49 protein-coding genes and 1 tRNA gene (2 of these 50 cut by a window edge) are annotated in these 57,671 nt (G+C 67.2%); 8 read left to right on the top strand and 42 right to left on the bottom strand.

Annotated features, from left to right (window positions below; translation table 11 throughout):
- The 16 genes from nuoL to BKE09_RS18310 form a co-directional block, all read right to left on the bottom strand.
- A protein-coding gene (gene nuoL, locus BKE09_RS18385; protein ID WP_075677137.1) for an NADH-quinone oxidoreductase subunit L crosses the window boundary here: on the bottom strand, positions 1-65 show its beginning. The gene continues 2,098 nt to the left of window position 1, outside the view; only the first 65 of its 2,163 coding nucleotides appear in the window; it begins with the start codon at positions 63-65; its stop codon lies off the left edge, out of view.
- Positions 66-72: 7 nt separating this feature from the next.
- Positions 73-378 (bottom strand): NADH-quinone oxidoreductase subunit NuoK, encoded by a 306-nt coding sequence (nuoK, locus tag BKE09_RS18380; RefSeq protein WP_075677135.1) that lies wholly within the window; start codon positions 376-378, stop codon positions 73-75.
- The gene (locus BKE09_RS18375; protein ID WP_075677133.1) at positions 375-1,031 is read right to left on the bottom strand and encodes an NADH-quinone oxidoreductase subunit J; all 657 of its coding nucleotides are present in this window, start codon (positions 1,029-1,031) and stop codon (positions 375-377) included. The genes nuoK and BKE09_RS18375 overlap by 4 nt, the downstream gene beginning before the upstream one ends.
- A 9-nt stretch (positions 1,032-1,040) precedes the next feature.
- Complete coding sequence (gene nuoI / locus BKE09_RS18370) at positions 1,041-1,529, bottom strand: NADH-quinone oxidoreductase subunit NuoI (RefSeq protein ID WP_005410456.1); 489 nt, start codon at positions 1,527-1,529, stop codon at positions 1,041-1,043.
- 4 nt (positions 1,530-1,533) lie between these two features.
- Entirely contained in the window at positions 1,534-2,628 is a 1,095-nt protein-coding gene (gene nuoH, locus BKE09_RS18365; protein ID WP_006458641.1) for an NADH-quinone oxidoreductase subunit NuoH, read from the bottom strand.
- Positions 2,625-4,859, bottom strand: coding sequence for an NADH-quinone oxidoreductase subunit NuoG (gene nuoG, locus BKE09_RS18360; protein WP_075677131.1), 2,235 nt, complete (start codon positions 4,857-4,859; stop codon positions 2,625-2,627). The genes nuoH and nuoG overlap by 4 nt, the downstream gene beginning before the upstream one ends.
- Positions 4,856-6,196 (bottom strand): NADH-quinone oxidoreductase subunit NuoF, encoded by a 1,341-nt coding sequence (gene nuoF, locus BKE09_RS18355; protein WP_005410459.1) that lies wholly within the window; start codon positions 6,194-6,196, stop codon positions 4,856-4,858. Before nuoF ends, nuoG begins: the two co-directional genes overlap by 4 nt.
- A gap of 4 nt (positions 6,197-6,200) precedes the next feature.
- Positions 6,201-6,728, bottom strand: coding sequence for an NADH-quinone oxidoreductase subunit NuoE (gene nuoE, locus BKE09_RS18350; protein ID WP_075677129.1), 528 nt, complete (start codon positions 6,726-6,728; stop codon positions 6,201-6,203).
- A gap of 97 nt (positions 6,729-6,825) precedes the next feature.
- Positions 6,826-8,133 carry an NADH-quinone oxidoreductase subunit D gene (locus tag BKE09_RS18345; protein WP_006458796.1) on the bottom strand — a complete coding sequence of 436 codons (1,308 nt, stop codon included), beginning with the start codon at positions 8,131-8,133 and terminating at the stop codon, positions 6,826-6,828.
- Positions 8,130-8,879 carry an NADH-quinone oxidoreductase subunit C gene (locus BKE09_RS18340; protein WP_005410462.1) on the bottom strand — a complete coding sequence of 250 codons (750 nt, stop codon included), beginning with the start codon at positions 8,877-8,879 and terminating at the stop codon, positions 8,130-8,132. Before BKE09_RS18340 ends, BKE09_RS18345 begins: the two co-directional genes overlap by 4 nt.
- A gap of 33 nt (positions 8,880-8,912) precedes the next feature.
- Positions 8,913-9,467, bottom strand: coding sequence for an NADH-quinone oxidoreductase subunit B (locus BKE09_RS18335; RefSeq protein WP_005417936.1), 555 nt, complete (start codon positions 9,465-9,467; stop codon positions 8,913-8,915).
- Positions 9,458-9,814 carry an NADH-quinone oxidoreductase subunit A gene (locus tag BKE09_RS18330; RefSeq protein WP_008265012.1) on the bottom strand — a complete coding sequence of 119 codons (357 nt, stop codon included), beginning with the start codon at positions 9,812-9,814 and terminating at the stop codon, positions 9,458-9,460. The genes BKE09_RS18335 and BKE09_RS18330 overlap by 10 nt, the downstream gene beginning before the upstream one ends.
- Before the next feature lie 111 nt (positions 9,815-9,925).
- Positions 9,926-10,010 (bottom strand) — tRNA-Leu (locus tag BKE09_RS18325).
- Positions 10,011-10,061: 51 nt separating this feature from the next.
- The gene (gene secG / locus BKE09_RS18320; protein WP_014037951.1) at positions 10,062-10,499 is read right to left on the bottom strand and encodes a preprotein translocase subunit SecG; all 438 of its coding nucleotides are present in this window, start codon (positions 10,497-10,499) and stop codon (positions 10,062-10,064) included.
- Positions 10,500-10,530: 31 nt separating this feature from the next.
- Entirely contained in the window at positions 10,531-11,286 is a 756-nt protein-coding gene (gene tpiA / locus BKE09_RS18315; protein WP_014037952.1) for a triose-phosphate isomerase, read from the bottom strand.
- A 692-nt stretch (positions 11,287-11,978) separates the two neighbouring features.
- Positions 11,979-12,914: a 2-oxoglutarate and iron-dependent oxygenase domain-containing protein gene (locus tag BKE09_RS18310; protein WP_075677127.1), complete on the bottom strand. Its 936-nt coding sequence runs from the start codon at positions 12,912-12,914 to the stop codon at positions 11,979-11,981.
- Positions 12,915-13,110: 196 nt separating this feature from the next.
- Here BKE09_RS18310 and BKE09_RS18305 point away from each other — a divergent pair, with 196 nt between their 5' ends.
- Genes BKE09_RS18305 through BKE09_RS18295 form a run of 3 tightly spaced genes read left to right on the top strand, consistent with a single transcriptional unit; the run spans position 13,111 to position 17,004 of the window.
- On the top strand, positions 13,111-14,988 hold the full coding sequence (locus BKE09_RS18305) for a sulfatase-like hydrolase/transferase (RefSeq protein ID WP_075677125.1): 1,878 nt from the start codon (positions 13,111-13,113) through the stop codon (positions 14,986-14,988).
- Positions 14,989-15,008: 20 nt separating this feature from the next.
- Positions 15,009-16,154, top strand: coding sequence for a glycosyltransferase family 4 protein (locus BKE09_RS18300; protein ID WP_075677123.1), 1,146 nt, complete (start codon positions 15,009-15,011; stop codon positions 16,152-16,154).
- Positions 16,147-17,004: a polysaccharide deacetylase family protein gene (locus tag BKE09_RS18295; RefSeq protein ID WP_075677121.1), complete on the top strand. Its 858-nt coding sequence runs from the start codon at positions 16,147-16,149 to the stop codon at positions 17,002-17,004. The genes BKE09_RS18300 and BKE09_RS18295 overlap by 8 nt, the downstream gene beginning before the upstream one ends.
- On the opposite strand, the gene BKE09_RS18290 is transcribed toward BKE09_RS18295, so the two are convergent.
- From BKE09_RS18290 to trpB, 10 genes are all read right to left on the bottom strand, one after another.
- Entirely contained in the window at positions 16,967-18,418 is a 1,452-nt protein-coding gene (locus BKE09_RS18290) for an efflux transporter outer membrane subunit (RefSeq protein ID WP_075677119.1), read from the bottom strand. The two genes, BKE09_RS18295 and BKE09_RS18290, sit on opposite strands and share 38 nt — an antisense overlap.
- Positions 18,418-21,627: an efflux RND transporter permease subunit gene (locus tag BKE09_RS18285; RefSeq protein WP_075677117.1), complete on the bottom strand. Its 3,210-nt coding sequence runs from the start codon at positions 21,625-21,627 to the stop codon at positions 18,418-18,420. Before BKE09_RS18285 ends, BKE09_RS18290 begins: the two co-directional genes overlap by 1 nt.
- Positions 21,624-24,755 carry an efflux RND transporter permease subunit gene (locus tag BKE09_RS18280; protein WP_075677115.1) on the bottom strand — a complete coding sequence of 1,044 codons (3,132 nt, stop codon included), beginning with the start codon at positions 24,753-24,755 and terminating at the stop codon, positions 21,624-21,626. The genes BKE09_RS18285 and BKE09_RS18280 overlap by 4 nt, the downstream gene beginning before the upstream one ends.
- A complete protein-coding gene (locus BKE09_RS18275) occupies positions 24,755-25,900 on the bottom strand; it encodes an efflux RND transporter periplasmic adaptor subunit (protein WP_206120595.1) in 1,146 nt (381 codons plus the stop codon). Before BKE09_RS18275 ends, BKE09_RS18280 begins: the two co-directional genes overlap by 1 nt.
- 202 nt (positions 25,901-26,102) lie before the next feature.
- A complete protein-coding gene (locus tag BKE09_RS18270; protein WP_075677111.1) occupies positions 26,103-26,585 on the bottom strand; it encodes an RcnB family protein in 483 nt (160 codons plus the stop codon).
- A 276-nt stretch (positions 26,586-26,861) separates the two neighbouring features.
- Positions 26,862-28,223 (bottom strand): phosphoglucosamine mutase, encoded by a 1,362-nt coding sequence (gene glmM / locus BKE09_RS18265; protein WP_075677109.1) that lies wholly within the window; start codon positions 28,221-28,223, stop codon positions 26,862-26,864.
- Positions 28,223-29,098: an acetyl-CoA carboxylase, carboxyltransferase subunit beta gene (gene accD, locus BKE09_RS18260; protein WP_005410473.1), complete on the bottom strand. Its 876-nt coding sequence runs from the start codon at positions 29,096-29,098 to the stop codon at positions 28,223-28,225. The genes glmM and accD overlap by 1 nt, the downstream gene beginning before the upstream one ends.
- A 216-nt stretch (positions 29,099-29,314) precedes the next feature.
- A complete protein-coding gene (gene trpA, locus BKE09_RS18255) occupies positions 29,315-30,124 on the bottom strand; it encodes a tryptophan synthase subunit alpha (protein WP_075677107.1) in 810 nt (269 codons plus the stop codon).
- Between the two features lies 1 nt (position 30,125).
- Positions 30,126-30,806 carry a hypothetical protein gene (locus BKE09_RS18250; RefSeq protein WP_075677105.1) on the bottom strand — a complete coding sequence of 227 codons (681 nt, stop codon included), beginning with the start codon at positions 30,804-30,806 and terminating at the stop codon, positions 30,126-30,128.
- On the bottom strand, positions 30,803-32,020 hold the full coding sequence (gene trpB / locus BKE09_RS18245; protein ID WP_014647880.1) for a tryptophan synthase subunit beta: 1,218 nt from the start codon (positions 32,018-32,020) through the stop codon (positions 30,803-30,805). Before trpB ends, BKE09_RS18250 begins: the two co-directional genes overlap by 4 nt.
- Positions 32,021-32,117: 97 nt before the next feature.
- Here trpB and BKE09_RS18240 point away from each other — a divergent pair, with 97 nt between their 5' ends.
- Positions 32,118-33,005 carry a LysR family transcriptional regulator gene (locus tag BKE09_RS18240; protein WP_075677103.1) on the top strand — a complete coding sequence of 296 codons (888 nt, stop codon included), beginning with the start codon at positions 32,118-32,120 and terminating at the stop codon, positions 33,003-33,005.
- Positions 33,006-33,076: 71 nt separating this feature from the next.
- Here the strand turns inward: BKE09_RS18240 and BKE09_RS18235 are convergent, their stop codons facing one another.
- The 13 genes from BKE09_RS18235 to prmB all read right to left on the bottom strand — a co-directional run bounded on the left by BKE09_RS18235 (position 33,077) and on the right by prmB (position 51,468).
- Positions 33,077-34,186 carry a toxic anion resistance protein gene (locus tag BKE09_RS18235; RefSeq protein ID WP_075677101.1) on the bottom strand — a complete coding sequence of 370 codons (1,110 nt, stop codon included), beginning with the start codon at positions 34,184-34,186 and terminating at the stop codon, positions 33,077-33,079.
- A gap of 44 nt (positions 34,187-34,230) precedes the next feature.
- On the bottom strand, positions 34,231-34,938 hold the full coding sequence (locus BKE09_RS18230) for a cell division protein FtsY (protein ID WP_075677099.1): 708 nt from the start codon (positions 34,936-34,938) through the stop codon (positions 34,231-34,233).
- On the bottom strand, positions 34,935-40,325 hold the full coding sequence (locus BKE09_RS18225; protein WP_075677097.1) for a DNA repair ATPase: 5,391 nt from the start codon (positions 40,323-40,325) through the stop codon (positions 34,935-34,937). The genes BKE09_RS18230 and BKE09_RS18225 overlap by 4 nt, the downstream gene beginning before the upstream one ends.
- Before the next feature lie 85 nt (positions 40,326-40,410).
- A complete protein-coding gene (locus tag BKE09_RS18220) occupies positions 40,411-42,429 on the bottom strand; it encodes a hypothetical protein (protein ID WP_075677095.1) in 2,019 nt (672 codons plus the stop codon).
- A complete protein-coding gene (locus tag BKE09_RS18215) occupies positions 42,426-43,100 on the bottom strand; it encodes a DUF1449 family protein (RefSeq protein WP_075677093.1) in 675 nt (224 codons plus the stop codon). Before BKE09_RS18215 ends, BKE09_RS18220 begins: the two co-directional genes overlap by 4 nt.
- Before the next feature lie 168 nt (positions 43,101-43,268).
- On the bottom strand, positions 43,269-43,925 hold the full coding sequence (locus tag BKE09_RS18210) for a phosphoribosylanthranilate isomerase (RefSeq protein ID WP_014037969.1): 657 nt from the start codon (positions 43,923-43,925) through the stop codon (positions 43,269-43,271).
- Positions 43,922-44,692, bottom strand: coding sequence for a tRNA pseudouridine(38-40) synthase TruA (gene truA, locus BKE09_RS18205; protein WP_014037970.1), 771 nt, complete (start codon positions 44,690-44,692; stop codon positions 43,922-43,924). The genes BKE09_RS18210 and truA overlap by 4 nt, the downstream gene beginning before the upstream one ends.
- Before the next feature lie 32 nt (positions 44,693-44,724).
- The gene (locus BKE09_RS18200) at positions 44,725-45,087 is read right to left on the bottom strand and encodes a VOC family protein (protein WP_075677367.1); all 363 of its coding nucleotides are present in this window, start codon (positions 45,085-45,087) and stop codon (positions 44,725-44,727) included.
- Between the two features lie 26 nt (positions 45,088-45,113).
- Positions 45,114-47,138 carry a FimV/HubP family polar landmark protein gene (locus BKE09_RS18195; protein ID WP_075677091.1) on the bottom strand — a complete coding sequence of 675 codons (2,025 nt, stop codon included), beginning with the start codon at positions 47,136-47,138 and terminating at the stop codon, positions 45,114-45,116.
- Between the two features lie 150 nt (positions 47,139-47,288).
- On the bottom strand, positions 47,289-48,317 hold the full coding sequence (locus BKE09_RS18190; protein WP_049445577.1) for an aspartate-semialdehyde dehydrogenase: 1,029 nt from the start codon (positions 48,315-48,317) through the stop codon (positions 47,289-47,291).
- Between the two features lie 91 nt (positions 48,318-48,408).
- Positions 48,409-49,446, bottom strand: coding sequence for a D-glycerate dehydrogenase (locus tag BKE09_RS18185; RefSeq protein ID WP_014037974.1), 1,038 nt, complete (start codon positions 49,444-49,446; stop codon positions 48,409-48,411).
- Positions 49,439-50,542 carry a chorismate synthase gene (gene aroC / locus BKE09_RS18180; RefSeq protein WP_005410486.1) on the bottom strand — a complete coding sequence of 368 codons (1,104 nt, stop codon included), beginning with the start codon at positions 50,540-50,542 and terminating at the stop codon, positions 49,439-49,441. Before aroC ends, BKE09_RS18185 begins: the two co-directional genes overlap by 8 nt.
- Positions 50,539-51,468: a 50S ribosomal protein L3 N(5)-glutamine methyltransferase gene (gene prmB / locus BKE09_RS18175; RefSeq protein ID WP_014037975.1), complete on the bottom strand. Its 930-nt coding sequence runs from the start codon at positions 51,466-51,468 to the stop codon at positions 50,539-50,541. Before prmB ends, aroC begins: the two co-directional genes overlap by 4 nt.
- A 122-nt stretch (positions 51,469-51,590) precedes the next feature.
- Here prmB and BKE09_RS18170 point away from each other — a divergent pair, with 122 nt between their 5' ends.
- Together BKE09_RS18170 and asd are read left to right on the top strand one after the other, a co-directional pair.
- A complete protein-coding gene (locus BKE09_RS18170) occupies positions 51,591-52,241 on the top strand; it encodes an SCO family protein (RefSeq protein ID WP_075677089.1) in 651 nt (216 codons plus the stop codon).
- Positions 52,238-53,080, top strand: a complete 843-nt coding sequence (asd, locus tag BKE09_RS18165; protein ID WP_075677087.1) for an archaetidylserine decarboxylase — start codon at positions 52,238-52,240, stop codon at positions 53,078-53,080. The genes BKE09_RS18170 and asd overlap by 4 nt, the downstream gene beginning before the upstream one ends.
- A 71-nt stretch (positions 53,081-53,151) precedes the next feature.
- Here asd and BKE09_RS18160 read toward each other — a convergent pair whose 3' ends face one another.
- Positions 53,152-53,499: a ribonuclease E inhibitor RraB gene (locus BKE09_RS18160; RefSeq protein WP_014037978.1), complete on the bottom strand. Its 348-nt coding sequence runs from the start codon at positions 53,497-53,499 to the stop codon at positions 53,152-53,154.
- Positions 53,500-53,522: 23 nt separating this feature from the next.
- Positions 53,523-55,133, bottom strand: a complete 1,611-nt coding sequence (locus tag BKE09_RS18155; RefSeq protein WP_075677085.1) for a transglycosylase SLT domain-containing protein — start codon at positions 55,131-55,133, stop codon at positions 53,523-53,525.
- Between the two features lie 122 nt (positions 55,134-55,255).
- Here BKE09_RS18155 and BKE09_RS18150 point away from each other — a divergent pair, with 122 nt between their 5' ends.
- Positions 55,256-56,761: a helicase HerA-like domain-containing protein gene (locus BKE09_RS18150; RefSeq protein ID WP_075677083.1), complete on the top strand. Its 1,506-nt coding sequence runs from the start codon at positions 55,256-55,258 to the stop codon at positions 56,759-56,761.
- Positions 56,762-56,888: 127 nt separating this feature from the next.
- Complete coding sequence (gene greB / locus BKE09_RS18145) at positions 56,889-57,395, top strand: transcription elongation factor GreB (RefSeq protein ID WP_075677081.1); 507 nt, start codon at positions 56,889-56,891, stop codon at positions 57,393-57,395.
- A 19-nt stretch (positions 57,396-57,414) separates the two neighbouring features.
- Here greB and BKE09_RS18140 read toward each other — a convergent pair whose 3' ends face one another.
- Positions 57,415-57,671 carry the 3' portion of a DUF3025 domain-containing protein gene (locus BKE09_RS18140; RefSeq protein WP_075677079.1) on the bottom strand. The gene runs 577 nt beyond the window's last position, so the window shows 257 of its 834 coding nt (coding positions 578-834); its start codon lies off the right edge, out of view — the gene reads right to left on this strand; its stop codon occupies positions 57,415-57,417.

Here is a 57,671-nt window from a genome sequence, read left to right as displayed (position 1 = left end):
ATGCTGCCGAACAGCGGTGCAAGCACCACTGCGATCAACAGACTCTTGGAGAGAGTGATTTCCATCTGTGGATCAGCCCTTCAACGAATCGACTTCGCCGACATTGATCGTGCGGCGGGTGCGGAACAGGGTCACCAGGATCGCCAGGCCGATGGCGGCTTCCGCGGCGGCGACGGTCAGGATGAAGAACACGAACAGCTGGCCGGACGGATCGCCCAGCTGACGCGAGAAGCCGACGAAATTGATGTTCACCGACAGCAGCATCAGTTCGATCGACATCAGCAGGACGATGACGTTCTTCCGGTTGAGGAAGATGCCGGCCATGCTGATGGCAAACAGCACCGCGCCGAGCGCAAGCATGTGGCCAAGGGTAATCACGGCTGGGTCTCCTCGCCGGCGGCCGGCTTGCTGTTGCTGTGCACGACCGGTGCTTCGGCGCCCATCTTGACCATGCGCAGGCGCTGGCCGGCCTTGACCATGGTCTGCTCGCCCGGGTTCTGGCTCTTCACGCCGGTACGGCGGCGCAGGGTCAGCATCACGGCGGCCACCACGGCCACGGTCAGGATGACGGCGGCGAACTCGAACGGCAGCAGGTACTCGGTGAACAGCGTGCGCGCCAGCCAGGTGACGTTGGAGCTGTCGGCGGCGACCGCTGCAGCGTTGTCGGCCGGGAACGGCGTGACCGAGCGGGCCTTGACGCCGATCAGGATCAGCATCTGCGCCAGCATGGCCACCGCGACGATGAGGCCGACCGGCAGGTAGCGCACCCAGCCCTCACGCAGCTTGGTGGGGTCGATGTCCAGCATCATCACCACGAACAGGAACAGCACCATCACTGCGCCGACGTAGACCAGCACCAGGGCCACGCCGAGGAACTCGGCGCCCACCAGCAGCCACACGCAGGCGATGGAGAAGAAGGTCAGCACCAGGCAGAGCACGGCGTGAACCGGGTTGCGCACGCTGATCACCGCACCGGCCGAAACCGTTGCCGCGATGGCGAACACCCAGAAAGCGATATTTACCCAATCCATCTCTCGACCTCAGCGGTAAGCGGCATCGGCGGCGCGACGCTCGGCGATCTCGTTTTCGAGACGGTCGCCCAGGGCCAGCAGCTGCGGCTTGGTAACGATGTTTTCGCCACGATTCTCGAAGTGGTACTCGAGGATGTGGGTTTCGACGATCGAGTCCACCGGGCAGCTTTCTTCGCAGAAGCCACAGAAGATGCACTTGAACAGGTCGATGTCGTAGCGCGTGGTACGGCGGGTGCCGTCTTCGCGCTTGGCCGAGTCGATGGTGATGGCCAGCGCCGGGCACACCGCTTCGCACAGCTTGCAGGCGATGCAGCGCTCTTCACCGTTGGGATAACGGCGCAGGGCGTGCAGGCCACGGAAGCGCGGCGACTGCGGGAACTTCTCCATCGGGTACATCATCGTGTACTTCGGCTTGAAGCTGTACTTCAGCGTCAGCCAGAGACCGGCCAGCAGTTCGAGCAGCAGCAGGCTCTTGAAGTAATGGGTAATCCTGTTCATCACTTTAGACGCCCTTTTGAATCACGCCGAAGAACACCATGACGGCGGTAACCGCGATCCACAGAATGGCCAGCGGGATGAAGACCTTCCAGCCCAGGCGCATGATCTGGTCATAGCGGAAGCGCGGGAAGCTGGCACGGAACCAGATGTAGGCACTGGCGAAGAAGAACACCTTGACGAACAGCCACGGCGCACCCCCCTTCCAGATCCAGTCGACCAGCGGCGAGACGTCGCCGAAGTTGACCCAGCCCTGCACCGGGCTCAGCCAGCCTCCGAGGAAGAAGATCGAGATCAGGAAGCTGATCAGGATCATGTTCGCGTATTCGGCCAGGAAGAACAGGGCGAACGCACCGCCGGAGTATTCGACCATGTGGCCGGCGACGATTTCCGATTCGCCTTCCACCACGTCGAACGGCGCGCGGTTGGTTTCAGCCACGCCCGACACCCAGTAGATGACGAACAGCGGGAACAGCGGCAGCAGGAACCAGTCGAAGAAGCCGGAGCTGCCGGCCTGCGCCATCACGATGTTGCTCAGGTTCAGGCTGCCCGACGCGATCATCACGCCGACCAGGGCGAAGCCCATGGCGATTTCGTAGCTGATCATCTGCGCCGAGGCGCGCATCGCACCCAGGAACGCATACTTCGAGTTGGACGCCCAACCGGCCAGGATGATGCCGTAGATGCCCAGCGAGGTCATCGCCAGCAGGTACAGCAGGCCGGCGTTGGCATTGGACAGCACGATCTGCGAATCGAAGGGCACCACCGACCAGGCCGCGAAGGCCGGTGCCAGGGTGATCAGCGGGGCCAGCAGGTAGATCGCCTTGTTGGCGCTGCTTGGCTGGACCACTTCCTTGAACAGCAGCTTGAAGACGTCGGCGAAGGCCTGGAAGATGCCCATGCCCACGTACATCGGGCCGTGGCGGACGTGCATCCAGCCGATCAGCTTGCGTTCCCAGACCACGTAGAAGGCCACCGAGATGATCACCGGCACGGTGATCACCAGGATCTTCAGGATGATCCAGATCAGCGCGCCGATGTCACCGAGGCCAAGCAGCCACTGGTGCAGCGGGTCGACCGCGTTCAACAGCAATTCGTTCATGCAGCCACCACCGTTACGCGAGCGGCACCCAGCGGCGCGGTCGCGCCGTGGCCCGATTCAATCCAGACCGAACCCGCAGCGACGCGGGCGTCGACCACCACCGGCAGGGTGGCCTTGCCGGCATCGGTGCCGACCTTGGCCATCTGCCCTTCCTGCAGCTGCAGGCGAGCGGCATCTTCAGCGTTCAGCACGATGCGCGGGGCGTTGTTGAGCGGATGCGACTGCAGCGCCGGGGCGCGACGGACCACCGCATCGGTGCGGTAGATCGCGGCGGTCGAAGCCACTTCCAGGCCTTCGCCGGCAACCACCGGCTGTGCCGAGGCGGCAACGGTGACCGACACCGGGGCCAGGCTGGCGCGCAGGCCGGCCAGGTCGGTGAAGTCGAAACCGGCCACAGCCAGGTCGCCGCCCAGGGCGCGCAGCACGCGCCAGCCTTCACGGGCCTCGCCCGGCAGCTTGCCGCCGGCACGGGCCGACTGCTCGCGACCATCGAGGTTGGTCAGGGTGGCGTCGATTTCCGGCAGCGCGCCGATCGGCAGGATCACGTCGGCGACGTCGCGGGTCGAAGCACAGGCGAACTGGCTGAAGGCCACCACCTGGGCACCGGCCAGCGCCTTGCGCGCGGCGGGAGCGTCGGCGAAGTCCAGGCCCGGCTCCAGGCCGTACACCACGTAGGCCTGGCGCGGCTGCGCCAGCATCGCGGCGACGTCCTTGCCGGCCGGCAGCACGCCAGCGCGGGTCAGGCCAACGGCGTTGGCGCCCTGCGGGATGCGGCACAGCTTGGCACCGGTGGCGGCAGCGAAGTCACGCGCGGCGGCGCGGATCGCGGCAGCCTGCGGGTGGTTTTCGGCGATGCCACCGACGATCAGCACGGTGTTGTTGCCGCCCTGCACCGCCGAACGCAGCTCGGCGTTGGCCAGCGCGTCGACGAACTTCGACGGCGCGACGATCTGCTTGCCGGCGATGCTGAAGGCGAAGTCGAAGTCCACCGGGTTGACGACGTGGATCTTCGCGCCGTTGGTGGTCTGCGCCTTGCGCAGGCGGACGTGCAGCAGCGGCAGTTCGTGGCGGATGTTGCTGCCCAGAACGACGATGCGGTCAGCGCCTTCGATCTCAGCCAGCGGCAGGCCGAACACTTCGGCGGTTGCAGCGTCGGAGAAATCGCGGTTGTTGATGCGGTGGTCGATGTTGCTCGAGCCCAGGCCCTTGGCCAGGCGGGCCAGCAGCGCGCCTTCCTCGTTCGAGGTCGACGGGTGCACCAGCACGCCCAGGTTGTCGCCCTGGTTGGCCTTGAGGATCTCGGCGGCCGCGGCCAGGCCTTCGGCCCAGCTCACTTCCTTCCACTCGCCATTGACCTTGCGCAGCGGCTTGACCGCACGGTCTTCGCTGTACAGGCCCTGGTGCGAGTAGCGGTCACGGTCGGACAGCCAGCACTCGTTCACGGCTTCGTTGTCGCGCGGCACGGTGCGCAGCACTTCGCCGCGACGCACGTGCAGGAACAGGTTCGAACCCATCGCGTCGTGGTAACCCAGCGATTCGCGCGCGGTCAGTTCCCACGGGCGGGCGCGGAACTGGAACACCTTGTTGGTCAGCGCGCCGACCGGGCAGACGTCGACGACGTTGCCGGACAGCTCGGTGGTCAGCGGCTTGCCGTCGAAGGTACCGATCTGCAGGTTCTCACCGCGGTACATGCCACCCAGCTCGTAGGTACCGGCGACGTCAGCGGTGAAGCGGACGCAGCGGGTGCACTGGATGCAGCGGGTCATCTCGGTGGCGACCAGCGGGCCCATGTCCTCGTCCGGCACCACGCGCTTGCGCTCGTTGAAGCGGCTGACCGAGCGGCCATAGCCCAGCGACACGTCCTGCAGCTCGCACTCGCCGCCCTGATCGCAGATCGGGCAGTCCAGCGGGTGGTTGATGAGCAGGAACTCCATCACCGAGCGCTGGAACTTCAGTGCCTTCTCGCTGCGGGTGGCGACCTTCATGCCATCCATCACCGGGGTGGCGCAGGCCGGCGCCGGCTTCGGCGACTTCTCCACGTCCACCAGGCACATGCGGCAGTTGGCGGCGATCGGCAGCTTCTCGTGGTAGCAGAAGCGCGGAATCGAAATGCCGGCCTTGTCGGCCGCCTGGATGATCATCGAGCCCTTGGGCACGACCAGCGACTTGCCATCGATCTCGATGGTGACGTGATCGGGTGGGACGCTCGGATTTACGGGTTGCGCGCTCATGCGGCGGCTGCCTCCACCTTCTTGCCGTCAACCATCGAATGACCGTTGACGATGTAGTACTCGAACTCGTCCCAGAACTGGCGCAGGAAGCCTTGGATGGGCCATGCAGCCGCTTCGCCGAACGCACAGATGGTGTGGCCTTCAATCTGGCCGGCCACCGCCTTCAGCTGGTGCAGGTCTTCCATCGTGGCCTTGCCGGCGACGATGCGCTCCAGCACGCGGTGCATCCAGCCGGTACCTTCACGGCACGGGGTGCACTGGCCGCAGGATTCCTTGTGGAAGAACTGGCTGATGCGGCAGGCGAACTTGACGCAGCAGACGCTGTCGTCGAGCACCACGATCGCACCCGAACCCAGGCCGGAGCCCAGCGCACGGATGGTGTCGTAGTCCATCGGCAGATCCTTCAGCTCGGCCGCGGTCAGCACCGGCATCGACACGCCGCCCGGGATCGCGCCCTTGAGGGTGCGGCCCGGACGCAGGCCACCGGCCATTTCCAGCAGGTCGTGGAATTTGGTGCCGAGCGGCACTTCGAAGTTGCCGCCGTTCTGCACGCAGCCGGACACCGAGAAGCACTTCGGACCGCCGTTGGCGGTCAGGCTCAGGCCCTTGAACCACTCCGGACCGTTGCGGATGATCGCCGGCACCGAACCGTAGGTTTCGGTGTTGTTGATCGTCGACGGCTTGCCGTACAGGCCGAAGTTGGCCGGGAACGGCGGCTTGTAGCGCGGCTGGCCCTTCTTGCCTTCCAGCGATTCCATCAGGGCGGTTTCTTCGCCGCAGATGTACGCGCCGGCGCCCAGCGCACCGTAGATGTCGATGTCCACGCCCGAGCCCATCACGTTCTTGCCCAGCCAGCCATTTGCATAGGCGTCGGCCAGGGCCTGCTCGAAGTGCTCGAACGGCTCGTGGTGGAACTCACCCCGCAGGTAGTTGTAACCCACGGTCGAACCGGTGGCGTAGCAGGCGATCGCCATGCCTTCCACCACCGAATGCGGGTTGTAGCGCAGGATGTCGCGGTCCTTGCAGGTGCCCGGCTCGGATTCGTCCGAGTTGCAGAGGATGTACTTCTGCATGTTGCCCTTGGGCATGAAGGACCACTTCAGGCCGGTCGGGAAGCCAGCGCCACCGCGGCCGCGCAGGCCCGAGGCCTTGACCATCTCGATGACCTGCTCCGGCGGGATCTTCTCTTCGAGGATCTTGCGCAGGGCGGCGTAGCCACCGGTCTTCAGGTAGCTTTCGTACGACCACGGGGTGTCGTAATGCAGGGTGGTGTAGACCACCTGGTGCGGCAGCGGCGCGGGGCCGACCGGACCCTTGGATTCGTGGTGATGTGCCATGCCCTTACTCCAGCCCGTCCAGCAGCTCGTCGACCTTTTCCAGGGTCAGACGCTCATGGTAGTGACCGTTGATGACCATCATCGGCGCGCCACCGCAGCCGGCCAGGCACTCTTCCTCGCGCTTGAGGTAGACGCGGCCGTCCGGGGTCGATTCACCGTGCTTGATGCGCAGCTTCTTCTCGCAATGGCGGACGATGTCCTCGGCGCCATTGAGCCAGCAGCTGATGTTGGTGCAGATGGCCACGTTGTTGCGGCCCACCTTCTCGGTCTCGAACATCGAGTAGAAGCTGGCGACCTCGTAGGCCCACACCGGCGGCAGGTCGAGGTACTTGGCCACGCCGGCGATCAGTTCGTCGGTCAGCCAGCCCTCGTTCTGCTCCTGGGCCGCATGCAGGCCCTGCAGCACGGCAGAGCGCTTGCGGTCCGGCGGGAACTTGGACAGCCAGTGATCGATGTGAGCGCGGGTCTTGTCGCTCAGCACCACCATCGGGTCGACGTCGCGCGCCGCCTCGAAATTACCTGTCGCCTTCATCGGCCGACCTCAGCGAAATGCATAACGTGAAATTCCAGAAACTGCGGCGCCGGCTTGCGCCGGCTGCCTGCAGCGGGCGTTGGCGTGGCGGACGGCATTACCGGTCAACCTCGCCGAACACCAGGTCGTAGGTACCGATCATCGCCACCACGTCGGCCAGCATGTGGCCGCGCACGATCGAATCGATCGAGGACAGGTGGGCGAAGCCCGGTGCGCGCAGGTGCACGCGGAAGGGCTTGTTGGCGCCATCGGAGACCAGGTAGCAGCCGAACTCGCCCTTGGGCGCTTCCACTGCCGCGTAGGTTTCACCGGCCGGCACGCAATAGCCTTCGCTGAACAGCTTGAAGTGGTGGATCAGCGCTTCCATGTCGTCCTTCATGTCCTCGCGCTTGGGCGGAGCGACCTTGAAGTTCTTGACCATGACCGGGCCGGGGTTGGCCTTCAGCCATGCCACGCACTGCTTGATGATGCGGTTGGACTCACGCATTTCGGCAACGCGGACCAGGTAGCGGTCGTAGCAGTCGCCTTCCTTGCCCAGCGGGATGTCGAAATCGACGGCATCGTACTTGGCGTACGGGCGCTTCTTGCGCAGGTCCCAGGCGATGCCCGAACCGCGCAGCATCACGCCGGTCATGCCCCACTGGTGGGCCAGTTCCGGAGTGACCACGCCGATGCCGACGGTACGCTGCTTCCAGATACGGTTGTCGGTCAGGAGGGTTTCGTATTCGTCGATGCGCTTGGGGAACTCGACGGTGAAGTTCTCCAGGAAGTCCAGCAGCGAGCCTTCGCGCGAAGCATTGAGCTGCTTCAGCGCCTTGCCCTTGTGCCAGCGCGATTCCTTGTACTTCGGCATGTGGTCCGGCAGGTCGCGGTAGACACCGCCTGGACGGTAGTACGCCGCGTGCATGCGCGCGCCGGAGACCGCTTCGTAGCAGTCCATCAGCTCTTCGCGTTCGCGGAAGGCGTACAGCATCACCGCCATCGCACCCAGGTCGAGCGCGTTGGAGCCCAGCCACATCAGGTGGTTGAGGATGCGGGTGATTTCGTCGTACATGGTGCGGATGTACTGCGCACGCTCCGGCGCCTCGATGCCCATCAGGGTCTCGATCGCGCGCACGTAGGCGTGCTCGTTGCACATCATCGACACGTAGTCCAGGCGATCCATGTAGCCGATCGACTGGTTGAACGGCTTGGACTCGGCCAGCTTCTCGGTACCACGGTGCAGCAGACCCACGTGTGGGTCGGCGCGCATGATGGTCTCGCCGTCCATTTCCAGGATCAGGCGCAGCACACCGTGAGCGGCCGGATGCTGCGGGCCGAAGTTCATGGTGTAGTTGCGGATTTCCTGCCGGCTTTCGGCGGCGTTGCTGGCGAACGCTTCGCCGGCCTGGTGTACGTGGCTCACTTCACTGCCTCCTGCGCGCGCTCACCTTCTGCGGTCTGCAGACGGGCGTCGTCGCGGATCACGCGCGGCACGCCGACACGCGGCTCCACCGAGGTGACCGGTTCGTAGATCACGCGCTTCTTTTCTTCGTCGTAGCGGACTTCGACATTGCCGATCAGCGGGAAGTCCTTGCGGAACGGATGGCCGACGAAACCGTAGTCGGTCAGGATCCGGCGCAGGTCCGGGTGGCCTTCGAAGATCACGCCGTACAGGTCGAACGCTTCGCGCTCGAACCAGTTCAGGCCCGGCCAGATGCCGGTCAGCGAGGACACCACCGGCAGCGCTTCGTCAGGGGCGAAGCAGCGCAGGTGCATCATCAGGTTGTGCTGGTACGAACGTAGCTGGGCGACCACGGCGAAACGCTGGGTCGGCATGTGCTGCGGGCGGGCACCGTCGGCACCGTTTTCCTCGGTGGGGAACTCGCCCCACGCGAAGCGGCCCTGGGCCTTGCCTTCGACGCCACGGCTGAAGCCCTGCGAGGACACGTCGGCGGTGTCCCATTCGTCGGAGCCATAACCGAGGTAGTCGACGCCGCAGAGATCCACGGCCTGCTCGAAACCAAACTCGTCACGCAGCGCCAGGGCGGTGGCGTGCCACTCGGCGGCAGGCACTTCCAGCGTCACTTCGCCGCGGGGTTCGACCACGATGACCTTCGCACCTGCGAAACGTGCGGAGAGTCGGTCGATGAAGGATGCTTGCTCTGCCATGGGGGCTTGGCGCGCTCTTGTCAGGTGAAGGGGTCAGCGGGCGATGGTCTGTGTACGCCAGATCTTCTTCTGCAGCTGCAGGATCCCGTACACCAGCGCCTCGGCGGTCGGCGGGCAGCCCGGGACATAGACGTCCACCGGCACCACGCGATCACAGCCGCGCACGACAGAATAGGAGTAGTGGTAATAGCCGCCGCCGTTGGCGCAGCTACCCATCGAGATGACCCACTTCGGGTCCGGCATCTGGTCGTAGACCTTGCGCAGCGCCGGGGCCATCTTGTTGACCAGGGTACCGGCCACGATCATCACGTCGGACTGACGCGGCGACGGGCGGAACACCACGCCGTAGCGGTCAAGGTCCAGGCGCGCGGCGCCGGCGTGCATCATCTCGACCGCGCAGCAGGCCAGGCCGAAGGTCATCGGCCACATCGAGCCGGTGCGCGCCCAGTTCAGCAGTGCGTCGACGCTGGTGGTGACGAAGCCCTTTTCCAGCAGCGGGTTGTCGCCTTCCGGCCGCAGGATGTCATCAACCCGGCCTTCCGGCGACGGGTTGTTCATGAGGCCATCGAGAGTCTGAATCACTCCCATTCCAGCGCTCCCTTCTTCCAGACGTAAATGAAACCGAGGAACAGCATGCCGACGAACAGGCCCATGGTGATGAGCGAACGGGCGCCCAGTTCCATGAAGACCTGGGTCCACGGCACGATGAAGATGATTTCCAGGTCGAAGACGATGAACTGGATCGCGATCAGGTAGTAGCGCACGTCGAACTTCATGCGCGCGTCTTCGAAGGCCTCGAAGCCGCACTCGTACGGCGACAGCTTTTCCAGATCGGGGCGGCGGGGACCGAGGAATCGACCAACCAGCATCAGCGTAATGCCGATACCGGTGGCAACGATCAGAAACAGCAGAGACGGCAAATATTCGGCCAGCACAGCGATTCTCTCTTGCCTCTGCCGCTGCGCCTGCAGGCGCTTTGGCATGGGGGAGTGGACGGGAATCTGCCTGGCGCCTTGCGCGCCAGACGAACCCGCTTTACTTACAAATGGTGCCCAAGAGGGGACTCGAACCCCTACGACTTGCGTCGCTACCACCTCAAGGTAGTGCGTCTACCAATTCCGCCACCTGGGCAAACGATCACATCAGACTATGTTCCCGATGCGCCGCGTATTGTAACCGGCTTCAGTCTTTCTGGGAGCCTTCCGAAGGCTTTTCTTCACCAGAAACCGAAGATTCCGCCTTAGCCGGCACATTCGCGGCCGGAACCGGGGCGGCCGGGACCGCATCGGCCTTCGGAACGGCCGGCAGTTCGCCCGCCGGAGCCGCCGGAGCGGTCGCCGCCGGGGCGGACATCAGACCCAGGTCCTGGTCAGCCGCCGGGCGGGTGCCGTGACCGGCATACCAGGCCATGAAGAGGCTGATGCCAAAGAACACGACAGCCAGCCACTTGGTCGACTTGGACAGGAAGTTCGAGGCGCCGCGCGCACCGAACACCGTGCCCGAGGCACCGGCACCAAAGCCCGAACCCGCCGCCGCACCCGAGCCACGCTGCATCAGGATCAGCGCGATCATGGCCACAGCGACCAGCACGTAGACGACATTGAGGATCAACATCAGCATTGGAAACCGCCCTCGGACAATACTTCTAGGATTAGTTCGCGGCCGCCGCCCGTGCGATGGCCAGGAAGTCCGCGGCCACCAGGGAGGCGCCGCCGACCAGCCCACCATCGACATCCGGCTGCGCGAACAGTTCCCCGGCATTGTCGGGCTTCACGCTACCGCCGTAAACAATGGGCAGTGAATCAGCGATTCTAGCATCGATACGCGCGACTTCGCCACGGATGAACGCGTGCACCTGCTGTGCCTGCTCCTTGCTGGCGGTACGACCGGTGCCGATGGCCCAGACCGGCTCGTAGGCAACCACGGCCTTGGCGAAACCGGCCGCGCCGACCAGCTCCAGCACCGGCGCCAGCTGGCTGGCGATGACCGTTTCGGTCTGCCCGGCCTCGCGCTGCTCCAGGGTCTCGCCCACGCACAGCACCGGCACCAGGCCGGCATGCTGGGCGGCGGCGAACTTGCGCGCGACCAGCTCGCTGCTTTCATGGTGGTACTGGCGGCGCTCGGAATGGCCGACCAGGCCATAGCGGGCCCCGACCTCGACCAGCATGGCCGCGCAGACCTCGCCGGTATAGGCGCCCTTCTCGTTGCTGCTCACGTCCTGCGCGCCGAAGGCCAGGCCGGTCTCGCCGAAGTCCTCGACCAGCTCGCCCAGGTACGGCAGCGGCGGCAGGATCACCACGTCCACCCCCTCCAGCGGCAGCCCGGCGGCCACCTGCCCCAGCAGTTCATTGGCGAATTGACGGCTGCCATGCAGCTTCCAGTTTCCGGCGACGATCTTGCGGCGCATGAGCGGGTGGCTCCTGTGTGAAGTCAGCCGGGCATGATACCCGTTACGGCAAAAATCCGTTTCCGTGTAAGCGGTTACATGGATTTTCAGCCAACGGCGCAGCCCCTCGTGGCGGGGTGGGATTGGTTGGTCGCAGAGAGCCCGGCTGGGTTTTGGGGGACTGGCCGGGCGGGTGAGGATGGCGGGGGACGCCGTAAACCCGTCCCTGGGGGCTTGGCCGCGGCATCCATGCCGCGGACACCCCCGCCATCCCCACCCGCCCGGCCTCTGACACATTCCGGCGGCTCCGCCCGCCACGGAAAGAAATAAGAAGATCAAAAGCAAAAGCGGCATTGCGGGTAGCTGCCGGGGTCAGATCCCTTTTCCTGCGGAAAAGGGATCTGACCCCTACCCCACACGCATGGGGTGGATCTACCGTGTCGACCAAGGTCGACACCTACCGGAAATCGCGATTTACCCACCGTCAACGGGAAACTGCCGGAGGTGGGCCGGTGTGGGTTGGCAGGACCGTTGGCGCCATGGATGGCGCCATCGAGCCCCCAGGGACGGGTTCACGGCGTGTCCTGCCAACCCACACCGCCCCGCCCCGCCCAACCAGTAGAAACCCAGAGCCGCTTTGGCTTCGGCCTCTGCGGGTGCAGGGCGCAGCCCTACAAAGAAAAAGGCCGCCTTTCGGCGGCCTTCACTTCTTATTACTTCAGCTTGATCTCGCGCAGGCGTTCCTCGAGGAAGCCGTGGGCGGTGATCGCCTCCGGGTACCGGCTCGGGTTCTCCGCGGTGATGCACGAGGGCAGCACGTCGATCAGGAAGTCCGGGTTCGGGTGCAGGAAGAACGGCACCGAGTAGCGCGGCTGGCGTGCCAGGTCACCCGGGGGGTTGACCACGCGGTGGATGGTCGACGGATACACGTGGTTGGTCAGGCGCTGCAGCATGTCGCCGATGTTGACCACGATGGTGTCCGCGTCCGAGGTGAACGGCACCCATTCGCCCTCGTGCGACTGCACTTCCAGGCCCGCGGCACTGGCACCGACCAGCAGGGTGATGAAGTTGATGTCGCCGTGGGCACCGGCACGCACGTTCGGAATGTCGTCGGTGGTGATCGGCGGGTAGTGGATCGGGCGCAGGATCGAATTGCCGAAGTTGGTCTTGTCGGCGAAGAAGTTCTCTGGCAGGCCGATGTGCAGGGCCAGCGCCGACAGTACGCGCGAACCCAGGTTGTCCAGCGCCTGGTACAGGCCGTAACCGCGCTCGCGGAAGCCCTCGACCTCGGTCGGCCACAGGTTCGGCGCCATCACGTCACGGTACTTGGAGTCGTCGGCGATCTCGCGGCCGATGTGCCAGAACTCCTTCAGGTCGAAGTGCTTGGAGCCCTTGGCAGTCTCCACGCCGAAGGGGGTGTAGCCGCGGGCGCCGCCGCTGCCGGCCACGTGGTACTTGCGCTTGACCTCTTCCGGCAGGGCGAAGAAGGCCTTGAAGGCATCGTAGGCCGCGTCGATGTCGGCCTGCGGGATGCCGTGGTTGCGGATGCCCGCGAATCCCCATTGGCGATAGGCCGCGCCCAGCTCGGCCACGAAGGCCTCGCGGTCGCTGTCGAAACGGGTGATATCGAGGGTGGGGATCTGGCTCACAGCGGTTCCTGGCTTGTCGTTGGGTCTGAGGGGGCCAGCGCATTCATGGCCCGCATGAACATTGTGACAGATCGCCCGGGGGACGCCACTCGATACGAAGAAACAAACCGATACAATGCGCGACCCGCGCGCGCCGTAACGCTTCCGTCACGTTCGGCCCCGCCCCTTTCCCCGCGCTCCCTGAATCCGCCCCGACATGCCCGCAGCCGCCTCTGCCACCCCCGACAATGAAGGTTCCGCCCGGCGCTGGCGCCGGCTGGCCTGGTGGTCGCTGTTCGTCGCTGGCAATGCGGCCCTGGCTGCGGCGATCGCACTGAGCAACGTGCCACTGCGTGACAACCCGGGCGGCGGCGCGGGCCTGGCCTACCTAGCGATCGCCCTGCCCGGCCACCTGCTCGCCTTCGGCGCGCTGGCCGGCCTGCTGCCGCTGCTGCTGGGCCTGTGGCCGCGCAGTGCGCGCACGCTGAGCATCAGCGCCGTACTGCTGCAGGGCCTGTGGCTGTGCCTGCTGCTGGTCGACGCCAAGGTCTTCACCCTGTACCGCTTCCACCTCAACGCCATGGTCGTGAACATGGTGTTCGGCGGCGCCCTGCAGGACCAGGTCGCCCTGTCCTGGAAGACCTGGCTGCAGGTCGCGCTGCTGGTCGCTGCGGTCTTCACCGCCGAAGGCCTGCTGGCCCGGGCCTGCTGGAAACTGCTGCCGGCCGCGCCGCGCCGGCGACGGGTACTGCAGGCCTGGGCAGTGGTCGCGCTGCTGATGGGCGGCGGCCAGGTCGCCACGGCCTACTACGACGCCCGCGGCGACCGAGATGTGATCGCGCAATGGAACTACCTGCCATGGGCGCAACCGATCACGGCCAAGAGCTTCATGCGGCGCCTGGGCGTGGTCAGCCAACAGCAGGCCGGCCTGCCCGACCCACGCCATGCACAACTGCTGTACCCGCTGCACCCGCTGCGATGCCAGAACCCGCATCGCCCCAATGTACTGATGGTGGTGCTGGAATCGCTGCGCCAGGACGTGCTGACACCGCAACTGATGCCCAACACGTCGGCGCTGGCGCAGGACGCGCGCGTGTTCGATCACCACTTCAGCACCGGCAACGCCACCCGCTACGGTCTGTTCGGGCTGCTGTACGGCCTGCCCGGCGGTTACTGGCCAAGCATGCTCGACGAGCAACGCGGCTCGCAGCTGTTCCAGGTGCTGGGCCAGCAGGGCTACGACCTGCACCTGTATGGCAGTGCGCCGTTGTACAGCCCGGAATTCGATCGCACCGTATTCGCCGATGTGCGCGACCAGCTGCACCAGGGGCCATCGGCACTGAAGTCCGACGGCCGCGACCGCGCGATCATCAGCGCACTGCAGCAGGACATCCGCGCCAGCCAGGCCGCGCAGCGCCCGTGGTTCGGCTTCGTGTTCCTCGATTCCACCCACGCGCCCTACCACATGCCCGACGGTTACCCGCCGGTGGCGACGCCGATGGCTGCGGACATCGACTTCCTCAAATTCGGCCCGGAGCATGACCCGACGCCGGAACTCAATCGCTACCGCACTGCCGTGCACTACGCCGACAGCCTGATCGGCTCGCTGCTGGACGACCTGCGCGCACAGGGCCTGGCCGAGGACACCATCGTGCTGGTTACCGGTGACCATGCAGAAGAGTTCAACGACCTCAAGCTGAACTATTGGGGCCACAACGGCAACTTCTCCGACTACCAGTTGCGGGTCCCGTTCGTGCTGCATTGGCCGGGCAAGGCCACTGGCCACGACGCACGCACCAGCTCGCACGAAGACTGGGTGCCGACACTGATGCGCCACGCGCTGGGTTGCGAGAACGCACTGACCGATTACAGCACCGGCCAGGACCTGCTGGCCGAGCCGCAGGGCACGCGTGCGCTGGTGGTCGAAAGCTGGTCACAGCGCGCGGTGCGCCATGGCGATGCCATCTACGTGTTCGACAAGTTCGGCAACGCCACCGCCCTGGACCTGCACTACCGCCCACTGCCGCAGCAGGCGCCCGACGCGGCCGCCGTACGTACTGCATGGGAAGCGCTGACCCGCTTCCGCAACCGCTGACCCTCAAGGATCGATCCTGCATGAACCGTCCGCTGCGCATCCTGCACTCCGAAGCCGCCAAGGGAATGGGTGGGCAGGAGATCTACATCTTCCGCCACATGCAGGTGATGCGCGCGCGTGGCCACGAGATGGCGCTGCTGTGTCAGCCCGAAGCGCGACTGGCCCAGCTGGCACGCGACGATGGCTTCACCGTGCACACCCTGCGCATGGGCGGTCTTCTGCGCCTCCTGTACGGCATCTGGTCGGTCTCGCGCCTGGTGCGTCGCGAGCGCTACGACGTGGTCAACACCACCAGCCGCCGTGACGCGCTGATCGCCGCCGCCGGCGCACGCCTGGGCGGCACGCCGCTGGTGGTGCGCTCGCGCCACCTGATGAGCCCGGTCAACTCGCTGCTGACCTATACCGGCCTGCCGCACCGGATCATCACTGTCAGTGATTTCGTCAAGCGACTGCTGGTCGACCGTGGCATTGCCGCAGAGCACATCGGCATCGTGCCGCCCATGGCGACGCCACCACGCTGGGATGCCTCCGGGCAGGCCGATCCGTGGACCCGACTGCAGGACACCCGCGCCCAGGTGCGCGCAGAACTCGGTTTCGCCGAGCGCGACATCGTGGTCGGCTGCGTGGCCGTGCTGCGCGAACCCAAGGGCCATGCCGAGCTGCTGCATGCCATTGCCCCGTTGTGCAAGGCCAATCCCGACCTGCATCTGGCCGTGGTCGGTGATGGCGAACCGGTGATGGCGCGCCTGCAGGCGCTGCGCAGCGAACTCGGGCTGGAACAGCAGGTGCACCTGCTCGGGTTCCGCAGTGACGCCCACCGGCTGATGGCCGGTTTCGACATCTTTGCCCTGGCGACCCACAAGGAGGCTTCGGGCACGGTCTTCCTCGAAGCCGCGCAGGCGGCGCTGCCGATCGTCTCGCACCGCGTTGGCGGCGTACCTGAAATGCTGGTGGAAGGCAGCAATGCCATCCTCACCCGGCTGGGCGATGACGCCGCCCTCACCGGCGCGTTGCGCCTGCTGGTGGACGATCCGGAACGGCGGCGGCAGATGGGCCGTGCCGGTTGGGACTGGATCCGCAGCACTGCGCGGTTCAGCGCAGCCGGTCATGGCGAGGCCACCGAAAATTATTACCTCCAATGGTTGAAGGAGCTGGGTCATGGCTAATGCCAGAACCGTACCGGTGCTGATGCACCACCACGTCAGCAATTCGCCGGGCATGATCACCGTATCCCCGGAGAACTTCGAGAGCCAGATCGCCTGGCTCGCCCGTACCGGCTGGACGTCACTGACGCTGGACCAGTACGCGGACTTCCTGGCCGGCAAGCCGGTACCACGCAAATCGATCGTGATCACGTTCGATGACGGTTACCTGGACAACTGGGTCTACGCCCATCCGATCCTGCAGAAGTACGGAATGCACGCGGTGGTGTTCGTGGTCACCGGCTGGATGCACGAAGGCCCGGTGCGCCCGCACGCCGGCATCGAAGGCGCCCAGCTGCCGGCAACGCCGGAGCACCGTGCCTGCGAAGACCTGATCTACAAGCAGGGCCGCAGCGACGAAGTGATGATGCGCTGGAGCGAAGCGCGCGCGGCGATCGAAGCCGGCACGTTCGAGGTCCACTGCCACACCCACAGCCACACCCGCTGGCTGAAGCGTGACGACCTCGATCGTGCACAGCGCCGCGAAGGCATCAGCGGTGACCTGGCGATGGCCAGGCAGACGCTGCTGGAGAAGCTCGGCGAAGTCTCCGACACGCTGTGCTGGCCGTATGGCGACTTCGACAATGACTACATCGAGGTGGCGCGCGAACAGGGCTTCCGCTACCTGCACACCACCCACCCGTTCGGGCGCAACGTGGTCGGTGGAGATCCGGAGCGCATCTACCGCTTCGCGATCCGCAACCGCCCGGCCAGCTGGCTGCGCAAACGCATCGCATGGAGCTACAACCCACTGATTGCGCCGATCTTCAACGGCTTCAAGGCCCGGCAGAAGAAGATGGTGCCGGGCCCGTAACAGCGCCGGCTCCGGTCTCCAGCCAGCTGCCACCGATGGCTTGGGCCAGGGCTACGATCGCCGTCTGCCGATCGACTACCCCCTGGATGCGCGCCTGGCGTGCGCTGCTGGCCGTGGCCTGTGCCACCACCACCGAGGTGTAGTCGACCGTCCCCGCACGATACTGGTTGTGCAGGATGGCCTCGGCGCGGTTCGCGGCGGCCTCGGCCTGCTCGCGGGACCGGCTGACATCGGCAAAGGCCTGCACGGCCGCGAGGTTGTCCTCGACCTGCTGGAACGCCCCCAGCACGGATTGCCGATAGACCGCCGCCGCCTGCTCGAACTCCGCCCGCGCCTGCGCGACCCGTCCGCGGGTCGCACCCGCATCGAAAATCGTCTGCATGACGCTGATGCCCAACGTCCACAAGCTGGTGGAGGCGCTGAACAACTGCCCCCAGGCGGTCGCATTGCTCTGCCGATCACCGCTGAGGGTGAACTGCGGGAAGTAACCTGCGCGCTGGATGCCGAAGTTGGCGTTGGCCGCCGCGACCCGGCGCTCGGCTGCGGCGACATCGGCACGCCGCAGCAGGACCTGTGACGGCAAGCTGGACGGCACCTGCGGTACGACTTCGCTCCAGTCTGAAACGGCGAGGCTGAAGGTCGAGGGATTCTCACCGACCAGCACCGCGATGGCGTGTTCCAGCTGGGCGCGCTGCAGCTCCAGCGCGCGCACCTGGGCCTGCGCATTGGCCAGTGTGGAGCGGGCCTGCTCGACGTCGGCGGCACCGGCCACCCCCACCGCGTACTTGTTGCTGGTGATGGTCAGCGAGCGCTGGTAGCCCTGCACAGTCTGCACCAGGTCCTGGCGCTGCGCATCGAGCCCCCGCAGCTGCAGGTAGTCGATGGCCAGCTCACCCTGCGCCGAGAGCGTGGCATTGGCCAGATCCCCCGCGCTGGCGGACGCTTCGGCCCGCGCCTGGCTGACGCTGTTTCCGAGCCGCCCCCATAGGTCCGGCTCCCAGCTGGCCCCGACCTGGACCGAGTAGCGCCGGCCACCGGCGGCATTGCCGCTGGTGTCGCTGCCCTGTCCGCCACTGCGCGTTCCGCTGCCTTGCGCGCTCACCTGCGGCCAGAGCGCGGCGCGTTGCTGCTGGACCAGCGCACGGGCAGCGCTGTATGCCGCCCGATACTGGGCGACGTTCTGGTTGTCCACCGCCACGCGTGCCTGCAGGGCATCCAGTTGCGGATCATTGAACAGGGTCCACCACTGCCCCTTGCCGACCGCGTCGGACGGCACCGCCACGGACCAACCTGGCGCTTCCTTGAAGGTATCGGGTGAGGCCTTCAGGGCCACGCCGTGATAGGCCGGTGCCAGCGAGCAGCCCGGCAGCAGGCTGCTGAGCAACAGCAGTGACAACCCAGTGATCGGTCTCATCACAGTTCTCCAGAGAGCATCGCAGGTGCGACTGCATCGCCGCCATGGCGCGCATGACCGGATCGATCCAGAGCCAGGAACACTACCGGCGTGGTCAACAGGGTGATGAACTGGCTGACCAGCAACCCGCCCATGATTGCAATGCCCAGCGGTCGCCTGAGCTCGGCACCGTCGCCGAAGCCGATCGCCAGTGGCAGTGCGCCCAGCCCGGCGGCCAGACTGGTCATCAGGATCGGCCGCAGGCGCAGGATCGAGGCCTCGCGGATCGCCTCCAATGCGCTCAACCCGCGGCTGCGCTGCGCGTCCAGCGCGAAGTCAACGATCATGATCGCGTTCTTCTTGACGATGCCGATCAACAGGATGATCGCGATCAGCGCGATCAGGTCCAGCTGGCTGCCGGTCACGATCAGCGCCAGCAGCGCGCCGACGCCGGCCGCCGGCAGGGTCGACATCACGGTCAACGGATGGATGGCGCTTTCATAGAGGATGCCCAGCACCACGTAGATCGCCAGCAATGCCCCCACGATCAGCAGTGGCAGGGTGGCCAGGGACTGGTTGAACACCCGTGCCGTGCCACCGAACTCGCCACGCACGCTGGCCGGGAAATGCAGGGACTGCAGCACCTGGTCGATCAGCTGCGCGGCCTGGCCGAGCGCGACGCCGCTGGGCAGGTTGAAGGAGACCGTGGCCGACGGCTCGCCATCGCTGTGATTGAGTCGAGCAGGAGCCGACTGCGAGGACCACTGCGCGAAGGCAGACAAGGGCACCAGCGTGCGCGTCGGCGCGGCATACGCTGCGGCCGACGCGGATTCCGCTGTCGTGCTGGGCGCAACTGTCGCGGCGGCTGCCGCTGTCAGCGCGGTGGTGCCGGTCACGCTGGTTACCAGCGTGCCGGCCGGCACCTTGATATCGGCCAGCGCCAGCGGTGATCCGTTGAAGCCAGGGGCCGCTTCCATCACCACGTGATACTGGTTCAGGCCCGAATACAGATTGGCGACCTGGCGCTGCCCGAAGGCGTCATAGAGCGCGTTGTCCACCGACTGCATCGACACCCCCAACCGTGCCGCTGCATCGCGGTCTACGTCGACATAGGTGCTGGCACCTGCATCCTGCTGGTCGACATTCAGATCGACCAGCACATCGCTGTGCGGTTTCAGCGCGGCGAGCAGGCGGGTGGAGGCCTGCTGCAGCTGGCCGGAATCTTCAGCCTTGAGCACGTACTGGTACATCGAGGTGGTCTGCCGCCCACCGACGTTGAGATCCTGCACCGGATTGAGCGTGGTCGCCACCCCTTCGATACCCGCCAACTTCGGCCGCAGCCGGGCCACCACCTCGGCCACCGGGGGGCGTTGCCCACGCGGCACCAGCACCACGAACAAGAAACCACCGCCAGCACGGCTGCCTCCGGAGAACGCGACAACGTCCTGCACTGCGGAATCTGCACGGATGATCTTCACTGCCTGTGCCAACCCATCGCGCAGTGCAGTAAAGGAAATACTCTGGTCGGCACGGATCCCGCCATTGAGGGCGCCGGTATCCTGCGCCGGGAAAAACCCTTTTGGCGCCACGATCATCAGGTAGACGTTCAGCGCGATGGCCAGCGCCAGCGACAACAGCATCACGCCGCGATGGGCCAGCGCCCAGTCCAGGCTACGCACGTAGCGACGCTGCATCCATTCGAAACCCTGCTGCACCGTGCGCATCAGTTGTCCCTGCTGTTCGACCTGGCGCGGTGGAACCAGCAGCAACGATGCCATCATCGGGGTCACCGTCAACGACACCAGCAGGCTGATCGCCACCGCAATCGAAAGCGTCAGCGCGAATTCGCGGAAGATGCGCCCGATCAGGCCCCCCATGAAAATCAGCGGCACGAACACCGCGATCAGGCTGGTGGAGATCGAAAGCACGGTGAAGCCCACCTCGCCGGCGCCGAGCAGGGCCGCCGCGCGCGACGGCATGCCCGCCTCGATGTGGCGACTGATGTTCTCCACCACCACGATGGCATCATCGACCACGAAGCCGGTGGCGACTGTCAGCGCCATCAAGGACAGGTTGTCCAGCGAGAAGTCCAGCAGGTACATCATCGCGAAGGTACCCAGCAGCGAGGCCAGCACGGCCACTGCTGGAATCAGGGTCGCACGCCAGCTGCGCAGGAACAGGCTGACCACCAGCACCACCAGCAGCGTTGCGATCACCAGGGTGGTTTCCACCTCGCGCAGCGACGCACGGATGGTCAGGGTGCGGTCACTGGCCACGGCCAGATGCACGTCCTCGGGCAGGTTGGCCTGCAGGGCAGGCAACAGGGCCTTGATCGCATCGACGGTGTCGACGATGTTGGCGCCGGGCTGCCGGGAAATGATCACCGACACCGACGGCTGTCCGTTGAACAGGCCCATCGTGCGCACGTCCTCGGGCCCATCCTGCACCGAGGCGACGTCGCGAAGGCGCACTGCCGCGCCATTGCGCCAGGCCACCACGACGTCGCGATAATCGACCGCATGCAGTCCTGGCGTATTGGTATAGACCTGGAACGCACGCCCATCGCCATCAATGACCCCACGCGGACGATTGGCGCTCTCCGAAGACAGCGCCGTGCGCACGTCCTCCAGCGCGATGCCGTACTGCGACAGGGCCGACAGGTCCAGCTCAACCCGCACCGAGGGCAATGCGGCGCCGCCCAACTCGACGTTGCCGACGCCCTGCACCTGCAGCAGGCGCTGCTGCACCGTGGCCGAGACCGCGTCGTAGATCTCGGAGGGCCTGCGCGTGGCCGAGGTCAGCGCCAGGATCAGGATCGGTGCATCGGCGGGGTTCATCTTGCGATAGGTGGGATTGCTCTTGAGCGTGGTCGGCAGGTCAGCGCGCGCGGCATTGATCGCGGCCTGTACATCGCGCGCGGCGCCGTCGATATCACGCGACAGGTCGAACTGCAGCGTCACCTGCGCCGAACCCACGCCCGACTGCGAGGTCATTTCGTTGACCCCGGCAATCACGCCCAGGCGCCGCTCCAGTGGCGAGGCCACGGTGGTCGACATGGTCTGCGGGCTCGCACCGGGCAAGCTGGCCTGGACCACGATGGTCGGGAAGTCGATCTGTGGCAACGGTGCCACCGACAGCTGCGGATACGCAGCGATACCGGCCAACATCACTCCCACGGCCAGCAGCAGTGTGCCGACCGGGCGACGGATGAAGGGAGCCGACAGGTTCACCCCACGTCTCCCGCCGCCGCAGCCGCAGCCGGCCGCGCATGGCGCTCCCGCAGGCGCTCGAACATCAGGAAGATCACCGGCGTGGTGAACAGGGTCAGTGCCTGGCTGAGGATCAGGCCACCGGCGATGGCAATGCCGAGCGGCTGCCGCAGCTCATGGCCCATGCCGCTGCCGAAGATCAGCGGCAGTGCGGCGAACAACGCGGCGAACGTGGTCATCATGATCGGCCGGAAGCGCAGCAGGGCCGCCTGCCGGATCGCCGCCACCGCATCCTTGCCTTCCTCGCGCATCGCCATCAACGCGTAGTCGATCATCATGATCGCGTTCTTCTTGACGATGCCGATCAGCAGCACGATGCCGATGATGCCGATCACCCCCAGGCCCCAGCCACTGAGACCGAGCGCCAGCAGCGCGCCAACACCGGCTGATGGCAGCGTGGAGAGGATCGTCAACGGGTGCACGAAGCTCTCGTAGAGCACGCCCAGCACGATGTAGACCACCACCACCGCCGCCAGGATCAGCAGCATTTCGTTGCCCAGCGAATCCTGGAAGGCGCCGGCGGCACCGGAGTAGCGCGTGTTCAATGACGTCGGCAGGGCGATGTCCTGCTGGACCCGGGCAATCGCCTTCATCGCCGTTCCCAGCGGAACGCCAGGCGCGAGGTTGAAGCCGATGCTGGCTGCCGGGAACTGGGCTTCGTGGGCGATCACCAGGGGCGCGGTACCGTTGCGGATCGTCGCCAGCGCGGTCAACGGTACCACCGTGCTGCCGGCCGGCACGTACAGATGCTGCAGGCCCTGTGGTCCGGTGAGCATGTCCGGGCTGGCCTCGAGGATCACCCGGTTCTGGCTGGAGGCGGTGTAGATGGTGGAGACGATGCGCTGGCCGAACGCATCGTAAAGCGCGTTGTCCACGGCCAGTGCATTGGCACCGAGGCGCGCCGCAGCATCGCGGTCGATGTCCACGATCACCGAACTGCCCTCGCCCAGGCTGGCCGGGGTGACATCACGCAACTCTTCGCGCTCGGCCAGCGCCTGTGCCAGGCGCTGGCCCCACTGGTCGACCAGCGTCTGGTCGGCGCCCTGCAGCACCAGGCGATAGCCGGTGATACCCGGTTCGGTATCGATGACCAGGTCCTGCACCGGCTGCAGGAACAGGCGTACGCCGGTGATGTCCGCGGTACGCTGGCGCAGTCGCGACAACACGTCGTCCAGATGCGGGCGCTGCCCGATCGGGGTGAGGTTGATCGACAGCCGCCCCTGCTTCAGGGCCGGATTCTGCCCATCCACACCGATGCTCGATGACAGACTGGCCACTGCAGGATCGTCCAGCAGGGCGGATGCCACCTGCTGCTGCAGCTGGCTCATCGCGCTGAAACTGAGGTCCTGCGTGGCCAGGGTAGTGGCTGCGATCTGGCCGGTGTCCTGCTCGGGAAACAGGTTGCGGGGCACCACGGCGAACAACAGTCCGGTCAGGCCCAGGGTCGCGACGAACGCCAGCAGCGTCAGTCGTGCATGGCCGATCACCCAGTCCAGTCCGCGTGCATAGAGCGCGGTCAGCCGTTCGAACCGGCGCACCGTCCACTGGCTGATCCGCGAGGGGTGCTCCTGCTCCTGCGGGCGCAACCAGCGCGCGGCCAGCATCGGCACCAGGGTCAGCGCCACCACCGCCGACAGCAGGATGGTTGCGGCCAGTGACACCGCGAACTCGCGGAACAGGCGGCCGACGATATCGCCCATGAACAGCAACGGGATCAGCACCGCGATCAGGCTCACCGTCAACGACACGATGGTGAAGCCGATCTCGCCCGCGCCCTTCAGTGCCGCCTCGAACGGGCGCATGCCGTTCTCGACGTGGCGGGAGATGTTCTCCAGCACCACGATGGCATCATCGACAACGAAACCGGAGGCGATGGTCAGCGCCATCAGGGTCAGGTTGTTGATCGAGAAGCCCATCGCCCACATCGGCGCGAACGCCCCCATCAACGACAGCGGTACGGCGATCGAGGCGATCAACGTGGCCCGCCACGAGCCAAGGAACATGAAGATCGCCAGCGTCACCAGCAAGACCGCCATCACCAGCTCGAAGCACACGTCGGACACCGAGGCGCGGATGCCCTCGGTGCGGTCGCTCAACAGGGTGACGTGCACATCGGCCGGCAGCTGCGCCTCCAGGCCCGGCAGCGCCTGGCGGATGGCATCCACGGTGGCGATGACGTTCGCTCCGGGCTGGCGCTGCACATCCAGGATGATCGCCGGCTCGCGGTTCATCCACGAGCGCAGGCGGGTGTTCTCGGTGGAGCTGACCACGTTGGCCACATCACCCAGGCGCACTGCCGCTCCATTCTGGTACGCCACCACCAGCATCGCGTACTGCGCGGCATTGGCCAGCTGGTCGTTGGCATCGATGGTCCAGCTCTTGCTTGGCCCGTCGAAGCTGCCCTTGGCGGCATTGACGTTGGCGTTGCCGATGGCGGTGCGGATGCTCTCCAGCGTCAGGCCGCGCGATGCCAGCGCGGCCATGTTGGCCTGGATGCGCACCGCCGGGCGCTGGCCAACGGACAACGAGACCAGGCCAACGCCATTGACCTGGCCGATGCGGTTGGCGAACTGGCGCTCGACGATCGCCTCTACCTCACCCAGCGTGCGCGTCGGCGAGGTCACGGCCAGTGACAGGATCGGCGCATCGGCCGGATTGACCTTGGCGTAGATCGGCGGCGCCGGCAGGTCGGTGGGCAACAGCGTGGTCGCTGCATTGATCGCCGCCTGCACTTCCTGTTCGGCCACATCCAGGTCGAGATCGAGGTTGAACTGCAGGGTCACCACCGATGCCCCCGACGAACTGGTCGAGGTCATCCGGGCCAGGCCGGGCATCTGCCCGAACTGGCGCTCCAGTGGTGCAGTCACGGTCAGCGCCATCACCTCCGGGCTGCCGCCCGGGTAAAGCGTGGTCACCTGAATGGTGGGATAGTCGACTTCCGGCAAGGCCGACAGCGGCAGGTTGAAACAGGCGATGAGGCCGGCCAGCAGCATCGCCACCATCATCAGCGTGGTCGCCACCGGGCGCAGGATGAAGGGGCGCGAGGGCCCTCCTGCGACCTCCGTTGCGGTCTCCGCCGCGCCGTCCATCAAGGCCCGCCCTTGTGCTGGCCCCGCGCCTTGCCAGTGCCACTGACGGGCGCCCCGCCCACCCGCACCTGCGAGCCGTCCTGCAGGCCGTCGGCACCGGCGGTGACCACCGACTCATCGCCCTTCAATCCGCTGAGGATGGCCATCTTCTGGCCCACCATCGGACCGGTGGTGACCACCTGCATGTGCACTTTCTGGCCGGGCTGCAGCACGAACACGAAATCACCCGGCGTACCGTGCCGCACCGCACTGACCGGCACCACCATCGCCTGCGGCAGGGTGCGGACCTGCAGGACCGCATTGACGAACTGGTTCGGGAACAACGTGCCGTCCGGGTTGGCGAAGCGCGCCTTGGCCTTGACCGTGCCAGTGCTGATATCAATCACGTTGTCCAGCGCCTGCAGGCGACCCTCGGCCAGCACTGCCCCACCCTGCTGGGCCAGTGCCTGTACCACCAGCGCATCCTTCTGCACGTCGCCACGCGCGCCGAGCAGGCCCAGCTGGCCCTGCGGGATGGCGAAGGCGATGTCGATCGGATCCTGCTGGGTGACCACGGCAATGCCGGTGGCGTCCTGGGCGGTCACGTAGTTGCCGATGTCGGTCAGGCGCAGGCCCACCACGCCAGCCACCGGGCTGCGGATGGCGGTGTAGCCGAGGTTGAGTTCGGCAGTCTGCACTGCCGCCGCATCTGCCAGCACCGTGCCCTGCAGCTGGCGGACCAGCGCCGCCTGGGTATCAACCTGCTGGCTGGCGATCGAGTCCTGCGCAAGCAAGGTGCGGTAACGTGCAAGATCCACCTTCGCCGCAGCCAGCTGGGCCTGGTCGCGCGCGTGGTCGGCCCGGGCCTGGGCCAGCGCCGCCTGGAACGGCCGCGGATCAACCTCGGCCAGTACCTGCCCCTGTTGCACCTGCTGACCCTCGCGGAACAGGATGCGCCCCAGCACACCGGACTGCTGCGAGCGCACGGTGGCCGTCGCCAGTGGCGTGACCGTTCCGATTGCGGTGATCGTCACCGGAACATCCATGCGTGCGACCTTCTCGACACTCACCGATGCAGTGGGGCGTCCACCGCCACCGCCAGCGCCATGGCCCGCCAGCCATCGGGCCAGCAGCGCGATCGCCAGGGCCACCGCGGCCACCAGCACCCATGTCCAGACGCTCCTGCTGCCCCGCCGCGTCGCAGGCGGCGTCACCTCTGCATGCATTGGCACTCTCCACTGCCGGCATCCCCTGGCACGCCCGCGCCTCCCCGATGGTGGCCGGGGAGGCGCGGGGTGAACAACCTGTTGCCTTTACCTGCTGCAGCCGCTCATCGCAGGCTAGGCAGGCCTGCGACCAGCGGGGACATCAGATGAAGCGACCGTAGACGGTCTGCACGATCTCGCCGTTGGCGGTATTGATCAGCAGTGCGTCCGGTCCGAAACGCACCCATTCGTATCCCATGGGCGGGAAATCCAGATCGAACAGCCAGAAGTCGTTGAGGATGTAGTTGCCCACCCAGAACGGCCGCGGCAGGATCTCACCGTAGTGCCAGCGGCGGTATTCGAAGCCCACCGGCGGATGGTACGGACCGATGCGGAAAGCATGGTCGGCACGGAAGTTGTGCCTGTACTCATCACGGAACTGCGGGCGCGCATTGTTGACTTCGCGCGGCCGCTCCATGCGGGTGTAGCCCAGTGGCGCGCGCATCGGTTCCTCGCGGACCGCGCCCATGTGCGGCCCGCCTCCCGGATGACGTTCGGCGCTGGCGGTGGAGATGCCGCCCAGCAGCGGCAGGACCACCAACGCCCCTCCCAGCAGATAGCGGCTGAGGCGCAGTGAAGTGTTCATGGCCATTGTCCTTGCAACAGTGATGGAAGAAGAACAGCTGCTCCGACCCGATCCCCGGTCCATCCCTGGCATGGCTGGAACCGTGGATCCTGACTGCGGGAATACCCCTTGCTGCGTGTAGCCGATGTCTGCAAGCGGCCAGCGCCAGCTGAACGTCCCAGCGCGTACGTGACCGGTGTCACGCGGTTCATCCTGGCACGGTGCACGCGACAGGCAGAAAGCGACATGGCCGCAGAAGCGGCCATGTCGGGGTGCCAGGTTGTACCGTCGCCAGCCTCAGGCGGCGGCGGCGCGCACCGCGGCGGACAGGCGGTCCAGCGTGTCCTGCATCAGCGTTGCATCATCGGCCTCGACCGTGACCCGCACCACCGGCTCGGTACCGGACGGGCGCAGGAATGCACGACCACGGCCAGCCACCGATTGCTGCGCGACGGCCAGCGCGGCCTGCACGCTGTCGGCCTGCACCGTGGCCTTGGCCGAGACATTGCCCAGCCGCACGTTGACCGTCTTCTGCGGCACCCGCACCAGCCCCTTCAGCGCCTGGCGCAGGGTCTGCCCGCTGTTGCGCAGCGCCACCAGTACCTGCAGCGCGCTGACGATGCCGTCACCGGTGGTGGCCCGGTCCAGGCACAGCAGGTGGCCGGAGGCTTCGCCGCCGAGCACGCCGCCGCCTTCCATCAGAGCCTGGTGCACGTAGCGATCGCCGACATTGCTGCGCACGAACGGAATCTGCAGGTCGGCGAATGCCTTCTCCACACCGTAGTTGCTCATCAGCGTGCCGACCACCGGGCCGCGCAGGCGGCCTTCGGCCTTCCAGGCGCGTGCCAGGATGTACAGCAGGTCGTCGCCGTCGACCGGATTGCCCTGGTCATCGGCCATCAGCACGCGGTCACCATCGCCATCGAAGGCGATGCCGAGATCAGCGCGGGTTTCGCGGACCTTGGCCGCCAGGTTGTCGATATGGGTGGAACCCACACCGGCGTTGATGTTGACGCCGTTGGGCTCGGCACCAATGCCGATCACCTCGGCGCCCAGCTCGCGGAACAGCAGCGGTGCGATCTGGTAGGTGGCGCCGTGCGCACAATCCAGCACCAGGCGTACGCCACGCAGGTCGAACGCGCGCGGCACGCTGGCCTTGCAGAACTCGATGTAGCGGCCGACCGCCTCGCGCGCACGCGACGCCTTGCCCAGCTTTTCCGATTCGGCGGTGGTGAACGGAACGTCCAGCGCCGCTTCCAGGGCCAGCTCGGTGGCATCGTCGAGCTTCTCGCCCTGGGCGGAGAAGAACTTGATGCCGTTGTCATAGTGCGGGTTGTGCGAGGCGCTGATGACGATGCCGGCATCCACGCCCAGCGTGCGGGTCAGGAACGCCACCGCCGGGGTCGGCATCGGCCCCAGCAGCTGCACGTCGGCACCGGCGGCGACCAGGCCGGCTTCCAGTGCCGCTTCGAACATGTAGCCGGAAATGCGGGTGTCCTTGCCGATCACCACGATCGGCCGGCGCCCGTCCTGGCCGCGCTGCGCGACCAGGACACGGCCCAGGGCGTTGCCCAGGCGCAGCACGAAGTCGGCCGAGATCACGCCCTGGCCGACCCGTCCACGGATGCCATCAGTACCGAAGTACTTGCGGCCTCCCATCAAGCCACCTCCGGCGCCGGCTGACGGCCCAGCATCGCCAGCAGATCGGACAGGCGGTCGCGCATTTCGCGACGGTCGCAGATCTGGTCGATGGCACCGTGCTCCAGCAGGAACTCCGAGCGCTGGAAGCCTTCCGGCAGCTTCTCGCGCACGGTCTGCTCGATCACGCGCGGGCCGGCGAAGCCGATCAGCGCCTGCGGCTCGGCGATGTTGATGTCGCCCAGCATCGCGAACGAGGCCGACACGCCGCCAGTGGTCGGATGGGTCAGCACCGAGATGTACGGCAGGCCGGCTTCACGCAGCTTGCCCAGCGCAGCCGAGGTCTTGGCCATCTGCATCAGCGAGAACAGGCCTTCCTGCATGCGCGCGCCCCCGCTCTGCGAGAAGCACACGTAGGGCGCACCGATCTCGACCGCGGTCTCCGCGGCCAGTGCGAAACGCTCGCCGACCACCGAGCCCATCGAGCCGCCCATGAAGGCGAAGTCGAAGGACGATGCCACCAGCGCACGGCCCTTGAGCAGGCCGCGCATGGCGATCAGCGCGTCGTACTCGCCGGTGTTCTTCTGCGCGATCTTGATGCGCTCGCTGTACTTCTTCTGGTCCTTGAACTTGAGCAGGTCGGTCGGGCCCAGGCGCGCACCGATCTCGGTGGTGCTGTCGGCATCGAACAGGGCCGCCAGGCGCGCACGCGCACGGATCGCCATGTGATGGCCGCACTTCGGGCAGACTTCCAGGTTCTCTTCCAGTTCCGGACGGTACAACGCGCTGCCGCAGTTGCTGCACTTTTCCCACAGGCCCTCGGGGACACTGCGCTTCTTGCTGGGGGTGTTGTCGGTGCGGATGCCGGACGGCATCAACTTGCTGAGCCAACTCATGCGGGAGGACACTTCCGTTCAGGGCGGCCCAGGGGCCGCAAAGGCGGACAGTCTAGCTCCGCTTTCCCCGCCCGTGCACCCCCTTGCCAGCCACGGGGCCGCCGGAAAAAACCATGCTGGGACGTACGTTTAGGTGTGGGGTAGTGCCGGCCGCTGGCCGGCAGCCCTTCCACGCTGGCGGGTACGGAGGATGCCGGCCAGCGGCCGGCACCACCGTTACGCGTCCAGCGCCTCCCGCAGCGGGGCAAGGAAGGCCCGGGCGCGCTGCGCGGCCTCTTCCGCCGAGCCCGCTTCGGCCAGCGCCGCCACCAGCGCGCTGCCCACCACCACGCCGTCGGCCTGGCGGGCCATGGCCGCGGCACTGGCGGCATCCTTGATGCCGAAGCCCGCCACCACCGGCACCGACGCACGCGCGCGCAACGCCTGCAGGCGGGCACTGGCGGCATCGCTGTCAAGGCGCTCGGACGCACCGGTGACACCGGCAAAGCTGACGTAGTAGAGATAGCCACGGGCCAACGCCAGCAGCTTGTCGGCGCGCGCCTCGCTGGTGGTCGGCGACGCCAGCAGGACCAGCGCCAGGCCGGCTGCGTCGAACGCCTGCTGGGCCTCGCCCGCTTCTTCCGGTGGCAGGTCGACCAGCAGCACGCCATCGACGCCGGCGTCCACGGCGGCCTTGGCGAAGGCCACGTAGCCGTGGATCTCCACCGGGTTCAGGTAGCCCATCAGCACCACCGGGGTCTGCGCATCGCGCTCGCGGAACTGCGCCACGGCCTGCAGCACGTAGCGGCTGCCAGCACCGCGCGCCAACGCGCGCTCGGAGCTGCGCTGGATGGTCGGGCCATCGGCCATCGGGTCGGAGAACGGCACGCCCAGTTCGATCACGTCGGCGCCGGCATCGACCAGTGCGTGCATGACCGGCACGGTGGCTTCCAGCGAGGGATCACCGGCCGTGACGAAGGGGATCAGCGCCTTGCGCTGCTGTTCGCGCAGACGCTGGAAACAGGCATCGAGTCGGGATACGGACATTTCAGGCACATCCTTCAATCAGTTCAATCGCATCGCTGGTTCCCCAGTACATCTGGGTGACCCTCCCTTCAAACAGTTCCACGCGGATACCCAGGTCCGAACCCGGGTCCTGCCAGGTGAGGTACTCGCCCTGGTCACCGTCGTAGGCATGCGGGCTGGATACCGGCGGCTTCGGGAACTGGGCCATGGCCTGGGCGCGGGTCATGCCGACACGCAGGCCGAACGGACCGGGCTGCTGGGTCGGCGCCCCGCTCTCCGGATCCAGGCCGAGATCGAAACGGACGACGCGATCTTCATCGGTCATCATCGACACGCCGGGCGGCAGCCCCTTGCCGTCGTAGTACTCGCAACTGCCGCCGATGGCTTCGACCGCCCCTTGCGCGGTCCACGGCCCGAGTGCCTTCAGATCGGTCATATGCTGGCCGATCAGCACCTCGCCGGCATGGTCCAGCGCCACCGAGACCACCGCGGGCGCGCCATCGCTGTCCGTATCTTCCATGGACGGCGGATCGACGATCGGCGCACGCGCCATCGGGTCGAGGTCATCGTTGGCGGCCGGCTGCTGTGCCGGCTGCGTGGTGGCCTTGGCGGCCGGCGCCAGCAGCGGCGGCTCCGGCGGCTGGCATGCGGCCAACCCCAGCGCCAGCAGCAGCACGCCACTGTTGCGCAGCAGCGCGCTCACAGCACCAGCCCTTCGCGCGCAGCGATGGTATGCACGTCCTTGTCGCCACGGCCGGACAGATTGCACAGCACGATCTGGTCACGCGGACGCTCACGCGCCAGCTTGATCGCCTGTGCCAGCGCATGGCTGGACTCCAGCGCCGGCAGGATGCCCTCGGTATGCGCCAGCAGGTGGAAGGCCTGCAGCGCTTCTTCATCGGTGATGCCGAGGTAGCGCGCACGGCCGGTATCGGCCAGGAATGCGTGCTCGGGGCCGACACCCGGATAGTCCAGGCCGGCCGACACCGAATGGGTCTCGATGATCTGGCCGTCGTCGTCACACAGCACATAGGTGCGGTTGCCATGCAGCACGCCGGGACGACCGGCGGCGATCGACGCGGCGTGGCGGCCGGTGCTGATGCCATCACCTGCGGCTTCGGCGCCGACGATCTCGACCTGGCGATCATTGAGGAAGGCATGGAACAGGCCGATGGCATTGCTGCCGCCGCCGACGCAGGCGGTGATCGCATCGGGCAGGCGGCCGTACTCGGCCAGCATCTGCTCGCGCGCTTCGCGGCCGACGATGGCATTGAAATCGCGCACCATGCGCGGATAGGGATCCGGACCGGCGACCGTACCAATGATGTAGAAGGTGTCCTGCACATTGGTCACCCAGTCGCGCATCGCTTCGTTGAGCGCGTCCTTCAGGGTGGCCGAGCCGGAGGTGACCGGCACCACCGTCGCGCCGAGCAGCTTCATGCGGTAGACGTTGATCTTCTGCCGCTCGATGTCGGTGGCGCCCATGTACACCACGCATTCCAGGCCCAGCCGCGCGGCAACGGTGGCGCTGGCCACGCCGTGCTGGCCGGCACCGGTCTCGGCGATGATGCGCTTCTTGCCCATCCGCGCCGCCAGCAGCGCCTGGCCGATGGTGTTGTTGATCTTGTGCGCGCCGGTGTGGTTCAGGTCTTCGCGCTTGAGCAGGATCTGCGCACCGCCGACATGGTCGCTCAGGCGCTGGGCGTGGTAGATCGGGCTCGGCCGGCCCACGTAATGGGCCAGGTCGCGGTCATAGGCCGCTTGAAATGCCGGGTCCTGGCGGGCCTGGTCATAGGCCTGGGCCAGTTCCTGCAGCGGGCCGACCAGGGTTTCGGCAACGAAGCTGCCGCCGTAGCGGCCGAAATGGCCCTGGGCATCCGGGAAGGCGTGGTAGTCGGCAATGGGGGAGGCAGACATGGAAGCGACCGCTGGTTCGAGACAGGTGGATACTCTAGCGCACGGGTCGTGACCGGAAAATGGATATTATCTGGCGCATATCGTCAGGAAATCTCACATGAGCCGTTCCCTGCTGCCACCACTCAATGCGCTGCGCGCGTTCGAGGCCACCGCCCGCCTGGGCGGGGTTGGCCGCGCCGCGCAGGACCTGCACGTCACCCACGGTGCGGTCAGCCGCCAGCTGAAGCTATTGGAAGACCACCTCGGCCTGGCACTGTTCCAGCGTGCCGGTCGCGGCCTGCGCCTGACCGCTGCGGGCACGCGCCTGCAGGCAGCGTGCAGCGAGGCCTTCAGCGGCATCGAAGACTGCGTGCGCGAACTGCGGCGGCCGACGGCGGCCCCGGCGCTGGTGCTGGGCTGCAGCGGCAGCGTGCTGGCGCGCTGGATGATCCCGCGCCTGCCTGCGCTGCAGGCCGCCCTGCCCGGCGTGCGCCTGCAGTGGTCGGCGCTGGATGGCAGCTTCACCGAGGCGCAGGCCGCACTGGATGCGGTCCTGCTGCTGGCGCAGGGGCCGTGGCCCCGGGGCTGGCAGGTGCGTGAGCTGGCGCCGGAACGGGTCGGCGTGGTGGTGGCCCCCTCGCATCCGGCCGCGCAGCGCCTGCGGCATGTACCGCCCTCGGCGCTGCTGCAGGAGACCCTGCTGCACACCAGCTCACGGCCGCAGGCGTGGCCGGCGTGGGCGCAGGCGCACGCTCTGGACACCGCGAAGCTGCAGCTGGGCACTGCCTTCGAGCATCTGTACTACCTGCTGGAGGCAGCGGTAGCCGGGCTGGGCCCAGCGATCGCACCCGAGCCGCTGGTGGCCGAGGACCTGGCCGCCGGGCGACTGGTCGCGCCGTGGGGGTTTGCCGCCACCGGTGGTTTCTGGGTGCTGGCGCGACCGGACGGACCGGCCGATGCGCGCGTGGATGCGCTGGCCGACTGGCTGGGCCAGCAACTCCGTTGACAACAAAAAGGGGACGGAGGGGATTAAGTCGCAAGTGGCACAAACGACTTGATTCCCTCCGTCCCCTTTTTTCAGCTGGCGGTTGGAGTGGCCAGGCGCTGCTGCAGGTCTTCGCGCAGGCGCGACAGCTCGACTTCGGCCTGCTGCCGCTGCTGCATGCCTTCGCGATGGATGCTACGCACTTCCTCGACCGTGGCGATCAACTGGTCGTGCACGTGGCGCAGCGTGGCTACGTCGATCACGCCGCGCTGGTTGCTGCGCGCGGTATCCACCGAGGCCTGGCGCAGCAGATCGGCATTGCGGCGCATCAGCTCGTTGGTGGCATCGTCGATGGCGGTGGACAGCTCGACCGCGGCCTTCTGCTCACCCAGCGAAAGCTGGATGGCGAACTGGCGCTTCCACGACGGGATGGTGATCTCGCGTACCGTGTTGAACTTCTCGATCAGCTGCAGCGCGTTGGCCTGGATCAGGCGGATCATCGGCAGCGACTGATCGGCCGCATGCTGCATCAACTGCAGGTCGGACACGCGCTTTTCGATCAGGCGGATCGCGTTGTCGACTTCGCCCTGGCGGATGCGCTGCTGCGGATCCTCACTGCCCTGCCCGGCCTGCTGCTCGGCCTGCAGTTCGGCCAGGCGCTGTTTGCCGGCGGCAGCATACAGGCCCAGCGCATGGCGTTCTTCTCGGACGATGTCATGCATGCGGTCGAACTCGCCCACGCGCTTGCCCATCAACGCCTGCTGCACACCGACATCGCCCAGCAGCTGCTCGATCTGCGCGTTGGTGTCGCTGAATTTCTGCACCAGCTCGCCCTTGGATACGCGCAGGCGGTCGATCAGGCCACCGATCACCGGCACCTTCGACCGCTGGGCGAAGCCGTCCAGCTTCAGGCTGCGCGCGATGCGCACCACTTCGCCCAGCTTCTCGCCACTGGCATCCAGGTCACGATTGCGCACCTGGTCGAGCAACTGGCTGGAGAACGCTGCGGTGCGCGTGGCCGCTTCGCGACCGAACACCTGCAGGTTGCCCGGGCGCAGGTCATCCAGCTCCAGCCGGATCTCGGCGATGCGCGGCAGATCCTCGCGGACCAGGCCGAGGGCCTGCAGTGCGCCGTCATCGAGCGCTGCGGCGGTGGTCGTGCCGGGCACGAGGGCACCGGGGGTCTGGCTGTCCTGGGTCATCGGGCAGTCTCCTTGCAGTTGGGTAAGCGGCAGCGGCGGCCGGCTCAAGGCAGTCTAGCCTGAGCTGCCGCGACCTCGTCATCGATCTGTGCGTGCAGCATGGCGGCCTTCGCCGCCAGTGTGGCGCCGGCCGCGGGCTGGCCCGCCACGGCGGCCTGCCGCCAGGCTGGCAACAGGACGTCATGGATGCGCGCGAAGCGTTGCAGCAGCACGTTGTCCTGGTCCTGCAGCAGCTGCCACTGGCCGGCCTCGAGACGGCGCAGCATGGCCAGCCGGCGCAGATGATCGAGCCGTTGCGACAGCGCGGCCTGGCCGGCGATATCCAGCGACGCCAGCCGCGCCGCAGCCAGCTCGACCCAGGCGTCCAGCGCTGCGGCCGCCGCTGAATGCCCGGCGATGGCCATGGCCCGCAGTTGCAGGTGCTGCTGCAGGTGCTGGGCCTGTTCGCGCGCCTGCAGGGCCAGCACGCCCAGCTGCGACTGCAGCGCACGCCCTTCTGCCTCGCGAGCGACATCGCGCCCCAGCAGGCGGCCCCACCAGCTCTCCTGCTGCCGGATCTGCGCCGGGTTGGCGGCCTGCAGGGCCAGCGCGATGCGTGCCAGTGCGGCCACCAGGCCTTCGCCCGCACCCGGCGGCAACGGTGTTTCGCGCCGCGCCAGTGCCTGCAGCAACGGCGCACCATAGTCGGCCAGCACGGCGACATCGGCCGTGTCCGGCAAGCTCGGTGGCGGCAGTGGCGCCTGCGTGGTCACGGCAGCGGCGGCGGCTTCGGTGTCGTTGCCGGAATGTCCTCACTGTCGTCCGGCGGCAACGACTCGCCATAGAAGTGGCGCATCAGGGCCTCATCCAGCGCGCGCTCCTCCGGCGTCGTGGCACGGCGCACACGCGCACGCTGCGCCACCGCACTGTTCGGCACGCCACGCTCGACCTGCTGCCGCGCCCAGCCGGCGAACGCGGCCAGGGTCTGCGACACCTGTACCTGCTGCGCCTGCGATGCCGCCAACAGTTCCACCAATGGCGCCAGGCCAGCCTGCAGGTCGTCGGCCAGGACCGTGGCCGGCACACTGGAGGCCGCCGCGACCGGCTCCGGCGCCGCGGTGGCGGGACGTGTTTCAGAAAGGCGATGCAAGGCCTCCAGCAACGCCGGCCACGGTGCCGGGTCGGCAACGGCAATCGCTTCCGGCGCCGGCGGTGGCAGCTGCAGGGCAGTGGCGATGTCGGCCAGCTGCGCGACCACGCGCCCGCCGACATCGCTGTCGTCGGCACCCATGGCCTTGTTGCGCAGGAAATCGCGCTTGATCTGCGCCCAGCGCTGCGCCTGCGTGTCGTCCAGCACGCCGCGCAGCTCGGCCAGCTTCAACAGGTTTTCTTCGGCGCCGGTGGTCAGCAGCTGTGCCTCGCCCAGGTAGTGGTCGGAGATCAACTGCTGCAGCTCGGCCTCGTTCATCACCGGCGAGATCTTCTCTGCCAGCTTGTTCATGTTGCGGTAGCTGCCCTGCAGCCGGAACGGCGGCTCGCTACGGTAGCGATCGTCCTGTGCGGCACTGGCGATGTACTGCTGGTTGACCCGGTAGACAACGTCGCGCACGCGCAGCATGCGCTGCAGGGTGGCGGTGATCTCGTTGATCTCCGCGCTGCTGTAGGCATGGCTGAGGCCGTTGGTCGAGACCTCCTTGCCCATCGCACGATCGACCAGTACGTACAGGTCAGCCATGTCGCGCGTGGCCAGCGGCGCCAGCACCGGGTTGGAGGTCAGGCTGTTCTCGATGTAGCTGAGGGTGAAGGTCGCCTCCATGCCACCGAGCACATCACCGAGGTTGTAGATGTCGGCACGGTTGGCCAGCATGTCCGGAATCTTGAACACCTCGCCGGACTCGGTGTACGGGTTGCCGGCCATCACCACGCAGAACTTCTTGCCGCGCATGTCGTAGGTGCGGGTGCGACCGCGCCACACGCCTTCGATACGGCGGGTGCCATCGCACAGCGAGATGAACTTCTGCAGGAACTCGGGATGGGTGTGCTGGATGTCGTCCACATACAGCATGGTGTTGTTGCCCATTTCCAGCGCGAGGTTGAGCTTTTCCAGCTCCTGCCGCGAGGTCGCGTCCGGCGCCTGGGCCGGGTCCAGCGAACGCACCTCATGCCCCAGCGCCGGGCCGTTGATCTTCATGAAAACCAGGCCCAGGCGGTGCGCCACGTATTCCATCAGCGTGGTCTTGCCGTAGCCCGGCGGCGAAATCATCATCAGCAGGCCCATCAGGTCGCTGCGCTTGTTCTCGCCGACCGTGCCCATCTGCTTGGCCAGGTTGTCACCGATCATGCCCAGGTAGACATCGTTGATCAGCTTGTTGCGCACGAACGAGGACAGCGGCCGCGCCTTGAACTCGGAAAGCCGCAGGGTCTCGCGCTCGCGCCCGATGATGCCCTGGCGCAGCGCCTGGTAGGCGTGGAACGCAGGCACGAAATGACGCAGGTGCTGCGTCAGGCGCGCATGGAAATCATCCAGCGATACCACCAGCGTGCCGTTGCTGATGCGTGCGTGTTCACCCAGCAGGCCATTGACCTCCGCCTGCAGCGCGGTGTCGCTGGCACGGGTACGCAGCTGGCGCTGCACCAGCAGCAGTGCCGCGGCCTCGTCGACGTAGCCGGCATGCAGCGCATGCGCCGGCATCCGCGCCAGCGCCCTCAGCCACTGCCCGGCCAGCGCCCAGCGCGTGGCCAGCGGATCTTGGCTGCGCTGCAGCGCGCGTTCGACCGCCTCGCGCTGCCCGGCCTGTTCCAGCTGCTGCGCCAGCGCATCCAGCAGCGCTAGCGCATTGCGACTGCTGCTGAACACCGGCTCGCCGGTCGCCAGCTCTTCGCCCAGATAGGCGGCCGCGGCCTCTGCGGCATCGGCATCGAACGGCAACGCGTGGGATTGCGCATACGCCAGCAGTGCCTCGGCCATTTCCGCACGCAACGCCAGTCGCCCTTCGTCGGACCCCAGCAGGCGTGCCAGCGCTTCGGCACCCATCTGTCGGCCCGGCCATTGCGCCACCGCTTCGCGCCGCTGCTCGGCGGCCCAGAACAGCAGTGCCAGCGCACGCACCCGCGGTGCATGGCGCAGGCTGCCGGCCGCCTGCTGCAAGGGCAGCAATGCACGCAGGATCAGCGCGGCATCATGGTCATGGATGCCGCGCTCGTAGCCTTCGCGGTAGCGCGGTGCGGCGAACGCACGCACGCGCTGGTCCAGTGCTTCGGGCGTGGCGACGTCGTGCTGCAGCGTGGCCAGGTCAAGGCCGTCGCTCCCCTCCTGCGCGGCCATCAGCAGGCTGCCGGCCAGATACTCACCGCGATACAACGCAGGTGATTCCGAGTCCAGGGTGACCGGCCAGAACGGCTTCAGCGCATCCAGCTCCGGATCGTGCAGGGTCTCCAGGAAGTCGGTGCCGGTCAGATGGATCGCCAGCGTGTCACCACGCGGCAGCAGGGTCAGGTCCAGCGCCTGGGTGTTGACGCTGAAGCGATGGCGCGGCCCCAGCCGCACCACGTTGCCGCCCGCTTCGTACAGATCACTGCGGTCGCGCAGCTGGCGTACCGCCTGGTCACGCACGCCCTTCAGGCGCGCCTCAATGTCGTCGGCCTTGACGTTGTCATGCAGCGCGCGCAGGCGTTCGGCCAGCTCACGCAGCTTGAGGATCAGCGGATCGCCGGCGAAGAATGCATTGAGCTCATCGGCGGTGGCGAAGCGCTCGGTGCGCTTGGCCAGGCCATCGAGGATGCGGCTGGCCGCGTCCAGAACCGAACGTGCCTTGCGCTGGCGATCATCCAGCAGTGCCTGCTTGTGCGTTTCGAAGGCTTCAACCAGCTCTTCGCGCTTGCTCAGGATGTCGCCAAGGAACTGCTCGTGCTCGCCGAACTGGCTCTCCAGCTCCTCCAGCTGCACCAGCAGGCGCGACAGCTGCTCGTCGGCGCGTTCCGGATCGGTGGCCAGCGCCAGCGCGCTGGTGATCGACTGCGAGAACAGCGCGAACTGCGCGGCGAACTGCGCCACGGCCTCGGCCGAACCCAGCGACCGGCGACGCTGATCAGCACGCGCACGGGCCTGGTTGAGGCGGCCGTACAGCACCGAGATCGACTCGACCACGCGGGTGCGGGCGGTGGCATCGTCCACCTTCAGGCCGGCCATCAACTCGGACAACATGTCCAGGTCGGCGGCCATGCCACGCAACCCTTCCAGCTGCTCGTCCAGCTGGCGGGCACTCTGTGCCTGCTGGGCCGCTTCATCCAGCGCCTGCAGGCGCGTGGTCAGTGGCGCCAGCGCAGCATCACCGGCGAGGAAGTCACCCGTGGCGGCGCCGACATGGTCCTGCGCCTCCACCAGCTCGGCCGTCATCGCCTCGATACGTGCGGTGTCGATGTAGCGCAGCTCGCGGATGGTCAACAGCCGTCCACGCAAGGCGGTGATCGCATTGAGCGCCTCGACGAAGGCCTGCACCTCGTTCCAGTTCTGCGGCTGCAGCCGGCCCAGCAGCGCCTTGTGCGCAGCCTCGGCCTCGACCATCGCCTGCGCCGACTGCTGGCGGATCGACTGCACTTTCTCGTATTCGTCCAGCACCGATTCGCCGGTGGCGCTGATCTGCCGCAGCAGCGCCTCGGCGCCATCGCAGGCCGCGTCGCCCAGCCAGTGGTGGGCATCGAACAGGCGCCGGGTGTCGGCCACCAGGCGCTGGTAGCGCTGCACCGACACGTCCTGGCCTTCGATCTCGCGCGCCAGGTTGAACAGGTTGGAAATGCCGCGCACCAGCTCGGCGTTGCCGATGCGGCCCATGAAGGTGTTGCCGGGCGGTCGGCTGGCGGCAAACTCGTCACTGCTGAACGGGGTCTGCCAGACCTGCATCGGATGGATGCGGGTCGGTTCGCTGCCTTCGGCATGGAACAGCACCATGCGCCCGTCCTGCATCAAGGCGTAGCCATGGCCGAACACTGGGTTCTGCAGCACGCGCTGGATGGTGTTGTAGACGAACAGTGCCGAGCGCCCACCTTCGCGCTCGTAGAAGATGTACAGCACGTCCTCGCCGTTCGGCGAACGGATGCTGCGCTTGAACTGCATGCCGGCCATCGAGGCGTCGAATGCCTTGTGCTCGCCGCCCTGCAGGTAATACCCACCCGGGAAGATCACGCCGTGGTCTTCGGGCAGCTGCACGCAGGCCTGCACGATCGCATCGTTGCGCACGATGCCGCCGGTCAGCGTGTTGTAGATCAGGCCGCGCCACTCCGTCTCGCGGTACGGCAGCACCTTCAGCAGCACCAGCGAGCCGACCCGGGCGAATTCGAACTGGGCGTCGTCAAGCGACTGCGTGCTGTCCTCCACCGGTTCGCTGTAGATGCCCTGCCCGGTCTCGGTGTTGTTCTCGACCTTGATGGTGAGGTCGCCGCCGGTGGTCTCCACGAACAGGGTGTCGAGGATGTTCAGGTGCGAATGGCGTCCATTGACTGCCAAGTCGCGGGTCGCCCTGGTCCATTCGAAGTCGAACGGCGGCGGCAGTGCGATATCGCGCTCGCCGCGCGCATCCAGATAGGCCAGTTCGCCATCGCGCGACAGCGCCCAGCGGAACACGCGCACGTCGCTGCTGCGCTCACCGATCTGGAACGAGGCCAGCAGCTTGTCGCCCACCACGATCAGCTGCAGCAGGCGTGCGTGCTTGTAGTAGGCGTACAGCTCATTGAAGTCGTGCACGAAGCCGGGCTGGTCGAGGAAGCTGCCCTTCAGCTCCAGCGCGGCCACGTCGTAGCCGTCGCTGCCCTGCACCAGCCGGTACAGGCCGAACACGTCCTCGATGCGGGTCTGGGTCTTCAGCCCGATGAACACGTTGTAGCCGAACAGCAGGCGGTCCGGGCCGACCTGCACGATGTCACGGCCGACGCAGTTGTTCTCGCTGCGGATGCGGAAGCGCCCGACCACCTCCAGGCGGCTGTCGCCGAACTCGGCCAGGCGCTGGCGGTTGAGCGTCTCGGCCAGGCCCTGCAGGCACTGGCCCTGCTCGGCCAGGCGGCGGCGCAGGACTTCGTAGGCGCCGCCCTGGGCAACGGCCTGGTCGACGGTAGTGCCGCCGGCCTCCGGTGCAGTAGATTCGGCGGACGGATGGGTATCAGACATCAGCAGGCTTCCGGCTCACGGGCGGACGGCCGCGGTTGCGGCCGGCGCGGGCGGGCGATGGCCGCAGCAGCCATCGCCCGATGCATCAACGGGCGCTGTCGACCACGGTGGCCGACACGGTCGGCACCGCTTCGGCATCCTCGGCGATCTGGCGCGGTGCCGGTTCGGCCACGGCCACGCCCAGGTAGCGCTGCATCAACTCCTGCACGATCGGGCTCTTGCCGGCGAAGCCTTCGATCGACTTGCCCAGCGACACCGCCTTGACCAGGTTCTCGAACATGCCGCCGTCGCCACCGACCAGGTCGATGTCGGCGTTGCGCAGCGCGCTGGCGATGACATTGGCGTTCTCGCGCGAGACTTCCTTGCCGGCTTCGATCGAGGCCAGCGCCTGCTTCAGGCTGTTGTCCAGCATCATGCGGAACTCTTCGTGGCCACGCGCCTGGTCGCTCAGCGAGGCGATGGCTTCGAACTTGCGCACCAGGCCCTCGGCCTCCGCCAGCAGCTTCTTCTGCACCACGCCGGCTTCGGCGTTGCCCAGCGATTCGGTGGCGGTGGCACGGGCCAGGCCCATCTTCTCCTCACCCTGCGCCTGCGCCTGCAGGGTCTCGGCCAGCACACGGGCTTCGTTGCTGCCCTGCTTCAGGCTGGCTTCGGCCTTGGCTTCGATCACGCGGGCCTCGGCGATGCCGACCTTCTCGATGGCCAGTGCCGAAGCTTCACGCACCTGCGCTTCGGCCAGGCCCGGCGCCGCCTGCTCGGCGCGCAGCGCGTCGGCCAGCAGGCGCTTGGCTTCGGCCTGCTTGCCGGCTGCTTCGTGCTCGGCCTGGGCGAGCGTGGTCAGTTCCACCGCACGATGCTTGGAGGCGGTCTCGCGTGCCTGCGCTTCCTTCACCTCGCGCACCAGCGATTCCTGCGCCTTGGCCTCGGCTTCCAGGATCAGCACCTGCTTCTGGCGGTCGGCCTCGGAGACCTCGCGCACTTCCTTGATGCGCTCTTCTTCCTGCGCCACGGTCTTGTCGATGGAGATGCGTTCGCGGGTGATGTTGGCCACGTCCATCTTGCCCTGCTCGACCACCTTGTCGCGCTCCACGCCCTGCAGCTGCACTTCGCGGTCGGTGGTGACCTGCTCCAGCTGGCGTGCGCGCTCCACGCGCTCGGCCTCGATGGCCACGGCACGCTGGCGGTTCTGCTCGGCCACTTCCACTTCGCGCAGGCGGTTCTGGTCGCGGATCTCGATCAGCTGCTGTGCTTCGATGCGGGCATTCTCGGACAGCTGGCGCTGCTCTTCCTGCACCTTGGCGGTCTCGGCCTCCTCGCGCGCGCGGATGGTCTCGATCTCGCGCTTCTGGCGTGCTTCGGCTTCGGCCTGCTGGCGTTCCAGCGCCAGCAGCGCCTCACGCGCTTCCACGTTCTTCTTGGTGATGGCGAGCTTCTCGTTCTGCTCCAGCTCGTTGGTCACCACGTTCTGCGCGGCGGTCAGCTCGGTGATCTTGCGGATGCCCTGCGCGTCGAGGATGTTGAACTGGTCCAGCAGCGACTTCGGGGTCTGCTCCAGGTAATCGATCGCCACGTCTTCCAGCACATAGCCGTTGAGGTCGTTGCCGATCACCGCGATGATCTCGTCGCGGAACTCCTGGCGCTTCTCGAACAGTTCGGTGAAGTCGAACTTCTTGCCGACCGTCTTCAGCGCTTCGGAGAACTTGGCGTTGAACAGCTCATCGACGGCATGCTTGTCCGACGCACGGTCGGCACCAATCGCCTTGGCCACGCGCAGCACGTCGGCCTGGGTCTCGTTCACCCGCAGGTAGAAGGCCACGGCGATGTCGGCACGCATGTTGTCGCGGCAGATCAGGCCTTCCTTGCCGCGGCGGTCGATCTGCAGGGTGATCAGGCTGATCCGCATCAGCTCGGCGCGGTACAGCACCGGGATGATCAGCGCACCGGTGAAGTGCACCTTGGGCGTGGAGCTCATGTCGTTGACGATCAGGGCCACGCCCTGGTCGACCTTGCGGTAGAAGGCCTTGAACAGCCCGGCCACGCCCAGCAGCAGGACGAGCAGGCCGCCGGCAACGGCCAGGATCGGTAAGAGGGATGCCAACGTCATTGATGATTCTCCTTGTTGCCCGGAAGCAGGTTGTCCTGGAAATCGAGGGCGATCGCATCGGCGCGGACCACCCGGTAATAGTGTTGTTCGGCCATGTGCTCGACCAGCACGATGCGCTCGCCACGCTGCAGTTCGATGTCGCTGCGGATCTGCAGCACCAGCCCGGCGCCGCCATCATCGACAGTGGCATGACCGCTGCGTGCGTCCACCTTCGGCGATGCGACCACGCCGATCCGGCCCAGCAGCGATGCCTGCGGCACCGGACGCAGGCGCAGCAGGAAGCGCCGGACCGGGCGCAGGATCAGCGCGACGACCGGTACCGCAGGCAGCGGTGCCAGCACCGCCACGAGCGTACCCAGGCCCCAGCGCAGCAGGTCCGGCAGCGGCAGAAGTACGAACAGATGGATGAAATAGGTGATGAGCCAGCCGAACAAGCCCAGCAGGGTGACCACCACCATGATCGGGACGCCGCCCAGGCCCCAGCGCGCCAGCATGGCCGACAGGCCACTGAGGTCGGTCCCCGCCTCGAGCGCGCCATCGGCGCCGAGATCGCCAAAACCGTCATCGACCAGGCCGAACGCCGCAACCGCCCAATACATCACCGACACCAACAGCAGAATGCTGTACGGCAGCGTCGGGTAACCGAGTACGACGGTGAGAAACTCCTGCATCGCTTGCCTTCCTGGGCTATGGGCGGCGGCCGCCCGTTCGGGGCGCGCCGAGCGCGTCCCGTCGATCCCCGCGCCAGCCCTCATGGCAGGCGCGCTTGGGACCATCCTATGTGAAGAATGCGTGCAGGCTCAAATCCAGGTCCAAATCACGGCAAATAGTGACGCGAATCACTCGAGAACCGTGCAATCGGCGCGGCGCACTTCCTCGACGAAGGTGCGCATCTTGTAGCCGTCCTTGATGCCCGGTTCCAGTTCGATGCCGCTGGAGACATCCACGCCCCACGGCAGGGTGGCCAGCACCGCGTCGTAGACGTTTTCCGGGTTCAGGCCACCGGCCAGCAGGAACGGGCGATGCAGGCCGGTCGGGATCCGCCCCCAGTCGAAGGCCACGCCGGTGCCGCCACCGCCGCCCGGCGCATGGCTGTCGAACAGGAAGCCGGCGGCGCTGGGATAGCGCAGCTGCAGGGTGCGGGCGTTGATCTCTTCACGCCCGCCCATGGCGATCGCCTTCAGGTACGGCATGTTGAAGCTGCGGCAGAAGCTCTCGTCTTCCTCGCCGTGGAACTGCAGCAGGGTCGGTCGTACCGTGCGCAGCACCTCGCGCACCTCTTCCTTGCTGTTGTTGCGGAACAGCGCCACCACGTCGACCATCGGCGCGATCGCCTGGCGCATCGCGCGTGCCTCGGCCGGGGCAACCCGGCGGCTGCTTTCACGGGCGAAGATGAAACCCACCGCGTCCACACCCAGTTCACCGGCCAGGCGGACGTCGCCGGCCCGGGTCATGCCACAGAACTTGATGCGCGTGCGGTAGTAGGAGCGGCTCATAGCGTGACCTCGGCGGGCAGATGCCAGTTGTCGGGGTACAGGGGCCCAAGGAACACCAGGCCCTGCGGCGGTGCGGTGGGACCGGCTACGGTGCGATCGCGCCCGGCCAGCAATTCGGCGATCCATTCCACCGGTTTTTCGCCGCTGCCCACCAGGATCAGCGATCCGACGATATTGCGGACCATGTGATGAAGGAATGCATTGCCCTGCACGGCGACCTCGATCACCTCACCCTGGCGGCTGACCTGCAGTGACTGCAGTTCACGCCGTGCATGCAGCGCCTGGCACTGCACCGAGCGGAACGCACTGAAGTCGTTCTCGCCGAGCAGGGCCTGGCCGGCGGCATGCATCAGGGTCTCGTCCAGCGCACGGCGCTCCCAGCTGAGGGTCTGCCGCTGCAGCGCCGGCCGCACTTCGCGGTTGAGCAGGCGGTAGCGGTAGCGGCGCGCACGCGCCGAGAAACGGGCATGGAAATCATCGGCCACCGGCACGCACCAGCGCACCGCGATCGAGCGCGGCAGGCGGGTGGTGGTGCCCAGCATCCAGGCGCGCGGATCGCGCACCACGTCGGTATCGAAGTGGACGACCTGGCATTGGCCGTGCACACCGGCATCGGTGCGGCCGGCACAGACCACCTGCAGCGGCGCATCGGCCACCGACGACAGGGCCTGCTCAAGGCTGGCCTGCACGCTGGGGCCGCCCTCGCCCAGGTTCTGCCAGCCCCTGAAATCGCTGCCGTCGTATTCGACGCCAAGCGCGTAACGCATGTGCTACCTCGATGTTGCGGGTGGGGCGGCGCTCAGGCCGGATCGCGTTCGGACCAGACCGCCAGTTCGTTGCCACCGGGCTCGACGAACTGGAAGCGGCTGCCGCCGGGGAAAGAGAACACCGGCCGCACGACCTCACCGCCAGCGTTGCGCACCGCCGCTTCGATCGGCGCCAGCTGGTCGGCATACAGCACCAGCAGCGGCGCACCGCTGTCGCTGGCCCGTTGCGGCTGGCCGCGGAAGAAGCCGCCCTGCAGGCGGCCATCGTCGAAGGCGGTGTAGTCGCTGCCGTAGTCGACGAACGACCAGCCGAACACCTTTTCGAAGAAGGCGCGGCTGGCGGCCGGGTCACTGGAGGCGAATTCAACGTAGTCGATGCGGCGCTCGCGGCTCATGGCACGGTCCTTGTCGGCGGGGTCGGTCACGGCAGGCGGGCCAGCAGTTCGCGAGCTTGGGCCTGGCAGTGCAGGTCGCCGCCCTCGGCCACTTCCTGCAGCAAGGTACGGGCGGTCTGGGCATCGCCCAGATCGAGGTAGGCGATGGCCAGCTCCAGGCGTTCCTGCCCGGCGCGCGGCGCCCAGCCGGCATCGCTGGCCAGTGCCGCGGTGCCTTCTTCATGCGCGGCCGAGGCCAGCGCGTCGTGCGGCACTGCGCTTGAATCCCCGCTGTCATGGTGTTCGGCCGGCAGGTCGAACACACCGCGGAACTGAGGCTGCTGTTCGGCGTGCAGCGCGTAGTCCGGCACTGCGATCTCGTCAGGGACTGCCTGCGCGACCGGCTCATCCTGCACGGCTTCCGGCACAGGGGTGTCCTGCGTAGTCACTGGCTCGTCCCAGCTCGGCAGGTCGGTCACGGCCTCGGGCAGCTGCACCACTTCGTCATCGCGCAGCGTCTGCGCCTGCCAGTCAGCCTGGGCGGCGACGTCGGCGACCGCTTCGGCAGCCACGTCATCCTGCACCTCGGTTTCGCTCGCCCAGGCCGGCATCGCCGGCTCCTGGCGGCCACTGTCGGACACCGCCGTCGACCACGAAGACTGCTCGGCCAGCGTATCCAGCGCCGCGCCCGCCGGTACCGCAGCGGCCAGGCCGGCGGCATCGCCTTCCTCGCGCAGCGGCGGCAGTGGCGACGGCTTGCGACGACGCAGCAGCCAGGCCGCGCCGGCCGCCAGCAACAGCACCGGCAGACCCAGCCAGTACCACGGCGTGGCCGCATCGCGGGCATCCGGTGCCTGCGCCAGGCGCTGCTGCGCGGCGGCCAGGTCGTTGTCCTTCATCGCGATCAGCGACTGCTGCTGTTCCTTGAGTTTTTCCAGGTCGGCCACGCGCTGCTTCAGCTCGCCGATCTCGGCATCGCGGGTCGCGATGTCCTCGCGTGCCTGGCGCAGTTGTTCGTTGCCCAGCATGTCACCCTCGCTGCCGGCTCCAGTGCCGGTGGTTGTGCCCGCGTGCGCGGCGTCGGAGGCCAGCGCCGGAGCGATTTCAAGTCGTGCCCCATTGGCCGCAGCCGGGGAAGAAGCGTTCGTGGTTGCCGCCGTGGCGACCGGGGCCACGGTACCCGCTGGTTGCGGCACGGTGCGTGCCTGCCGCCACTGTGCGGCATGCTCACGCACCAGCGCTGCGGCCTCGGCGGCATCGACCGCCGCCAGTGCATCGCTGCCGGGCATGCGCAGCACGGCGCCCTGCTTGAGCAGGTTGACGTTGCCGCGGATGAAAGCCTCCGGGTTGGCGCGCAGCAGCGCGATCATGGCGCGGTCGCGGCTGACCTGGTTGCCGCGGGCCACCGCGCTGGCGATCTGCGACAGGGTCTGCCCACGCTGGACGGTGACGCTGCCATCGGCTGCCGGCGCGGCAGCGGGTGCAGCCACTGCACGCGGGCGGGCCGGTGCGGGTGCCGGCGTGGCGGCGGTGGACGCCGCAGGCGCGCTCGCGCTCTCCGCAGCGGCGGGCGACGGGGTGGCCTCACGGGCGATGGTGTTGGAGAGCGTACCTGCGGGTGCAACGATTTCCGGCTCGGCCACGGCCAGTGCACTGGACGGTGCATCGACCAGCGCCGAGTACTCGCGCACCAGGCGACCCTGGCCCCAGTCGGCCTCGATCAGGAAGCTCAGCGACGGGGTCTCGACCGGCGTCTGCGAGGTTACCCGCACCACCGCCCTGCCCTGCGCATTGCGGGTCAGTTCGAACTGCAGTTCGCCGACCAGCCCGGTCGGCCGCTGCAGGCCAACGCGCTCGAAGGTGACCGGTGAGGCCAACGCGACACGCAGGTTCTCCAGCTCGGACGGATCGGCGGAGACCACCGGGATTTCGGCCAACAGGGGCTGGCCCGGCTTGGACAGGACACGGATGTCGCCCAGACCCAGGGCAAGCGCCGAACTGCTGGCCAGGGCCAGCAGCGCGGTGGAAAGATAGAGGAGCGGGCGCTTTGCGCCCCTGGCCCGTTTATTCATGGGCGACACTATAAAGCGTGCGGACCGGGGTCCGCACCCACCGGAAAGACCCTTGAGGGAGTGCCGGCCGCTGGCCGGCAATCCCTTCGGCCGGTGGCTCAGGGCAATGCCGGCCAGCGGCCGGCACGACCGGTGAGGCAACCGCAGTGATCAGCGCTGCTCGGCGGCGACCAGCTCAGCCAGCTGCACGGCATTCAGGGCAGCACCCTTGCGCACGTTGTCCGACACGATCCACAGGTTCAGGCCGCGCGGGTGCGACAGGTCCTCACGGATGCGGCCGACATACACCGCGTCGGTGCCCGAGGCGTGGGTGACCGGGGTCGGGTAACCACCGGCCTCGTGGCGATCCACCACTTCGATGCCCGGCGACTGCTCCAGCAGCGCGCGTGCTTCTGCCACGGTGACCTTGTCGCGGGTCTCGATCGCCACCGATTCGGAGTGGCCGTAGAACACCGGCACGCGCACCGCGGTCGGGTTCACCAGGATGCTGTCGTCGCCAAGGATCTTGCGGGTTTCCCAGATCAGCTTCATCTCTTCCTTGGTGAAGCCGTTGTCCTGGAAGTCGTCGATGTGCGGGATCAGGTTGAAGGCGATCTGCACCGGGAAGCGCTGCGGATCGATCTCCTGGAAGCTCAGCAGCTGACCGGTCTGCTTGCCCAGCTCCTCGGTGGCCGAACGACCACCGCCGGACACTGACTGGTAGGTGGAGACGTTGATGCGCTCGATGCCGTACTTGCGGTGCAGCGGTGCCAGCGCCACCAGCATCTGCATGGTCGAGCAGTTGGGGTTGGCGATGATGCCGCGCGGACGGTTGGCGACCTGTTCCGGGTTGACCTCGGACACCACCAGCGGCACGTCATCGTCGTAACGGAAGGCCGAGGAGTTGTCGATCACCACCGCACCGGCGGCGGCGAACTTCGGTGCGTATTCCTTGGACACGCTGCCGCCAGCCGAGAACAGCGCGATCTCGACACCGGTCGGATCGAAGGTGGCCAGGTCCTGGACCGTGACCTTCTGGCCGTTGAACTCGATCTCACCGCCGGCCGAACGCTCGGAGGCGAGAACGCTCAGGGTGCCGACCGGGAAGTCACGCTCGGCCAGGATCGACAACATGGTCTCGCCGACGGCGCCGGTGGCACCAACGACGGCGACGTGGAAACTGCGCTGTGCATTGCTCATGGGGGAAACTCTCACGAAAACGGGGATGGGAAAAAACACGCACGACAGCTGGGTTCGGGGAACCTCCTCAAGCGGGGCGCGCGGAGGTTCCCTATCGTTTCCCGGTTTTTTTGCCCAGGGTCACGCGCGCGGCCATCGCCGCGTCAGCGTTGATCGCGCTCGGCATGCGCGACGGGCCGCCGTCCAGGCCGAGCCCGGCGACCAGATTATCGACGGCCAGCTGTACCATCGCCGTGCGCGTGGCCAGCGAGGCACTGCCAATGTGCGGAGTGAGCACGACGTTGCGCAGCGCCAGCAGTTCGGGGCGTACCTTTGGCTCGCCTTCGTACACATCCAGACCCGCTGCAGCAAGGCGACCGTTGGCCAACGCATCGGCCAGCGCGATCTCATCGACCAGGCCGCCGCGGGCGATGTTCACCAGCGTCGCCGACGGCTTCATCTTCGCCAGCGCGGCGGCATCGATCAGATGATGCGAGGCCGGCGTGTACGGCAGCACCAGCAGCAGGTGGTCTGACTGCGCGAGCAGCGTATCCAGGTCCACATAGGTGGCGCCCACTTCCGCCTCGGTCGCGGCCGGCAGCTGCGATCGGTTGTGGTACAGCACCTTCATGCCGAAACCGTGCGCGCCGCGGCGGGCGATACCCTGGCCGATGCGGCCCATGCCGAGGATGCCCAGCGTGCTGCCGTGGATGTCGGCACCGAGCATGGTCTGGAACGACCACTGCTGCCACTGGCCTTCGCGCAGCCAGCGCTCGGATTCAGTGATGCGGCGCGCGGTCGCCATCAACAGGGCGAAACCGAGATCGGCGGTGGTTTCAGTGAGGACGTCCGGGGTATTGCTGGCGAGGATGCCGGCCGCGCTGAGCGCGTCGACGTCCAGGTTGTTGTAGCCCACCCCGACATTGGCGATCACCTGCAGCTGCGCGGCGCCGGCCACCTGGGCCGCACCGATGCGCTCGTTGAGGGTGATGATCGCGCCATCGGCGCTGGCCAGCTGTTCGGCGATCTGGTCGGGCGACCAAGCGGTGACCGTGTCGGTGCTGCGCAGCTGCACGCGATCGCGCAGCGGCGCGATGGCCGCGTCGATCAGCGGCTGGCTCACCCACACGGTCGGCCGCGTGTCAGCCATCGATCTGCCCGGGAATGCGCGGGGTGATCGTGCCGACATCGCCGCACTGCGCGCGGTGGCGCAGCGCCTGGTCCATCAGCACCATCGCCACCATCGCCTCGGCGATCGGGGTGGCACGGATGCCGACGCAGGGGTCGTGACGACCGGTGGTGACCACTTCCACCACGTTGCCGGCGGTATCCAGCGACGGGCCCGGCAGGCGCAGGCTGGAGGTCGGCTTGAGGGCGATCGAGGCGACCACCGGCTGGCCGGTGGAAATGCCACCGAGGATGCCGCCGGCATGGTTGCTGGCGAAGCCCTGCGGGGTCAGCAGGTCGCGGTGCTCGGTGCCCTTCTGCGCGGCGCTGGCGAAACCGTCGCCGATTTCCACGCCCTTCACCGCGTTGATGCTCATCAGCGCGGCAGCGAGTTCGCCATCAAGCTTGCCGTAGATCGGCTCGCCCCAGCCCGGCGGCACGTTGTCGGCGACCACGTCCACGCGCGCACCGACCGAATCTCCGGACTTGCGCAGCGCATCCATGTACGCCTCCAGCTCGGGCACCTGTGCGGCGTGCGGCCAGAAGAACGGGTTGTCTTCCACCGCCGACCAGTCGAAACCGGCCGGGGTGATGTCGCCCAGCTGCGACAGGTAGCCACGCACGGTGACGCCGAAGCGCTCGGCCAGCCACTTCTTGGCGACCACGCCGGCGGCCACGCGCATGGTGGTCTCGCGCGCCGAGGAACGGCCACCACCGCGCGGGTCGCGGATGCCGTACTTGTGCCAGTAGCTGTAGTCGGCATGGCCCGGCCGGAACTGCTGGCCGATGTTGGCGTAATCCTTGCTGCGCTGGTCGGTGTTGCGGATCAGCAGCGCGATCGGGGTGCCGGTGGTCAGGCCCTCGTACACGCCGGACAGGATCTCGACCTCATCGGCCTCGCGCCGCGCCGAGGTGTGCCGGCTCTTGCCGGTGGCGCGGCGCTGCAGGTCGTGGGCGAATTCGGCCGCGTCCAGCGCCAGCCCCGGCGGGCAGCCATCGATCACGCAGCCGATGGCCGGCCCGTGCGACTCGCCGAACGTGGTGACGGTGAACAGCTTGCCGAACGAATTGGAGCTCACGGGCGCTGCGCCGCCAGTTCGGTGATGCGCGCGCTGTGGGCGATCAGCTCGCGGCATTCGACCGCGAAGATGCCCATCTGGCCGACCTTGAACTCGATCCAGGCGAAATCGACTTCCGGCAGCAGCTTGATCAGATGCTGTTCGGACTCGCCCACTTCACAGATCAGCAGGCCGTCTTCGCTCAGGTGCAGCGGCGCGTCACGCAGGATCTTCAGCACCAGGTCCAGGCCGTCGTCGCCGGCACGCAGGCCCATTTCCGGCTCGTAGGAGTATTCCTTCGGCAGCGCATCGGTCTCGTCGTTGGTGACGTACGGCGGATTGGTGACGATCAGGTCGTAGTGGCGGCCGGACAGGCCGTTGAACAGGTCCGACTTGATCAGGTTGACGTTGTACGCCTGCAGCCGCTCCCGGTTTTCTTCAGCCAGCGACAGCGCGTCGTCGCTCAGGTCGACGCCGTCCACCTGCCAGTTCGGGTAGTAGTGCCCCATGGCGATGGCGATGCAGCCCGAACCGGTGCACAGGTCCAGCGCACGGTACACGTCGCGGCCGGCCAGCCAGGGCTCGAAGCCGCACTCGATCAGTTCGGCGATCGGCGAGCGCGGCACCAGGGCGCGCTTGTCGCTCTTGAAGCTCAGACCGGCAAACCAGGCTTCACCGGTCAGGTAGGCGGCCGGGATGCGTTCGTCGATGCGGCGCTGGAACAGCTCCAGCACGCGCAGCTTCTCGGCCTGCAGCAGGCGCGCCTGGCCGTAGGCCGGGCCGAGGTCGTGCGGCAGGTGCAGGCTGTGCAGCACCAGCTGGGTGGCCTCGTCCAGCGCGTTGTCGTAGCTGTGCCCGAAGGTCAGCCCGGCTTCGTTGAAACGGCTGGTGCCGTAGCGGATCAGATCGATGATCGTGTGGAGTTCGGCGGCCGTTTCAGCGGTCATGGCGGTACTGCGGGCAAAGTGGCCCCCGATTATAGGGGCTGGCGCCCGCGGCGGCATCCGTTGCGGCGGAAACGATCGGGCCGCAGCCGGTATGATGGAGCCCATTTCGCGCGGGAGCCCCCATGTTCAATCGCAACGCCGGCATCATCCTGCTGATCGCCCTGGCGGCGGGGCTTGGCCTGCTGGCCGCCCAGCAGGTGTTCGCGCCGAAGCCGCCGGCCAACGCCCCGGCCACCGAAGCGATCACCCTGTACCCGCACCCGCGTGAACTGCCCGACTTCAACCTGGCCCAGTCCGATGGCACCCGCCTGATCCCGGGCGAACTGAAGGGCCACTGGACCCTGGTGTTCCTGGGCTTCACCTTCTGCCCCGACGTCTGCCCGACCACGCTGGCCGAGCTGGCCGGCGCGCAGAACCAGTGGGAGGCTCTGCCCGATGGCCTGCGCCCGCGCGTGCTGTTCATCTCGGTCGACCCGGACCGCGACAGCGCCACCCGCCTGGGCGAGTACGTGCACGGCTTCCACAAGGACACCCTGGCCGCCACCGCCGATATCCCCTCGCTGGAGCGCTTCGCCACCTCGCTGGGCTTCGTGTTCCAGAAAGTGCCGGGCAAGCATTTCGACGAGAACCCCGAGGACTACACCGTCGAGCATTCGGCCAGCCTGGCCGTGCTCGACCCGCAGGGCCGTCTTGCCGGCCTGGTGCGCCCCCCGTTCAACGCGCCGGCGATTGCCCGCGACCTGCAGAAGCTGACCGAGAAAACCGCCCCATGAGCCTCACCACCGCCCTGACGTACGCCCTGCCCCATCGCCTGCTGTCCTCGATGGCGCGCTCGCTGGCGTACTCGGACGATCCGCGCGTGTCGCGCTGGCTGATCGACACGGTCACCCGCAAGTTCAACGTCAACCTGGACGAAGCGGCCAACCCGGACCCGCGCAGCTATGCGACCTTCAATCAGTTCTTCACCCGCGCACTGAAGCCGGGCGCGCGCGCGGCCGATGCCGATCCGCGCAGCCTGGTGATGCCGGCCGACGGCCGCATCAGCCAGCTCGGCAGGATCGAGGCCGGCCGCATTTTCCAGGCCAAGGGCCAGTCGTTCACCGCCGCCGAGCTGCTGGGCAGTGACGAGGATGCCAAGCCGTACAACGATGGCCTGTACGCCACCGTGTACCTGTCCCCGCGCGATTACCACCGCGTGCACATGCCGTGGACCGGCACCCTGCGCGAGACGGTGCACGTGCCGGGGCGCCTGTTCAGCGTCGGCCCGGCCGCCGTCAACGGCGTACCGCGCCTGTTCGCGCGCAACGAGCGCCTGGTCTGCCACTTCGACACCAGCTTCGGCCCGATGGTCAGTGTGATGGTCGGTGCGCTGCTGGTGTCCGGCGTGGAAACCGTGTGGAGCGGCGAGGAGATCCCGGCCTACGGTGATCGCATCACCCGCAAGGACTACCGCGGCCAGGGCATCAAGCTGGAGCGTTTCGCCGAAATGGCACGTTTCAACTACGGTTCGACCGTGATCGTGCTGCTGCCGCCCGGCGTGGCCGAGTTCGCCCCGCAGCTGGGCGCCGAAAGCCCGGTGCAGCTGGGCCAGGCGCTGGCGAAGCTGCGCTGACAAAAAGGGGACGGAGGGGATTAAGTCGTTTATGCATAAACGACTTAATCCCCTCCGTCCCCTTTTTCGCGTTACTGCAGGGCCGGGGCCGGGCCGACGTCCATGCCGTCGTAGTCTTCCACGCCCTTCTCCGCGGCCAGCGCCGCGAATTCCTGGTTGCGACGGTCCAGCGAGGCTTCGTCGTGGATCTCCACGCGCTCCACGTGCAGCACGTGGAACGGCGCGTCGCCCTCTTCCGGCTCCTGCTCGAACAGTTCCACGAAGGCATAGCCCTGCGCCTGCAGGTGGTCCGCCAGTGCCTGCAGCGGCTCGGCGCTGGAGTGGACGAAGAAATACCCCCACAGCAACGGGCCGTTGATGTCCCAGTCGGTGTTTTCGCGGAGGTTGGCGAACAGGTTGCGGGTGGCTTCGAGGTCCATGCGGGTTCCAGGGGTCGGGGGGATTACTTGTCGCAGCCCTGCAGCTTCAGCGTCTGGCCGTGGCGCAGGCTGTAGGCAGGGGCCTTCAGGCCGTTCGCACGGGCCAGGGTCGGCACGTCGCACTGGAACTTCGCCGCGATGGCGCCCAGGGTCTCGCCCTTGCCCACCTTGTGGCTGCGCACCGGCTTCGGGCGCGCGGCCGGCGCCGGGCGGGGCGTTGCCACCGCCGCCACCGGCGTGGTCGGCACACTGGTGGATGCAGCGGCATCGGCCACCGGTACCACACCGCCCACCGCCACGCTGCCGGTGTAGCTGGCCGCGGTCGGGCGCTTGATCGCCGCGTTCAGATCGGCGGTGATCAGGGTGCGGGCCAGGTCGGCACGCGGGCCACTGACGCAGTTGCGCTGGTACAGGCCGGCGATGCGGGTGGTGGCGTTGATCAGGGTGCCGGCCGGAATCCAGCCATCGGCTTCATAGCGCGGGTTGAGGTTGCGCAGCGCGCGCATGTAGCCATCACGGGTGCCGTGGCTGCCCAGGCAGATGGTCAGTTCGTAGATGGTGGTGGACTTGGCCAGGCGCAGCGTGGCCGGCTGCGCGCTGATCTTCGGGAACTCCACGCCGTACTGCTGCGGGTGCAGGAAGATCCAGGCCGCAGCGATCACCATCGGCACATAGTCCTTGGTCTCGCCCGGGAACTGGTTGTAGACGCTGTCGGTCCAGAAGCTCTGGCCGGCGCTCTGCTTGAACACGCGTGCGGCACGGCCTTCGCCACCGTTGTAGGCAGCCACCGACATTTCCACGTTGTTGTTCAGTTCGCGCAGGCGCTCGTTGAGGTAGCTGGCGCTGGCCTCGGCCGCGCTGCGTGCGTCGAATCGGGTATCGAAGCCGGTGCCGTCCGGGCCGAGGCCGAAGCGGCGGCCGGTGGCCGGCATGAACTGCATCAGGCCGGCGGCGCCGGCACGCGAGGAGGCATGCACGCGACCGTTGGATTCCTTGGCCATGATGCCGAACAGCAGTGCCTCGGGCAGGCCACGCTTCTCCCACTCCGGCCACATCACCGCGCGCAGGTTCTGGTAATTCTCGTAGCTGGTCAGCAGCGCCGGGCGCATGTCGGTCAGCCAGCGACGGATGCCGGCCTGCACTGCCGGGTTGTACTCGACCATGCTGTCGAAGGCGTGCCGCTTGTCGTTCAACAGCGCGGCTGCGCGCGCGGCCTCGGGCACGTCCGCGGTCAGCGGGCCGATGTGGTCGGGGTCGGCTTCCAGGCGGTCACCGCCCTCGTCGGCCACGTCATCGCTGGCGGCCGCATCAGCGTCGTGCTTGAGCAGGCGCTTGTAGCTGGCCAGCAGGGTGCCCATCTGGCAGCCCTTCTGCTTCACGCAGTCGTTGAGGACATCTTCCATGTCCTCCAGCGCGGCATCGGCCTCGTTGCTGCCCTTGGGATCGGCATTGGCGACCAGCAGCAGGGCGTCGCTGTAGCGCTTTTCGGCGGCGGTCATGCGCTGCTGCAGCGCATCCACCTTCACCTTGTCCCGGGCCGAAACCCGCTGTGCATGGGCGTCGGGCGCCAGGGAAACCAGGCCGGCCAGGGCCAGCAGCGGCCAACCACGGGAAATCAGGACAGGAACGGGCATTGATGGCACTGTGTGCGAAACAGGCAGGCAGAGTAGCGGCGCCGCCAAGGTCCGGGCAAGCCGACCTTCGGACCGTCACTGCCGGCGGTTAACATTGGGCTATTCATCACAAGGGCTGGACCATGGATCCGATTCTGCTCGGCAAAGGCATTACCGACGATATTGCCGTCACCCTGCTGCCGAAACTCGGCAACCGCCACGGCCTGGTGGCCGGCGCCACCGGTACCGGCAAGACCGTGACCCTGATGACGCTGGCCGAGGGCTTCTCGCGACTGGGCGTGCCGGTGTTCCTGGCCGATGTGAAGGGCGATGTCTCCGGCCTGGCCGTGCCCGGCAGCGGCGCCGAGAACCTGCTCCAGCGCGCCGCCGAGATCGGCGTGGCCGACTATGCGCCGGCCGCCAGCCCCACCATCTTCTGGGACCTGTACGGCAAGCTGGGCCACCCGGTGCGCACCACCGTCAGCGAAATGGGCCCGACCCTGCTGTCGCGCATTCTCGAGTTGAACGACACCCAGGCCGGGGTGCTCGATATCGTGTTCAAGCTGGCCGACGATCGCGGCCTGCTGCTGCTGGACATGGACGACCTGCGCGCCCTGCTCGGCCTGGTCGCCGAGGAGCGCAAGGACATCTCCACCGAGTACGGCCTGGTCAGTGCGCAGTCGATCGCCGCGATCCAGCGTTCGGTGCTGCGCCTGGCACAGGACGGCGGCGAGAATTTCTTCGGCGAACCTGCGCTGGAGCTGGCCGACATCATGCGGGTCAACCACGACGGCCGCGGCGTGATCGGCATCCTCGCCGCCGACCAGCTGGTACTCAAGCCCAAGCTGTACTCCACCTTCCTGCTGTGGCTGCTGTCGGAGCTGTTCGAGCAGCTGCCGGAAGTGGGCGACCTGGACAAGCCGAAGCTGGTCTTCATCTTCGACGAGGCGCACCTGCTGTTCGACGATGCACCGCCGTCGCTGGTGCAGCGCATCGAACAGGTGGTGCGCCTGATCCGTTCCAAGGGCGTGGGCGTGTACTTCTGCTCGCAGTTCCCCGACGACGTGCCGGGCAACATCCTCGGCCAGCTCGGCAACCGCGTGCAGCATGCGCTGCGTGCGTTCACCCCGCGCGACCAGAAGGCGGTGAAGACCGCGGCCGAAACCTTCGTACCAAATCCGAAGCTGGACGTGGCCAAGGTACTGAGCCAGCTCGGCACCGGCGAGGCCCTGGTCTCCACGCTGCAGGACAAGGGCGTACCGATGCCGGTACAGCAGACGATGATCGCGCCGCCGCGCTGCCGGATGGGGCCGATCACCGACGCCGAGCGTGCCCAGGTGCGTGCCGGCAGCCCGGTCGGCAGCCGCTACGACACCGCGATCAACCGCGAGTCGGCCGCCGAACTGCTGGCCCAGCGCGCACAGAAGACCGTCGAACAGGCGCAGGCGCCGGCCGCGCGCAGCCGCGAGCAGGACGAAGCGCAGGAAGGCGGTTTCGGCCAGGCGATCAAGGATGCGATTTTCGGCACCAAGCGCCGCCAGGGCATGATCGAAACCATGGCCAAGCAGACCACGCGTACCGTCGGCACCAAGCTGGGCAACCAGATCGTGCGCGGCATCCTCGGTGGCATCTTCGGCGGCAAGCGTTGAGCTGCCACTACCCGGGTCAGAGCCCTTTCCGCTGGAAAGGGATCTGACCCTGGGGTCGCAGCCCTCCCGCCAGGAAGGGCCCCGACCCCGCTTCCCCGTTCGTCATCCAGAAAAGAAGTCGTATTGCATGTCCCGTTGGCGCCCCCCTGCAGAGAAAAGCACCGCCCTGATCACCGCCTCCGGGCATGCGCGACTGAAGGCCGAACTGGATGAGCTATGGCGCGTGCGCCGCCCGGAAGTGGTGAAGGCGCTGGCCGCCGCTGCCGCAGAGGGCGACCGTTCCGAGAACGCCGAGTACACCTACCGCAAGAAGCAACTGGGCGAGATCGACCGCCGCGTGCGCTACCTGACCAAGCGGCTGGAATCGCTGCGCGTGGTCGATACCACGCCAACCGATCCGCGGGCGGTGTTCTTCGGCGCATGGGTGGAACTGGAGAACGTGGACAGCGGCGACACCAGCCGCTATCGCATTGTCGGGCCGGATGAGACCGATGCCGGGCTGGGCTGGATCAGCATCGATTCCCCCCTGGCGCGTGCGCTGCTGAAGAAGCGGCTGGACGATGAGTTTTCGGTAGAGCTGCCCGGCGGCCAGTTCACCTTTGCGGTGATCGGGGTGGAGTACGAGCCTGTGTAGCGTCGAGCATCGCTCGACGCTACGGAAGCAATAACGGCGGCGGGTACGCGCGTCCTGCACGCAGCGGGCGGAAATAGTCGGCATTGCGATAGAAGGCGGAATCCTGCACGTCGTGCCAGCCGGGAATACCGGCCAATGGCAGGGGCCGCAGCTGCAGCGGATCGGTCACTGCCCTGCCCTCGGCAATGGCCGCGGTCACCGCGTCAACGCAGGCAGCATCGGCATCACCCTGCACCACCACGCACTTGCCGACCAGCAATCGCCCCGGCAACAGCG

This window comes from Stenotrophomonas sp. TD3, from assembly GCF_001939825.1.
Lineage (GTDB): Bacteria > Pseudomonadota > Gammaproteobacteria > Xanthomonadales > Xanthomonadaceae > Stenotrophomonas.
Note: the sequence above shows the minus strand (reverse complement) of the source record. Positions and strands in the feature narration are given on the sequence as shown.

What these genes read in the sequence shown, in the direction of transcription:
- glmM (WP_075677109.1), bottom strand. Translation starts at nt 28,223, where the DNA reads ATGGGAGGCCGCAAGTACTTCGGTACTGATGGCATCCGTGGACGGGTC.
- trpB (WP_014647880.1), bottom strand. Translation starts at nt 32,020, where the DNA reads ATGTCTGCCTCCCCCATTGCCGACTACCACGCCTTCCCGGATGCCCAG.
- accD (WP_005410473.1), bottom strand. Translation starts at nt 29,098, where the DNA reads ATGAGTTGGCTCAGCAAGTTGATGCCGTCCGGCATCCGCACCGACAAC.
- trpA (WP_075677107.1), bottom strand. Translation starts at nt 30,124, where the DNA reads ATGTCCGTATCCCGACTCGATGCCTGTTTCCAGCGTCTGCGCGAACAG.
- greB (WP_075677081.1), top strand. Translation starts at nt 56,889, where the DNA reads ATGTCCCGTTGGCGCCCCCCTGCAGAGAAAAGCACCGCCCTGATCACC.
- BKE09_RS18300 (WP_075677123.1), top strand. Translation starts at nt 15,009, where the DNA reads ATGAACCGTCCGCTGCGCATCCTGCACTCCGAAGCCGCCAAGGGAATG.
- BKE09_RS18225 (WP_075677097.1), bottom strand. Translation starts at nt 40,325, where the DNA reads ATGTCTGATACCCATCCGTCCGCCGAATCTACTGCACCGGAGGCCGGC.
- prmB (WP_014037975.1), bottom strand. Translation starts at nt 51,468, where the DNA reads ATGACCGCTGAAACGGCCGCCGAACTCCACACGATCATCGATCTGATC.
- BKE09_RS18200 (WP_075677367.1), bottom strand. Translation starts at nt 45,087, where the DNA reads ATGAGCCGCGAGCGCCGCATCGACTACGTTGAATTCGCCTCCAGTGAC.
- BKE09_RS18210 (WP_014037969.1), bottom strand. Translation starts at nt 43,925, where the DNA reads ATGAGCCGCTCCTACTACCGCACGCGCATCAAGTTCTGTGGCATGACC.
- BKE09_RS18295 (WP_075677121.1), top strand. Translation starts at nt 16,147, where the DNA reads ATGGCTAATGCCAGAACCGTACCGGTGCTGATGCACCACCACGTCAGC.
- nuoE (WP_075677129.1), bottom strand. Translation starts at nt 6,728, where the DNA reads ATGAAGGCGACAGGTAATTTCGAGGCGGCGCGCGACGTCGACCCGATG.
- nuoI (WP_005410456.1), bottom strand. Translation starts at nt 1,529, where the DNA reads ATGAACAGGATTACCCATTACTTCAAGAGCCTGCTGCTGCTCGAACTG.
- asd (WP_075677087.1), top strand. Translation starts at nt 52,238, where the DNA reads ATGAGCCTCACCACCGCCCTGACGTACGCCCTGCCCCATCGCCTGCTG.
- BKE09_RS18150 (WP_075677083.1), top strand. Translation starts at nt 55,256, where the DNA reads ATGGATCCGATTCTGCTCGGCAAAGGCATTACCGACGATATTGCCGTC.
- BKE09_RS18240 (WP_075677103.1), top strand. Translation starts at nt 32,118, where the DNA reads ATGAGCCGTTCCCTGCTGCCACCACTCAATGCGCTGCGCGCGTTCGAG.
- BKE09_RS18375 (WP_075677133.1), bottom strand. Translation starts at nt 1,031, where the DNA reads ATGGATTGGGTAAATATCGCTTTCTGGGTGTTCGCCATCGCGGCAACG.
- BKE09_RS18340 (WP_005410462.1), bottom strand. Translation starts at nt 8,879, where the DNA reads ATGGCAGAGCAAGCATCCTTCATCGACCGACTCTCCGCACGTTTCGCA.
- BKE09_RS18305 (WP_075677125.1), top strand. Translation starts at nt 13,111, where the DNA reads ATGCCCGCAGCCGCCTCTGCCACCCCCGACAATGAAGGTTCCGCCCGG.
- BKE09_RS18155 (WP_075677085.1), bottom strand. Translation starts at nt 55,133, where the DNA reads ATGCCCGTTCCTGTCCTGATTTCCCGTGGTTGGCCGCTGCTGGCCCTG.
- nuoH (WP_006458641.1), bottom strand. Translation starts at nt 2,628, where the DNA reads ATGAACGAATTGCTGTTGAACGCGGTCGACCCGCTGCACCAGTGGCTG.
- truA (WP_014037970.1), bottom strand. Translation starts at nt 44,692, where the DNA reads ATGCGTTACGCGCTTGGCGTCGAATACGACGGCAGCGATTTCAGGGGC.
- BKE09_RS18160 (WP_014037978.1), bottom strand. Translation starts at nt 53,499, where the DNA reads ATGGACCTCGAAGCCACCCGCAACCTGTTCGCCAACCTCCGCGAAAAC.
- nuoF (WP_005410459.1), bottom strand. Translation starts at nt 6,196, where the DNA reads ATGGCACATCACCACGAATCCAAGGGTCCGGTCGGCCCCGCGCCGCTG.
- BKE09_RS18185 (WP_014037974.1), bottom strand. Translation starts at nt 49,446, where the DNA reads ATGGCTGACACGCGGCCGACCGTGTGGGTGAGCCAGCCGCTGATCGAC.
- secG (WP_014037951.1), bottom strand. Translation starts at nt 10,499, where the DNA reads ATGCTGATGTTGATCCTCAATGTCGTCTACGTGCTGGTCGCTGTGGCC.
- BKE09_RS18335 (WP_005417936.1), bottom strand. Translation starts at nt 9,467, where the DNA reads ATGGGAGTGATTCAGACTCTCGATGGCCTCATGAACAACCCGTCGCCG.
- BKE09_RS18270 (WP_075677111.1), bottom strand. Translation starts at nt 26,585, where the DNA reads ATGAACACTTCACTGCGCCTCAGCCGCTATCTGCTGGGAGGGGCGTTG.
- BKE09_RS18215 (WP_075677093.1), bottom strand. Translation starts at nt 43,100, where the DNA reads ATGCAGGAGTTTCTCACCGTCGTACTCGGTTACCCGACGCTGCCGTAC.
- BKE09_RS18170 (WP_075677089.1), top strand. Translation starts at nt 51,591, where the DNA reads ATGTTCAATCGCAACGCCGGCATCATCCTGCTGATCGCCCTGGCGGCG.
- BKE09_RS18290 (WP_075677119.1), bottom strand. Translation starts at nt 18,418, where the DNA reads ATGAGACCGATCACTGGGTTGTCACTGCTGTTGCTCAGCAGCCTGCTG.
- BKE09_RS18190 (WP_049445577.1), bottom strand. Translation starts at nt 48,317, where the DNA reads ATGAGCAATGCACAGCGCAGTTTCCACGTCGCCGTCGTTGGTGCCACC.
- BKE09_RS18280 (WP_075677115.1), bottom strand. Translation starts at nt 24,755, where the DNA reads ATGGACGGCGCGGCGGAGACCGCAACGGAGGTCGCAGGAGGGCCCTCG.
- BKE09_RS18235 (WP_075677101.1), bottom strand. Translation starts at nt 34,186, where the DNA reads ATGACCCAGGACAGCCAGACCCCCGGTGCCCTCGTGCCCGGCACGACC.
- tpiA (WP_014037952.1), bottom strand. Translation starts at nt 11,286, where the DNA reads ATGCGCCGCAAGATCGTCGCCGGAAACTGGAAGCTGCATGGCAGCCGT.
- BKE09_RS18220 (WP_075677095.1), bottom strand. Translation starts at nt 42,429, where the DNA reads ATGACGTTGGCATCCCTCTTACCGATCCTGGCCGTTGCCGGCGGCCTG.
- BKE09_RS18195 (WP_075677091.1), bottom strand. Translation starts at nt 47,138, where the DNA reads ATGAATAAACGGGCCAGGGGCGCAAAGCGCCCGCTCCTCTATCTTTCC.
- nuoG (WP_075677131.1), bottom strand. Translation starts at nt 4,859, where the DNA reads ATGAGCGCGCAACCCGTAAATCCGAGCGTCCCACCCGATCACGTCACC.